Genomic DNA, 55,012 nt, shown 5'->3' with positions numbered 1-55,012 from the left:
GAACACGCCATCGTCTATCACAGAAAAAGCCAGGAGGTCGGGCTGGTCAGCGCCGCCATGTGGTCGCCGATGGCCAAGCGCAACATCGCCATCGCTTCGCTGGCGCGACCATATGGTGATACTGTCGTCGACGACCTCTGGGTCGAGATCTACGCCATGCGCGAGCTGCAATACCAAAAGCTGATGAAGCGGGCCAAGGTGGTGCCGCGGCCGTTCATCAAGCTCGATCGTCGCACCGCCAATCCGCCGGCGGATTTCTGACCATGGGCGAGGAAGCCGACAAGCAGCAAGAAGAGGCGGCCGAACAGTGGGAACTGGTCAACACGCCACTCGGCGAAAAATGGTCGGGCCGCACACGCTATGCCGCCGCCATGTTCTTCTACAAGCGCGGCGAGATGAGCGCCGAGACGCTTGAGGTCTACCGCATCTGCGCGCGGCTCGATTCGGAAAACCCGCTGCCGATCATCCGCGACCGCGGCGTCGGCAAGGACTGGCTGAAGCGCATGGGATTCGGCTGAACTTCCTATCCTATGGTTTTCTCCAGCATGGCCAGCCAGTTTCGGTAGGCGATCTTTTCGATCAGCGCGCGGCCGAAGCCGCGTGCGGCGAGCGCATCGATGAGCTTCGGCAGGCCGGCGGCGTCGCCAATGACGGCCGGGATCATAGCTCCGTCGAAATCGGAGCCGAGGCCAACCCCATCCTCACCCAGCGCCTGCAGCAGGGAATCGATGTGGCGCACCATGATGTCGAGGCCGGTATCGGCATTCATCTTTCCGTCCTCGCGCAGGAAGCCGGTGGCGAAGTTCAGCCCGACCATGCCGCCGGTTCCGCGAATCGCGCCGAGCTGCCAGTCGGTGAGATTGCGTGAGTGGCCGCAGATCGCATGCACGTTGGAATGGGTCGCGACCAGCGGCGCATCGCTGAGCGCGGCGACATCGCGAAAGCCCTTCTCGTTGAGATGCGACAGGTCGATCATGATCCTGAGTTGGTTGCAGGCCTTGACCAGCGCCTTGCCGGCATCGGTCAAGCCGGGACCGGTATCGGGCGAGGACGGAAAGCGGAACGGCACGCCATGGCCGAAAGCGTTCGGGCGGCTCCAGACGATGCCGAGCGAGCGCAAGCCGGCGGCATGCAGCACGTCGAGCATGGTGAGTTCGGGATCGATCGCCTCGACCCCTTCGATATGGAATACCGCAGCGATCGAGTCGCGCGCCATGGCGCCGCGCACATCTGCGGCATTGCGGCAGACGCTCAGCGCTCCGGCCCGTTCCAGCCTGAACAGGATCGAGGCCATCGCAATCGTCGAGGCCAGCGCATCGCTGTGCGGGAGTTCGGGCGGCAAAGGCTCGGCATCGCTGGGCGTCGACGGGACAGCGCCGCGCCGGCCTCTCTCGACAGGCGGCGGGAAGATCGCGAACATGCCGCCGGCGAACCCGCCGGCCCGTGCGCGCGGCAGGTCGATATGGCCGCCCGATTTCCCTTCCATGAACAGCTTTTCGACGTCCGGGTCTTTCGACTGATAGAGTCTGAGCAGCGTGTCGTTATGGCCGTCGAAGACGGGAACGAGATCGGTTTCGGTCATGAAGGGATCATTCGGTTCGATGTGTCGCACGCTGCCCGCGATATATCATATCTACTTAGGCAAGATGGGCCGAGCGTGCAAATGCCAAAGCCGTGCTGGCCTATCAGACTGTTTTACTCCCGCGGGTCCCGAATGGTAAAGCGCCGGCTGATCCTACCCCTTCAGCACGTCGGCCCACTCCGGATGGCGGCGGAACTGGGCGTTGGCGAAGGGACAGAGCGGGATGATCTTCTTGCCCGCCGCGCGCGCGTCCTCGACGGCGCGGGTGACGAGCCGAAGCCCAGCACCCTGGCCGCGAAACGCGTCGGGCACTTCGGTGTGGTCGATGATGATCTGGTGCTCGCCGATCCTGGTGAAGGTCATCTCCGCCTCGGCGCCGCCCGGACCACGCAGCACGTAGCGGCCCTTGGAACCACGATCTTCGAGTTCGATCTCCGGCAGTTGGTCAGGCATCACTTACTCCTTGGGCCACGCCGGCAAGGAGCTGCCGCGCCGCCTCGATTTCGTTCGGCCGCACTTCGTGCCCGCCTTCATGCCACTCCACTGTGACATCGGCGCCATCGGCGCGCAAATAGGCTTCGAGCCGCGAAGTCAGGTTCGGCGGACAGATCGGATCCCGCCTGCCGGCGGTCACCAGAATGCGGCGCCCGGCAAGACTGCCGTTCACCTCCGGTTCGAACGGGATCAGCGGGTGCATCAGCACCGCCGCGTCGAACAGGTCAGGGGCTTCGAACAGCAGCGACGCCAGGATGTTGGCGCCGTTGGAGTAGCCGAGAGCGTGTATCGCCGACGGCTTCGCCGCTGCTATCTGCGCCTTGACGAAGCCCGCCATCTTCCGAGTCGCGCGCGCCAGGTCCTGCATGTCATAGACGCCCTCGCCGGTGCGACGGAAAAAGCGCGCAGCGCCTTGTTCAGACACATCGCCGCGTGGCGAGATGATGGTTGCCTGGGGCGCGAGATCGCGCCCCAGCGAGACGAGCTGGCCCTCGTCGCCTCCGGTGCCATGGAAGACGAAGAGCAGCGGACCGCCCGGCGAACCGGGCAGCACCTTGTGGATGTAGCTGTCTGTGCTCATGACCCCGCCCCTCAGTCTTCCAACTTCTGCAGATGCTTTTCGAGATAGGGCCGCAGGTGCTGATGCTGCGCCGGCAGCTTCAAGGCTTCACCGAGATGGGCGGTGTCCTCGTCGCGGTCGAAGCCCGGCTCGTTGGTGGCGACTTCGAACAGAACGCCGCCCGGCGTGCGGAAATAGATCGCCCAGAAGTAATCGCGGTCGATCACTGGCGTCACCTGGTAGCCGGTATCCATCAGCGCCTTACGCACTTCGAGCTGCCTGGCTCGATCCTCGACGGCGAAAGCGACGTGATGGACCGAGCCCGCGCCGAGATCGGCAAAGGCGGCACCGGGTAGCGATTCGATGTCGACGACGTCGGCGCCATTGCCGTTCCTGATCGCCAGCCGCCTGACATTGCCGGATTTGTCGAGCTCCTCATAGCCCATGAACTTCAAGAGTTCCTCGGTGGCGCCGCCATCCTTCAGGCGCAGCGACACGGAGTGAAAGCCCCGGATCGCCTCGTCGGCGGGAATGCCGCCCTTCACCCATGGCGCGCGCGTGTCGGCCCTGTCCTCGACGAGCGCGAAACCGTCGCCGTCCGGTCCGGCGAAGGCCAGACGCTTCTCGCCAAAGGTCTCTTCGCGCGACAGGCCGGCGATACCTTCCTCGGCGAAGCGCCTTTCCCAATAGGCGAGCGTGCCTTCCGGCACCGAATAGGCGGTGGTGCCGACTTCGCCGACGCCGTGACGGCCCTTGCCGATATTGGGAAACGGAAAATAGGTCATCACCGAACCCGGCGTGCCGAGCTCGTCGGCATAGTAGAGGTGGTAGACGTCGGGCGCGTCGAAATTGACCGTTTTCTTGACCCGGCGCAGGCCGAGCTTCCCAGTGAAGAACTCATTGTTCTGGCGGGCATCGCTGGCCATCGAGGTGACGTGATGCAAACCCTTGATCTGGTCGAGCATGAGTGCTGCTCCCTTGTTCTATTGCGGCCCCTGCCGCTGTCCTCGCCAATATGAGCATCGGCCTGTTCCCGTCAAAGGCGACAAAGACGGGATGGACTGTACTCTGGAAGTGAACAATCGAAAGCAGTTTGTTCACCGAACCACCAGCAGCCCGGGCTTGCGCCGGGGCGGGATTTCGGTTCCATGAGCGACGCTCGCACATTAGCCAAGGATTATCGCCAGTGACCGGAAAAGGCAGGCGTCCGAACGTTCTCCTGATCACCTGCGACCAATGGCGCGGCGATTGCCTTTCGGCGGCCGGCCATCCCCTGGTGAAGACGCCGAATGCCGACGCATTGGCAGCGGAAGGCGTATTGTTCAAGCGGCACTATGGCGGCGCGGCACCCTGCTCGCCGGCCCGTGCCTGCCTCTATACCGGCCTCTACCAGATGAATAACCGGGTTTGCCGCAACGGCACGCCGCTCGATGCCCGTCACGGCAATATAGCGCTTTCGGCGCGCGCGCTGGGCTACGATCCGACGCTGTTCGGCTACACCGACGTATCGCTGGATCCGCGCCGGCTCGCTCCGGCTGATCCGCGGCTGCGAAGCTATGAAGGCGTGCTTCCTGGTTTCACGGTGCGCCAATTGCTGCCAGAGCATCAGAAGCAGTGGCTGTCATGGCTGGGAATGCAGGGCATCGATACCGACGCCGGCTCCCCCGCGATCCATCGACCGGCGAACGGGGCAGGCGACGCCGGCTCCGTGACGACTGCGCCGCCCGTCTATTCGAAGGAGCAGACGCCGACGGCTTTTCTTGCCGGCGAATTCATCCGATGGCTGGGCGAACAGGAGCATGCCGCGCCCTGGTTCGCGCATCTCTCTTTCATCAGCCCGCATCCGCCCTTCATCGCGCCTGCACCATACGACGCGATGTACGACCCCGCCGCCAGCCCCGGCTTTCGCCGCGCGGCAGGCTGGCAGAAAGAGGCGGACAGCCATCCCTATCTCGCCTACGATTTCGGCAGGCAGAAAAAGCACAAGTTTCGACCTGGCGCCGCCGGCAGCGTACATGACTGGAGCGAGGATGATTTCCGCCGCATCCGCGCGATCTATTACGGCATGATCTCGGAAGTCGATGCGCAGCTCGGCCGTATCTGGCAGGCGGTCAAGACGGCGGGCGCGTGGGACGACACGGTCATTGTGCTTACCTCCGACCATGCCGAGATGATGGGCGACCATTTCATGCTGGGCAAAGGCGGCTTCTTCGACGCCAGCTATCATATCCCCCTGGTCATCCGCGACCCGCGTCACGGCCACACCGCAGGCGTGGCCGTCGACCGCTTTACCGAGGTGGTGGACATATTGCCGACCTTGCTCGACCTGCTGGGCGGCGAACCGGCGCCGCACCTCGACGGTCACTCGCTGCGGCCGTTCATCGCCGGCGAGGAGCCGTCGGACTGGCGCGACGCCGCGCATTGGGAATTCGATTTTCGTTCGATCGCGGAAGGCGAAGCCGAACGGCATTTCGGCCTTGCCTCGCGCCAGTGCAATCTCGCCGTGATCCGCACGGAAAAATTCAAATATGTGCATTTCGGCGGCGGCCTGCCGCCATTGCTGTTCGACCTGGAAAAGGATCCCGCCGAGCTCGCCAATCTCGCCGCCGATCCCGCCTATCTCCCGACCAGGCTCGAGTTCGCCGAACGGCTGCTTGCCTGGCGGGCCGAGCATCTCGACCAGTCGCTGGCGCTGGCGGAGCTGACCAGGGATGGCGTTGTGGGCTATGTAAGTAGGGCAGTAGGGGAATAGGGAATCCCTACTGCCCTACTGCCCTACTGCCGTTGTTGCTATCTCACGATCATCCGCTGCTGCTCGCGGTTCTGCGCATAGCTGCCTTTGTCATAGGCGGCCTGGGCCTCGAGCTGCTCCTTGGTGAAGGTCGTGTAGAGATATTTGTTACCGTCCTTGTCGGTCATGAATTTCAAGTTGTCCATGCCGACGGCGACTTCCTTCTCGCCGACGCCGAGGAAACCGCCGACATCCACGATGACCGCGTCGGTCTTGTTGTCGGGCGTCAGCACGACATCGCCGATCTCGCCGACCTTGACGTCGTTGGCGCCATAAACTGTGGTACCCTTGAGATCGTCGCCCCTGACCTCGCCGACAGGCATTTCGGTCAGTTTGGATTTGTCGATCGCTGCGGTCTTCGTCTGGTCGGGAGCGGTCGCATCAGGCGTGGAGGCGGACGGGGCCTGCGCCGTCTTGTCCATCGGAGCCGTATTGGTTGTCGGCGCGACGGCCGGGGTGGACGCAGCAGGTGCGTTCGATGCCGTCGTGACCGGAGCCGGATCATAAGCCTTGCGGTTGAAGTCCGGCAATGCCTGCAGCTCTTCCTTGGTGGTTTGAGCCACCAGCCAGCGGTCGCCGTTTTTCTCGGCCCACTGGGCCTTGCCGAAATCATACGTGACGTTCTTCTCGCCGATGCCGAGGAAGCCGCCGACGCCGATGACCAGTGATTGCGCCTTGCCTTCCTTGGTCAGGACGATGTCGTTGACGTTGCCGATGTTCTGCGCATCGTCGCCGGTCCCGTTATAGACGCTCTCACCGATGATATTGGTGGCGAGATTGCCGTCGGCGCGCTTCACCGGTTCCGCCGGAGCCGCGTTCATGTCGACTGGCGCCTGGGCGGTATCGCTCGGCGCGGATGTGGACGGCGCCTGTGCGGCTGTCGATGCGGCCGGTGCCGGAGCATAGGGCTTGGTGTCGAACTCCGGCTGCGCCGTCAACTGGTCCTTGGTCGTCTGGGCGACCAGCCAGCGGTCGCCGTTTTTCTCGGCCCACTGCAGCTTGTCGTAATCGAACGCGACATTCTTCGTCCCGACGCCCAGAAAGCCTCCGACGCCGATGACTATGGATTTGGCCTGACCGTCCTTGTCGAAGACGATGTCGGTTACTTTGCCGATATTCTCGGCATTGTCGCCGGTGCCGTTATAAACCGATTCACCGATGATGTTGGTGGCGATGCTGCCCTCGGCGTGCACCACAGGAGCGGCGGGTTGCTCCGCGCCAGGCGCAGCCGGTGTCGGAGTTGTCTGCGCATGCGCGCCCGTCGCCACGAACATGGCAAGAGCAGTCGTGGCTAGAAGATTGCGGATCATGATGGTGTCTCCTCGTGCCTGATTTCATGTATGCCGCACCGGCCTCCGCCGTCACCGGCGACGGGCGAACGCGGCATTCGCCTGATCACAACGTCGTGACTGCGCCCATTGTTCCGACAAAAGCCAGGACGCATATTCTCCGCACACGCGGCCCGCAACTTGCGTGCTGCAAAGGGAAATTCGCCGCATCACCCGGAACCTTTTTGCCACTTGCGCCGTTCAGCCGACGGCTGGAGCTTCTCCGGCTCGGAGTTTTTTTGAGAACACGGAGGGGACATGCGGTTTGCGGCGGTGCTGAACCGGGACGGTGGCACCTTGCGCACCCTCGACCTGGATGGCTTTCGCGATCGCATGCGCGACCTGCTGGAGGCGGCAGGCCATTCCATCGATATCGACGTGGTTGCCGGCAAGGACATCGTGCCGGCATTGGACAACGCGGCTTCGCGTCGCGGCATCGACGTGGTTCTCGCCGGCGGCGGCGATGGCACGATATCGGCGGCGGCGGCGCGGCTGATGGGCAAGAAAAAGGCGCTGGCCATATTGCCCGCAGGCACCATGAACCTCTTCGCGCGCGGGCTCGGCATCCCGCAGACGCTCGATGCGGCTTTGCGATCCTTCGCCGATGGCGAGGTGATGGCGGTGGACATCGCCACCGCCAATGGCCGGCCTTTCGTGCATCAGTTCTCGATCGGCATGCACGCCAAGATGGTGCAGCTACGCCAGAACATGGAGTTCGGCTCCCGGCTGGGCAAGATGCGGGCATCCGCGAAAGCGGCTTGGCAGACGATCAAGAATCCGCCGGCGATGACGGTCACCCTGACCATTGGCGAGGCCGAGATCACGGCGCGAACCACCGGCGTCGGCGTCACCAACAACCTGTTTGGAGAGGGTCACCTGCCCTTTGCCGACAATCCGGCGGGCGGCGTGCTCGGCATTTATGTCACGGTCGCGCGGCAGCGCGCCGAACTGGTCAAGTTCTTCTTCAACGTCGCGCGTGGCAAATGGCGGGACAATGAACATGTCGAAATCCATCAGACAGAGCGGGCTGTGCTGAAGATCCGGTCGGCGGCCAGGAAATACCGCGCCGTCCTCGACGGTGAACTTATCAAGCTCGAGGACGAAATTACCATCGAAATCCACCCGGGCGCCTTGAACGTGCTGGTGCCGCGGCACGCCATGCGGGCAAAGGCGGCCTGATGCAGGGGCAGCCGACGAGGAACAGAAGACTAGCCGCTCGGAGCGCTGCCTTGTTCGGTGGTCGGGGATTTCGTGTACTCGCCGTAAATCTCGACGATGCCCCAAACGACAAAGGCCAGGAGAAGTCCCGCAATCAGGATCCGCAAGCCGTGCCAGCCCCAGTGTCCCTGACGCGCTTTGTTTTCAGGAATGGTCTTGGGCATAGCCGGCCTCGATGCGATGTGGACGCGTTGAGCGTCTCTGGCAAAACATCTTCGGGTAACGGTTCCTTGCTACGAAGGTTCCGCGTTTGGCCAAGCCCTTCGCCGGCAAGTCGGGAAGGCGAAGTCGGAGGGCTCGCGAGGAAGCGTCGGGGGCGCTGGTGAACAAGGCGGCGAAATTGGCGCCGGGCCTTCCGGCCGAAGTAATGCACGTCGTCAACGACGCCGGCCGGCTGGCCGTGCTGCACGGCTTGCAGGCGCTGGATACGATGACTGACGCCGACTTCGACGGCGTCAGCCGCCTTGCCGCGGCCGCCATGCGCGCACCGATCGCGCTGGTTACGCTCGTCGACGTCGAGCGGCAATGGTTCAAGTCGCGTGTCGGCCTGGACGAGATCGAGACCGCAACCGACATCTCCTTCTCCGCCCATGCGATTGCCGCGGGCGGCGAACTGATGGTGGTACCCGACGCGACCTTGGATCCGCGTTTTAAAGCCAACTCACTGGTCACGGGCAAGCATCACATCCGCTTCTTTGCGGGCGCGCCGGTGACCGTCGCCGGCGCCAGGATCGGAACGCTCTGCGTTTTCGACCGCAAGCCCCGTCCCTTTCCATCGCGCGTCAGGCTCGACCAGTTGAAGGCGCTGGCCGGCCTAGCCGCCAGCCTGTTCACGCTGAAGGATGCGACGCGCAGCGGCGCCATCGCCGAGGCGGCGCTGGTTCGCGAAGAAAAACGGCGCGCCATAGCGCTCGACGCGGCATCGCTTGCCAGCTGGGCCTGGGACATCCGCACCGACATGATCGAATGCGATGGTTTGCTGCCGGAATTGTTCAATCTGCCGCGATCGAACCGGTTGCGGGCGCGCGACATCCTGATGGCAATAGATCCACGCGACGTCTATCAGACCGAAACCCGCTTCCGCGACGCCTTGGCCGGCGGCGACGACTATTTCGGCGAGTACCGCGTGAAAGGCTTCCATCCACCCCGCTGGCTGGCGACGCGCGGCCGCGTCATCGAGCGCGATGGCGACGGCAAGCCGACGCTGATCTTCGGGGTCAATTACGACATATCCGAACGCAAGCTTGGGGAGGAAAGGCAAAGGCTGCTGCTTCGCGAACTCAATCATCGCGTCAAGAACACGCTGGCGACCGTTCAGGCGCTGGCGACGCAGACCGTGCGCCATGCCCGGCAGCCGAGCGCTTTCCTGGAAGCCTTCGGCGCCCGGCTCCAGGCACTCGGCATTGCCCATAATCTCCTGTCCGACCGGGAATGGCGCGGCATCGGCATCCATGAACTCGTCCAGATCGAGGTGAGGCCCTTCGACACCGCCGAGCAACTGCGCATGACGATCACCGGTCCCGATCTGTTGCTGTCGCCGGACCAGGCAGTGGGGCTGGGCCTGATCTTGCACGAACTGGCCAGCAACGCCCTACAATATGGGTCGCTGTCGGCGACATCCGGCAAGGTCGATCTGAGCTGGAAGACACAAGGCAGAAAAAGCGACCGGCGCCTTGTCTTGACCTGGCGCGAAAGCGGCGGTCCTGCGGTTGCCCCGCCCGAGCGGCACGGTTTCGGCTCGATCCTGATCCGCCGCAGCCTGGCCAAGGTCATCTCCAGCGAAGTGGCGCACGAGTTCCGGCCGGAAGGCGTCTTTGCCGAAATATCCATGCCGCTGGAGGATCTCTCCAAGTGACCGGCCCAGCTTTAATCCGGGCCCAGCCTTAATCCAGCTCAGCCTCAATCAGGATCGCCGCCAGCCGGCTCGCCGGGACCTGGTTTCACGTTCTCGCGGTAGATGGCATAGGCCGCCAACGCCACGGCGGGACCGAGAATGGCTCCGAGGCCGCCCTTTCCCTTGAGCAGCGCCGGCAGCGCGGCCAGCGCGGCGGTGACGCCGATTGCCGTCATGTCGGCCTTGCGCCGTTCTGCCCGGCGCCGTGCGCGGGAGCTGGCCGAGAAGCGATAGATCAGCAAGATCAGGCCCGCGATGATCAGAAAGCCCACGCCGAATCCCAACGCCGCCGCGAGCGGACCATAGCGGCCCGCAGCCCAGATATAGCCGGCCCCGATCAGGAAGCCGAGGCCGCACAGCGCCGCGAGCGCGGCAAGCGCATAGACGATTGCAGCCGTGCGCGCGCGGCGCATGGCTGCAACGGTTTCGCCCGAAGCCAGGCCCGAGACAAGGGAAGCCAGCAATCCCATTTGGGCGGGACTAGCGGCGCGCCAGAAGCGCGAACAGGAAGCCGACGCCAGCGGCGATCGCCAATGAAGTCACCGGCTTCTCGCGCACGCTTGCCGCTATCTGCGCCTCTATATCCCTAGTGTTGCTGCGCAGGCTGTCAAAGGCTGCCTCGCCTTGGGCGCGCAGATGCTCGACACCTTCGGCGGCGGCACGGCGGGCGGTGCCGTATCCATGCTCGCCTGTCTTGGCCAACTGCTTCGTAAGCTTGTCGATATCGGTCTTCAACTGCCTGATATCGGCTTCGAGATCCGAGTTCGCCCGCGCTTCGCCTGCGTTCTTTCCTGCGGCAGCTGCCATCGCTTAACTCCCTGTGATTGCTTTGGTTTCAACGCGCTGCATGTCTCAAGGTTCCGAGCCCCTCGGATAAACGGGCATGATCCCGCAAAGCGGGTGTCGGTTTGCCGAAAAGATCACGCTCAATCCAATGGATAGAGGCCATCCCGGTTCCATCGATCTGGACCCTAGCTCAAAACGGGTCCTCCTGCATCCGGTCAGATCAGCGGCCGCCGTTCCTTGCCCTGCCCCTCCCAGCCGGCAAGCTGCTTCAACCCTTCATGATCGATGATCTCGCAGCCGCCATCGCGCCAAGCGATCAGCTTGCGATCCATCAGCTTGCGAATCGTCTTGTTGGTATGGACCAAAGACAGGCCGAGGGTATCGGCGATGTGCTGCTGCGTGAACGCGATCCGGGTGAACCGCCCGCCATTGAGGCCAACGGCCTTGGCCCGGCTGCCGATGAAGGCGATGAGATAGGCGGTGCGCTCGATCGCGCTGCGGCGGCCGACGCTGAGCAGGTTCTCGTCCAGCATCCGCTCCTCGCGCGACGCGATCCAGGTGATGTCATAGGCCAGGCCCGGATGGTTGCGGAAAAGCTCATGCAGGGACTCCCGCTCGAACACGCAAAGCAGCATCGGCGACAAGGCTTCGACGGAATGCTGCATTTCGCCCATCACGCCGCCTTGCAGCCCGATGAGATCTCCAGGGACGGCGTAGTTGAGGATTTGACGGCGGCCATCCGACAACAGCTTGTAACGGAAAGCCCAGCCCGACAGCACCGTGTAGAGATGGGCGCTGCGGCGTCCTTCCACCAGCACCGTTGCGCCCTTGTCGACCGCGAACTCGCTTCTTCAATTTGTCGATGAAGGCCAGTTCCGATCTCTCGAATTTGCGGAAACCCGGCAGGGGCCGCAGTGGGCAATTCTCGCAATCGTACCGGCGGCTGGAGGAAGCAAGGCCGTTCTGGATTGACATTTCGACCGCTCCTCGAGAGCCGCGGGCTCAGCCGCAGCGGTGGCATGTCTTTTTTAAATGACAGCGCGTCAAATAGCGATCATGACTCGCTGCGTTTCAAGGAGCCATTGCCTGTGTCGCCTTTGCTTGACGGATTGCGCATTCTTGTCCTGGAAGATGAATTTCTCATCGCCATGGATGTCGAGCAGCTTTGCCGTGATCACGGCGCCGACGACGTGGTGCTTGTCCGTGACCTGGCCGAGATCGATGGCCGACAGGTTGCCACCCAATTCGATGCGGCGATCGTCGACCTCATGCTGGGGGGCACTCCGACTTTCGACTTTGCATCGCGCCTGCGTGAAACGGGCGTGCCCTTCGTCTTTGCCTCCGGTTATTCGGATGCGGACGAGATCAAGGTTGCCTTTCCAGGGATAAGGCTGGTCAGCAAACCTTATTCGGGCGAAGATCTTGTGGAAGCGGTGGCCCGGGCCTGCGGACGAGTCCCGCCCGCCTGACGACGTCGCATCGCGTAAGAGTCAGAGCGGATGCGATGGCGATTCTGTCAGCCGTTTCGATGCGACGCTTTTTTAGTGCGCCGCCGTGCCCGTGACCTGTGCTGAGATCGCATCGGGACCGTACTCGTCTTCGCCGGAGATTTTCAGTATCTCCTGCAGGCGCGTGCGGGCTCGGCTGACGCGGCTCTTGATCGTCCCGACCGCGCAACCGCAAATCTCGGCCGCCTCCTCGTAAGAGAAGCCCGAGGCGCCGATGAGGATGATGGCCTCGCGCTGGTCTTCGGGCAGCTGCTCGAGCGCACCGCGGAAATCCTTGAGGTCGAGCTGGCCGTGCTGGGCGGGATGCACCGCAAGCCTGGCTGTCATGATGCCGTCGCTGTCCTGCACCTCGCGGCCGCGTTTGCGCATCTGTGAATAGAACTCGTTGCGCAGGATGGTGAAGAGCCATGCCTTCAGGTTGGTACCGGGCTGAAAGCTCTCATGCTTGTCCCAGGCCTTGACCAGCGTTTCCTGCACGAGGTCGTCGGCCTTGTCGGCATTCTGCGTCAGTGACACTGCGAAGGCACGCAAGCTCGGTATTGCCCCAAGCAGATCGGTCTTGAAGCCTTGTGAGACCGTTGCCATGCCTCAGTCCTTTTTCTGTGCGGGCTCGGCCCGCTCCAGTTGGCTGAGCAACTGCGCGAAACGATCCGGCACATCGTCGGAGACCAGCTCGTCGTAATACTGCTTGAGTTTGCGTCCGATTTCGGAATTCGGCCCGAGCGGGTCGCCCACGCCGTTCCGGCGCCTGATTGAGGCGCCAGTCAAGACATCTTTCGTCATTTCCTTCATTTCGCCCTTTAATCCAGCCCCATAGCCGCTCAACATAACTCAACACAACACAAGCGGCATCCTCGTCTGGTTGCCCATCCCCAATTCAAACGCCGTTCAGGCGTATTAGTTCCCGGGGCCGGAACTTTTTGCGAAAGCCCGCGTTTGTGTCGTTGGGGCTTGCAATGGGGCTTGACCTGCATTTTTAGTCAATCACGTCATCTGAGGGAGACGTCCGTCATGAGTTTATCCGCCACCATCGCTCCGCACCTGCCGTTCCTGCGCCGCTTCTCGCGTGCCGTATCGGGATCGCAGGAGAGCGGCGACGCGCTGGTTGCCGCGATGCTCGAGGCCATCATCGCCGATGTCGACATTTTTCCCGAGGCATCCAGCGACCGAATCGCGCTGTACAAGGTCTTCGCCAAACTGTTCACGTCCGTCGCCATCCGCGTTCCACAAGAACAGGCGCAATCGGCATGGGAACAGCGCGCTGCGGCCAATCTCAATGCGATCGCGCCGCTTCCCCGCCAGGCCTTCCTTCTGGTGGCCGTTGAGGGTTTCAGCGAGGATGAGGCGGCCGAAATTCTTGGCGTCGGCGAACAGGAATTCTCAGAACTGCTTGCCCAGGCGAGCAACGAGATTTCCCGCCAGGTGGCGACCGACGTGCTGATCATCGAGGATGAACCGCTCATCGCCATGGATATAGAGGAGATGGTCGAGAGCCTGGGCCATCGGGTCGTCGGCACCGCCCGCACCCATGCCGAAGCGGTGACGATGTTCGGCAAGACGCGGCCGAAGATGGTGCTCGCGGACATCCAACTCGCCGACGGCAGCTCGGGCATCGAGGCGGTGAACGAGATTCTGTCGTCGACTTCCGTGCCGGTGATCTTCATCACCGCCTTTCCCGAGCGTCTCCTGACCGGCGAGCGGCCCGAACCGGCGTTCCTGGTGACGAAGCCGTTCAACCCGGACATGGTCAAGGCGTTGATCAGCCAGGCTCTGTTCTTCGACCGGCAGGCGAAAGCAGCCGCATAGCGATGCGCAACTGAAGTCGCAAACGCGCGCAAAAGCAGGGCGCGACCAGCCGGAAGGTTCCGCTGGCCGCGCCTTGCTTTTCCGCGCCACGATGGTGCGCGGGGGGATCGTCTTTTTCGGCAAAAAGTGGAACAAACCGCATCCACCCACGTTTTTCTCACATAGTTGGAAGGAGATGGAACCATGCTTTACTGGGCGCTCGTATTTCTCGTCGTGGCAATCATCGCCGGCGCGCTTGGTTTCGGCGGCATTGCCGGTACATCTGCCGGGATAGCGCAGATATTGTTCTTCATCTTTCTCGCTTTCCTCATCATTTCGCTTCTCGCCGGCCTGTTCAGACGGGCCTGAGAGTTATCAGGCGAACACTGGAAGCCGCACCCCTCAAACGGTTTCCAGCCACCGCCGGGTGGTGTCTCACAAGGACGCCGCCCGGCGGACCGCTTTTGGGCGTCTGGTTCCCGTAAAACCTGCCTTGGAACCCATTGGACGGTGAGCCGTTCAGCCTGAGTTGGGTGAACAGGTCGGATGCGTTCCAGGGCTCGAGATACCAAGAAGAACGAGCGGGGGGACGAGGTCATCGCCCTGCATCCCGCCGAAAGCGGCATGCAACTTGGCCGGGCGCTTCTCCACGCACTGCACAATGCCGGCATTTCCGTCCTCTACCAGGACCGCGACATAAAAACGGTCTGGGCGCGGAACATGCGTGCGCCCTGGGCCGCCGACAGCAGCGAGGGCGACGGCATCCTGCCGCCGGCACAGGCCGACCGCATTGGCGCTGCCAAGCGCAGCGTCGTCGCAAGCGGCGATCCGCAGCGCCTCGAGATCGGCGTCCCGATGGAGGACGGCATGCGCTGGTTTCAGGTCTGGATCGACGCCGACCATGGCGAGGCCGGCGACGTGCAAGGTGTCGTCACCACCATGGTCGAGACGACCGAGCAGCGACGCCGCGAACAGACGCTGACGACGCTGTTGCGCGAAGTCACGCACCGCTCGAAGAATTTGCTGGCAATCATCCAGAGCATCGCCACCCAGACGGGACGCTATTCCGACAGCATCGGCGATTTCCTGACCCGCTTTCGCGGCCGGCTCCAGTCGCTGGCCTCCTCCCAGGATTTGGTAACCTCCTCCAACTGGCGCGGTGCTGCCCTTCGCGAACTCGTCGCCGGTCAGGTCGGCCGCTACGGGACGGACGCGTCGCACAGCCTTCGCTTCCGCGGCGCAAATCCTTACCTCAACCCCAACGCCGCGCTGCATATCGGCCTTGCGATGCATGAACTGGCCGTCAACTCGGTCAGCTATGGCGCCCTGTCGCGGCCGGAGGGCTTCGTCGAAGTGACCGCCGTCCTCGACACCGCCGCCGATGGCGGCATTGCCCTGTCGCTGACCTGGGCCGAAACCATAGGAACCGACAGCAACCAAGAGGGCAAAAAGCGCTTCGGCAGCGTCGCACTGGAACGCGTAGTGCCCTCTTCCCTGAACGGAACGGCGCGCCTCGAGATCGCGGATGGTCGCCTCGAATACCATCTCGTTGTTCCGCACGGCAATTTCGAGACGGAGTAGGCGACCGCCATTTTTTAACCGGCTGTTCACCATAGAAGCAGATGCTGTTTTTGCCAGATACCGATGGAACTGCCGAGCCGACGAGCATGCTTTCGAGGGCTTTGCCGCAGCATAGTGGGGAGGAGCGCCTTGACGGTCGCCGATATCAACAGACTCGAGCAGGCCGCTCGCATTTCGATGGGCGAATTCCAGGATCCCGAGACATCCACGGCATCGCCGGTTGCTCATGGCATCCTGCTGCCCATCGTCGCTCCGGCGTTGGCCGCGGCAATTGTCCTGATCGCCCTGTCCCAGCTGGCCTGATCCCGCCCCCACGTTCGCGCGCGCACATCGCTCGGGTTTTTCGGCGGCCGAGGCATCGGAAAGCTGCGCCCAGAAAAAGACTCTCTTCACCAACAATAAATTGGAGCAGCAAAGGTCGTTTTTTCATGCTAAGTGACGGCTGGAGCTTATTAAAGTGAGGACACGAAGTGAGGAGTGACCCTATGCGGAAAATTCTTATTGCCATGGCTGCCGTGGTCGCCGTCAGCGGCTGTACCTCGACCGAGCAGGATGTCGTCGGCGGTGGCTTGATCGGCGCCGGCGTGGGCGGCTTGGTCGGCGGCGGCAAGGGCGCGCTGATCGGCGCGGCCGTCGGTGCCGGCTCCGGCCTGCTGGTCCGCAACCTGCGCAATGGATACTGCCAGTATCGCGATCATCGGGGTCGCATCTACACGGCTCGCTGCAACTAAGGTAATTCCGGCGGGAAAAGCGCGGAGCGGTTTTCCCGCCGGAATTGCGAGCAAGGAGCGGATCGGCGATCTATCAGACGCTGAACCGCCCCGAGCAACTTGAATCGCGCGCTGTCGGGCTCATTCGCGAACCCGGCAGCCGTGCGGCAATTTATTGGCCGCCGCGTGAAGCCTCGAGCGATTCCGCCAAGGCCCGATGGCATTCACGCCGGCAGCGGAATCCTGATTTCCACATTCAATCCGTCATCGCGATAATCGCGGTGGATCGTGCCACGCAGCTCACGCGTGACATTGAGGTCGATCAATTTGGTGCCGAAGCCGGTCGTGGCCGGGGCGTCGACCTTCTTCTGCCCGGTTTCCTGCCAGCTCAGAGCCAAGACCCGGCCACGCCCGCGCCCTTCGACCGACCATTCGATCCTGAGGGCGCCGACCGTATTGCCGGCCTCGCCATATTTCAGCGCATTCGTTGCCAGTTCGTGGAAGGTGAGGCCCAGTGCCTGCGTCGTGGTTTCGTCAAGCAGCACCTCCGGCCCGGACAAAAGCTCTTCCGGCAGCTCCTTTCCGAACACTTGGCCAAGCTCGATGCGCAGGAGATCGCCGAGATCCGCCTTCTGCCAGCGCGAGCGCGTCAGCATGTCCTGGGACGCGGCCATTGCCTGCAGCCGGGCCGAGAAAGATGCCGAGAACTCATTGACGTCGCTGGCACGTGACGCGGTCTGGCGCGCGATCGCCAGCACTCGCGTGATCGAATTCTTGATGCGATGCTTCATCTCCTGCAGCATCAAATCCTTTTCGAGCAGGCTCTTTTCCGTCGTCTCATGCAGCAGCGACGCTGCCTCGTAGGCTCGCTCCTGATAGCGCGCGACAAGCGCGATGGCGCCGGCCAGCAGCAACCCGAACAGGCCGAGCATGACCGGGATGGCCCGTGATGATGGCTGCGAGAAGGCGCTTGTCGGCCTGAACTGCACGGTCCACGGACGGCCCGCCACGCTGATCTTGCGGGTGACCAGCAGCCTGTCGCCAAAGCCCGACACGGGCGGCGTCTCCGACCGGAACAGCAGATGATCCGGATCGACGCCGCCATCGTAGATTTCGGTGTTGACCGGCAGCAGCGGCGCGCGGCTGAGCGCGATCTGGAACAACTCCCTGGCCCGGAAGGCCGCGTAGAGAAAGCCTACCGTCGAGGATCGCGATGCGTTTATGGCATCAGGTGCGGTCTCGACGTTGAGCCGCACGAAGACGAGAAAGCCGGTGAAGGTCTGTGCTGCACCCGTGTCCTGGCCGAGTTGCACCAGCCCGCTCGCGTGCTGCTGGTCATCTGCCATTGCCTTCTCGATTGCCGCGCGCCGCACGGGCTCGGTGAACATGTCATAGCCGATGCTGGCCTTATTGGACGGGTCGAGCGGCTCGAACAGCACAACGGGCGTCCGCCATGGCTGGGTGGTGTCCGGATAGATCGCACGCCTGGTGCCCTGGTCATGCAGCATGTCGCGCTCGACCGTCGCCTCGTCGCCTGCTTTCACCAGCCGGAGAAAGCCGATGCCGCGCAGGCCGGCGAAATTGGTATCGACGTTGAGGGCATTGAAGAACGCTTTGAACTCGCTCTGCGAGATGTCGCCATTGCGGGCGTCGAACAAGGCTTGCGACGAGCGCAGCAGCGACAGCTGCAGGTCTATCCGGCTCTCGATACGGTTGAGCGCATCGTCCGCGGTCGCGTCGAACTTGATGCGAGCCGCCTCTTGCGTCGCGAAATAGGCGAACCCCGCCATTGTCATGCTGATCAGCGCAACGGCAACGAAAGCGACGATTGGAAAAAGCTTCTTCAACGGATAATGCGGCCTATCAGCATGTGAGCCCTTTATGGGCAAGTCGCCCGGTCAACACAATGGCAAGGCCAAGCCATCCCGCCGGCTGGCATATCACCTGATCGGCAGATCGGTAACGGGCTCAGGCCAGCAGGCTTCAGGCGGCGATCTTCAGCGCGCCTGGTCCGGGAATGGCGCCAGGCGGACATTTGCCCAGGATGATCATGCCCAGCACCTCGTCCTGGGTCACATCGGTGGTGCGGGCAGTGCCGACGACCTGGCCGTTTTTCATGACGCACACCCGGTCGGCCAGTTCGAATACGTCGTGAATGTCATGGCTGATCAGGAAGATGCCGATGCCGTCGGACTTGAGCTGCCTGACCAGTTCCCCGACCTGGGCCGTTTCCTGCGGTCCAAGTGCTGCCGTCGGCTCGTCCATGATCAGGATGCGGGCGTTGAACAGGATCGCGCGTGCGATCGCCACCGACTGCCGCTGTCCGCCCGACAGCTTGATCACCGGCTCCTTGAAGCGCTGGAAGCGGGGATTGAGCCTGCCCATCACCTTGCGCGCCTCGGCCTCCATGGCGACATCATCGAGCGTGCCCCAGGCGGTCCTCAGCTCGCGGCCGAGGAACAGGTTGGCGGCGGCGTCGACATTGTCGGCGAGCGCCAGGGTCTGGTAGATCGTCTCGATGCCGTATTTCTTGGCATCGCGCGGGTTGGAGATCGAAGCCTCTTCGCCGTTGACGAAGATTTGGCCCGCGTCACGCTTGTAGGCGCCCGACAGGATCTTGATCAGTGTCGACTTGCCGGCGCCGTTATGGCCGAGCAGGGCCACGACCTCGCCGGGGAAAAGATCGATCGAGGCATCGTCGACGGCGCGAATGCCGCCGAACGCGATTGAGATGTTGCGCATGTCGACCAGCGGGTTGCCGGCGGGAGCGATCCTGTCAGCCATGATTGTCCTCCTCCCTCAAACGCGTTTGCGATAGACGGTGTCGAGCCACACCGCGATGACCAGCACGGCGCCGACGACGATGCTCTGCAGAGGCGAGTCGACGCCGAGCAGCACCATGCCGGATTGCAGCGACTGCATCAGAAGCGCGCCCAGCATGGCGCCGATGATCGTTCCCGAACCGCCGGCGAGCGACGTGCCGCCGATGACGGCCGCCGCGATCACCAGCAATTCATCGAGCGTTCCGAGCACGTTGGTGGCCGAGTTCTGCCGGGCCGACGAGATCGCGGCGGCGATCGTGGCCAGCACGCCCATGATCATGAACACTTTCATCGTGATCCAGCGCGTATTGATGCCGGCGAGGTTGGCTGCTTCCGGATTGCCGCCAATGGCAAAGACATAGCGACCAAAACGGGTGCGTTTGGTGATGAAGGTCATGACCAGCCCGACGGCGATGGCCATCAGCACCGGTATGGCGATGCCGTGGGCGATGAACAGGCCGCCCTCGGGCACGGTTATGTTGTTGGCGGCTGCATATCTGTTCACGATGCCGACAGGCCATGGATAGGAATTGGCCAGCCAAACCGCGCCCATGATGACGGCGCAGGTGACCACGCCGATCAGCGTCTCGGCCCAGATCGGACGCAGCGGGAAACGGAAGCGCTTGCGCTGTACCCGCCCGTTGAACAGCGCAAGCACCACCGCAAGGCAGGCGGCGATGCCGACCACCCAGCTCCAGGTCGCGCCGATCGATCCGGCCGGGCCGCCGCCCATCAGCTGGAACGTCGCGTTGAGCGGCGCCACCGTCTGGCCGCTGGTAACCCACCATGCCGCACCGCGCCAGACCAGAAGCCCGCCCAGCGTCACGATAAAGGCCGGCACTTCGAGATAGGCGATGACAAAGCCCTGGAAGGCGCCGATCAACAGACCGAGCACCAGGCCGATGACCAGCGCCAGCACCCAGATCCATGGGTTGCCAAGCTCAAGCCCGACGAAGCGCACTAGGAAATGCACTTGGGCGAAGCCCATGACCATGCCGATCAACCCTTCGGCGGAACCGACGGACAGATCGATATTGCGCATGACGATGACCAGCACCATGCCGCAGGCCATGATGGCGACGGCCGAGGTCTGCACCGACAGGTTCCACAGATTGCGCGGCGTGAGAAAGGTACGGCTGTCGAAATCGAGCGGATTGACGCCGAGACGCAGGCTGGACAAGACATGCAACCCGATCCAGATCAGCAGCAGCGCGCCGATCATGCCGAGCATGCGCGTGTCGATCTCGGTCGCCTTAAGGAACCGGGCGACGGCGCCGAGTTCCGACGCACGCGCGGTGTCGGCCTGCGGGTTGGACGTCGTATCGGTCATGATTTTCTCCCGCCGGCCTGCCCGTCCGATGCGGGATGCCGGAAGCCAGCCTAGAAGTTACCCGCCCGGGGCGGAAAAACAAATTTTCTTGAAAAAACGCCGCGGCTTGGCAGCCGCGGCGTTCATCGCATGAAATGGAAGATCAGTTGCAGGCCGCTACGCTGCCCGCCGCGACGCCGGCACAGACCTCGTCTTTCTTGATCCAGCCGGCGTCGATGACGACGTTGAGATTGTCCTTGGTGATCGCAACCGGGGTCAGGAACAGCGATTTGACGGTGTTCCCACCGGGCGTTGTGAAGTCCTTGACGCCGGCGATATCGGTCATCTTCTTGCCGTCGGCCAGCTGCGAGGCGATCTCGGCGGCATTCTTGCCGAGTTCACGCGCGTCCTTCCACACCGACACGGTCTGCGTGCCGAGCGCGATGCGGTTCAGCGCCGCGTGGTCGCCGTCCTGGCCCGAGACCGGAACGGTACCGGCCAGGCCTTGAGCCGTCAGCGCCGCGACGACGCCGCCGGCAGTGCCGTCATTGGCCGCGACGACCGCGTCGACCTTGTTGTCGTTGGCGGTCAGGAACTGCTCCATGTTCTTCTGCGCATTGGCCGGCAGCCAGCCATCCGTATAGGCTTCGCCGACATTCTTGATCTTGCCGCTGTCGATGGCGTCCTTGAGCACTTCCATGGAGCCCGAGAACAGGAAATCGGCATTCGGATCGGCACCCGAGCCCTTGATGAAGACGTAGTTGCCTTCCGGCTTCACCTTGAACACTTCGCGGGCCTGCATGCGGCCGACTTCCTTGTTGTCGAAGGTCAGATAGAAGACGTCCTTGTTCTCGATCAGGCGGTCATAGCCGACGACCGGAATGCCTTCGTCGAGCGCCTTCTGCACCGCCGGGCCGATGGCGGAGGCGTCCTGCGCCAGGATGATCAGCGAATTGGCGCCCTGGGAGATCAGGCTCTCGACGTCGGTGAGCTGCTTGCCGGGATTGGACTGGGCGTCGGCGGAAATATACTTGTCGCCGGCGGCTTCGATCGCCTTCTTCATGGCGGCCTCGTCGGTCTTCCAGCGCTCTTCCTGGAAGTTCGACCAGGAAACGCCGATGACCTTGTCCTTCGCCTGCGCGACCGACGCGAGCGTCAGCGACATGGCGACACCCGCCAGGATGGCGGCTGTGAATCTCTTCATCTTAATCCTCCCTGCGCCGCGTATGGCGCGACCAAACAGGCCCGTAGGCCGGCACAAAGGCTCTATTTTTTCGAGCCTCGAAAAAACACTGGTCCATCGTCGGAACGCTGTCAACGTCGATTCTGATGTATTTTGATGTCCTCGTGAATTTTTTTCGAGCTCCGGAATAAATAATGACAGCCAAGGCCGGTTCTGCCAGTATTTGACGGTCGTCGGGATCCTGGGGAGAGAACGCGGCGACGGGGAGGATGCGAGAAACATGTCGGTCGGAATCCGCCACGACGATTTGCGCCGACGCAACCGGGCGATGGTGATCGCGGCCGTGCGCCGTGCCGGGCAGCCCTCGCGCACCGAGATTGCCGCGACCACCGGGCTCAGCCATTCCACCATATCGGCGATCTCCTCCGACCTGATTGGCGAAGGCATCCTGGCGCAGAGCAAGCCGAGCGAGGCCGGTGCGCTGAAACGCGGCCGGCCGCAGGTCGGCCTCAGCCTCAACCCTGAAGCCGCGGCGGTGATGACCGTGGTGCTGTCGCTGAATTTTCTCTCCGTCGCCGTCATCGACTATGCCGGCCAGGTGATATCTGAAGAGCAGCGCCGGCTGGACACGCTCACCCTGTCGCGCGAGGCGCTGATCGGCGAATGCGTGGCCATCGTCAGGCGGCGGTTCGAGGATCCCGACCTCGACGTCGGCAGCATCGCCCGTATCGCGCTGGCGATCCAGGGCATCACCGACACGGATGCGCGCACCATGCTGTGGTCGCCGATCACGCCGCAGACCGACATCGCCTTCGCCGACATACTGGAGGCCGAGTTCGGCATTCCCGCCACCATGGAGAACGATTGCAACATGATGGCGGTGGCGCTGCGCTGGCGCGATCCCCAGCGCTACCGCGACGACTTCATCGCCATCCTTTTGTCGCACGGCATCGGCATGGGCTTGGTGCTGAAGGGTGAACTGTTCACCGGCACCCATTCATCCGGAGGCGAGTTCGGCCACATGATCCATCGCCCCGGCGGGGCGCTCTGCCGCTGCGGGCGGCGCGGCTGCGTCGAGGCCTATGCCGGCAACTATGCCATCTGGCGCAACGCGAGGCAGCTTGGCGAGGACACCGAGCCCGTCGACGTCAGCGACGCCGACATGCGCACCCTGGCGGCCTCGGCGCGCGAAAAGGACGGGCCGGAGCGCGAAGCCTACCGCAAGGCCGGCGAGGCGCTGGGTTACGGCCTTGGCAGCCTGTTCGCGCTGATCGATCCGGCGCCGGTCGCCATGGTCGGCGTCAGCGCCGCCGCCTTCGACCTGATCGAGCCGGCTCTGCGCGAGGCCATTGCCCAGACCGCCGGCGGCCAGCACTCGAAATCGATTTCCTTCGACACCGAGCCGAACGAACTGCCACTGATCCGCGAGGGCTGCGCCATGCGCGCGCTGACCTTCGTCGACCAGGAGATTTTCGCGCCGGGGGCACAGGCGAAATCAGGCGTGGGCGAGAACGTTGCGTGACATATCCCTAGTCTTCGCGAATCGCATACCCCGCGCCCCGAATGGTGCGGATCACGTCAGGCATGCGGCCATTGTTGACCGCCTTGCGCAGCCGGCCGACATGCACGTCCACGGTGCGCTCGTCGATATAGATCGTTTCGCCCCAGACATTGTCGAGCAGTTGGCTGCGCGAGAACACGCGGCCGGGATGTCGCATCATGAATTCGAGCAGGCGGAACTCGGTCGGCCCGAGCCGGATCTCGCTTTTCTTGCGGTAGACCCGGTGCGATTCACGGTCGAGCACGATGTCGCCGACCTTGAGCACGCTGGACAGAACTTCGGGCTTGGCGCGGCGCAGCAGCGCCTTGACGCGTGCCATGAATTCCGGCGTTGAGAACGGCTTGACCAGATAGTCGTCGGCGCCGGTGGAGAGACCGCGCACCCGGTCGCTTTCCTCGCCGCGCGCCGTCAGCATGATGATCGGCAGCCGCTCGGTCTCGGGCCGCATGCGGAGACGGCGGCAGAGCTCGATGCCGGACACCGCCGGCACCATCCAGTCGAGCACAAGAAGGTCAGGGACATTCTCCTGCAAGCGGATCTCGGCTTCGTCGCCGCGCGTCACCACCTCTACCTGATAACCCTCCGATTCCAGATTGTAACGGAGCAGCACACCCAGCGGCTCCTCGTCCTCCACCACCATGATGCGTGGCGCGATCATCGACTGGTCACCCCTGCCGTCAAGCCGCTGGCGCCGACATCGCCGTCTCGTCCTGCTTCGGGCGATTGGCGGGCAATTGCGTGCCGGTCAGCACATAATAGGCATTTTCGGCAATGTTGGTCACGTGATCGCCGATGCGCTCGAGATTCTTGGCGCAGAACAAAAGATGCGTGCAGGCGGTGATGTTGCGCGGATCCTCCATCATGTAGGTCAGCAGCTCGCGGAAGACCGACGTGTATTTGACGTCGATGCGTTCATCGTCGGCGCGCAGCTTGGCAAGTGCCGCGGCATCGCGCGCCGCATACTCCTCGATCACGCCTTGGACCTGGATCAGCACAAGCTGCGCCATGGCGTCGATGGAGTGCGACAGGTCGCGCGGCGTGGCGGCAAGGCCGACGGTGCCGACGCGCTTGGCGATGTTCTTGGCGAGATCGCCGATGCGTTCGAGATCGCCCGCCATGCGGATCGAGCCGACGACATGGCGCAGATCGTCCGCCATGGGCTGCCGCTTGGCGATCAGGGTGATGGCGCGGTCGTCGAGTTCGCGCTGGCGCGCATCCATGATCGCGTCGTCGGAGACGACGCGCTGGGCGAGCGCGTTGTCGGAATTCAGGAGCGCCTTGGTCGCGCCGCCGACCATCGATGAGGCGAGATCGCCCATGTCGCGGATCAGCCTGCTGATCTGTCCGAGATCTTCGTCAAAGGCTGCGACTGTGTGTTCGGCCATGATCTTGGTCCTCGTATGCCTGGGATCAGCCGAAGCGGCCGGTGATATAGTCCTGCGTGCGCTTCTCGCGGGGCGACGTGAAGATCTTCTCGGTGCGGTCGAACTCGACCAGCTCGCCCAGATACATGAAGGCGGTCTGCTTCGACACGCGCGCCGCCTGCTGCATGTTGTGGGTGACGATGACGATCGTATAATCGGCCTGCAACTCGTCGATCAGCTCCTCGATCTTGGCGGTCGACAGCGGATCGAGCGCCGAGGCAGGCTCGTCGAGCAGGATGACCTCCGGCTTCACCGCCACCGTGCGGGCGATGCAGAGGCGCTGCTGCTGGCCGCCCGAAAGGCTGAGGCCGCTGGCGTTGAGCTTGTCCTTGACCTCGCTCCACAGTGCCGCGCGCTTCAGCGCCTGCTCGACACGGCCGTCCATCTCCGCCTTGCTGAGCTTCTCATAGAGCCTGACGCCGAAGGCGATGTTCTCGTAGATCGACATCGGGAACGGCGTCGGCTTCTGGAACACCATGCCGATCTTGGTCCTGAGCAGGTTGAGATCCTGCGAACGGTCGAGGATATTCTGGCCGTCGAGCAGCACTTGGCCCTCGGCGCTCTGCCTCGGGTAAAGCTCGTAGATGCGGTTGAAGACGCGCAGCAGCGTCGACTTCCCGCAGCCCGAAGGCCCGATGAAGGCGGTGACGCTGCGCTCGGGCAGCGACAGGCTGATATCCTTCAGCGCCTTCGACTGGCCATAGTAGAAATTGAGGCCCTTGACCTCGATCTTGGCTTTCTCGACCGCGACTTCGGGCGTATTCAACTCGGTGGACAACATCGGTTTCATCTGTCCTCTCTGCGTCCGGTAAGGCTGCGGGCGAAGATGCTCAGCCCGAGAACCGTAAGGGTGATTATGAGTGCGCCGGTCCACGCCAGCTGCTGCCATTCCTCGTAGGGGCTGAGAGCGAACTGGAAGATGGTGACGGGCAGGCTGGCCATCGGCGCATTGAGATTACTCGACCAGAACTGGTTGTTGAGTGCCGTGAAGAGCAGCGGCGCCGTCTCGCCGGAAATGCGGGCGATGGCCAGCAATATGCCGGTGACGATGCCCGACAGCGCCGCACGGTAGGCGACCGAGCGGATGACCACCCAGCGCGGCGCGCCGATCGCGGCGCCGGCCTCGCGCAGGGCGTTCGGCACCAGGTTGAGCATGTCCTCCGTGGTGCGAACGACGACCGGGATGACCAGGATGGCCAGTGCGACGGCACCGGCAATCGCCGAGAAATGTCCCATCGGCCGCACCAGCAGCTCGTAGACGAACAGGCCGACGATGATCGAGGGTGCCGACAGCAGGATGTCGTTGATGAAGCGCACGACGGTGGTGAGGCGCGAGAAGCGGCCATATTCGGCCATGTAGGTCCCAGCGAGGACACCGATCGGCGTGCCGACGATGACGGCGATGACTGTCATCATGATACTGCCGTAGATGGCATTGAGCAGGCCGCCGGCATCGCCGGGCGGCGGTGTCATTTCGGTGAACACAGAGAGCGAAACACCCGACAGGCCCTTATAGAGCAGTGCGCCGAGGATCAGCGCCAGCCAGGCCAGGCCGATGCCCGCCGCCGCGACGCATAGCGTCATCATCACGGCATTCCTGCGCTTGCGTCGATTGTGAAGCGATGTGGCCGTCGACATCGGTCAGGCTCCCGTGCGGCTGTCCATGCGCAGCAGCATGTAGCGCGCAAGGGCAAGGATCAGGAAAGTGATGACGAACAGGATCAGGCCGAGCGCCACCAGCGAAGACGTATAGAGATCGCCGTCGGCTTCGGTGAACTCGTTGGCGATGGTCGCCGAGATCGTCGTGCCGGGCGCGAACAGCGAGGCGCTGATGCGGTGGGCGTTGCCGATGACGAAGGTTACCGCCATGGTTTCGCCGAGCGCGCGGCCGAGGCCGAGCATGACGCCGCCCATGATGCCGACTCGGGTATAGGGGATGACGACGCGGCGCGTGACCTCCCAGGTCGTGCAGCCGATGCCGTAGGCCGATTCCTTCAGCACCGCCGGCACCGTGTCGAAGACATCCTTGGTGATCGAGGTGATGAAGGGCAGGACCATGATGGCAAGGATCAGCGCCGAGGTCAGAAGGCCGATGCCGTAGGGCGGGCCGGCAAACAGGCTGGAGAGTCCCGGCACGTCGTGGAAAAGCTTGATGATGAAGGGCTGCACCGTCGTCTGCAGGAACGGCGCGAACACGAACAGGCCCCAGATGCCGTAGATGATGGAGGGTATGCCGGCAAGCAGCTCGACGGCGATGCCGATGGGGCGCCGGAGTGGCCGCGGGCAGAGTTCGGTAAGGAAGATGGCGATGCCGATGCCGATGGGAACGGCGATCAGGATGGCGATGGCGGCGGTGACGATGGTTCCGTAGATCGGGGCCAGCGCTCCGAAATTCTCGGTGACCGGGTTCCACGATTCGGTCGTCAGGAAGGAGAACCCGAATTTCGACAGCGCTTCCCACGAGCCGGCAAACAGCGAAATCGCCACGCCGCCGAGGATGAGCAGGACGAGGATGGCGGAAAAGCGTGTCGCCGTCCGGAAAATCGTATCGGTGAGCGCGAAGCGTCGGACCGTCGCTTCCCTGGCCCGCATGGCGGCCGACGATGGCATGGCTTCGGAGACGGCGGTCATCTGGCCCTCGCGTTTCAAGGAAGACAGGGAGGGCGCCGTGAAGCGCCCTCCTCGTTCAGCAGGGATTACATGGCGGAATAGAGCGGCTTGCCGTCTTCGCCGACGATGTCCTTGGCCCACATGTCCTCGACGCTCTTGACGACCGCGTCGGGGATCGGAACGTAGTCCAGCGCCCCGGCCATGTCGTCGCCCTTGGCGTAGGACCAGGCGAAGAACTTGAGCGCTTCACCGGTCGCCGCCACGTCGCCGGGCTTCTTGTAGACCAGGATCCAGGTCGCCGACGTCATCGGCCAGGATTCGGCGCCCGGCTGGTTGGCCAGGATGACGCCGTAACCAGGCTGCGAGCTCCAGTCGGCATTGGCCGCCGCCGCCGAGAACGCCGCCGCCGTCGGCTCGACCTTCTTGCCGTCCTTGTTGATCATGTCGGCATAGGTCAACTTGTTCTGCTTGGCGTAGGCGTATTCGACATAGCCGATCGAGCCACCGGTCTGCGAGACGTTGTTGGCGACGCCTTCATTGCCCTTGGCGCCGATGCCAACCGGCCATTCGAGCGCGGTGTTGACGCCGACCTTCGACTTCCAGTCGGCGCTGACGTCGGCCAGGTAGTAGCTGAAGTTGAACGTGGTGCCCGAACCGTCGGAGCGATGCACGACGGCGATCGCCTGGTCGGGAAGCTTGACGTCGGGATTGAGCTTGGCGATCGCCGCGTCATTCCAGTTGGTGATCTTGCCGACGAAGATATCGGCCAGCGTCGGGCCGTCGAGCACCAGTTCGCCCGGCTTGATGCCTTCGAGATTGACGACCGGAACGATGCCGCCCATCACCATCGGGAACTGTGCAAGTCCGGTGGATTCGAGATCCTCGCCCTTCAGCGGCGCATCGGAAGCGCCGAAGGTGACGGTCTTGGCTTTGATCTGCTTGATGCCGCCGCCCGAGCCGATCGACTGGTAGTTGAGACCGATGCCGGTCTCCTTCTTGTAGGCATCGGCCCACTTCGCATAGATCGGGTAAGGGAAGGTGGCGCCGGCACCGGAGATGTCAGCTGCCATTGCCGCGGAAAGGGTGAGGGTGGACGCCGCAGCCATTGCGATCGCAACGGCCGCCGAGCGGATGAAATGTCTCATATGGCCTGCTCCTGTTCGGAAGATGGTCTCTCGGCGCCATTCCTTGCCAGCGCCCGCTGAGGCCAATAGCGTTCGATTATAACAGTCGCATGACAGTTTCGTGTCAGCCCGGTAACGCGTCGCCGGCGCTTGGAAAGGCGATGGCGATTAGCGGCTGCGGCATGGCGCCGGTTTGCCTTCGGGAATCAGGGACTTGCGCGATCCGGCCACCCAAACAGCCATCGGATTCGGCATGGATCGCTGATCGAAGAAAAGCCGGACGGGAGCGCGTTGCTCGAGGCCAGAGGATGTCTTGGCCGGGCCATCGCCAAAAACAGGTCCGTTGGGGTAGATTGACGCTGCTTCATACTGGCGGTCGCTGCTCCCGCCCGTAACTAGAAGAGAGAGCGGAAATTCGATGCCGTCATTGTCCCGGCTGGACGCAGGCTTTGATATGGTGCGATCGCACCATAGTCTTGCTCGAAGGGCAGCGGCCGACCCCGACTGATTCTCGCCGCAATCCGGCCGAAGGCGCAAAGTCTATCCCGCGTTGCGCCGGGCCTGGCGACCGGCGCCGACCCAGCGCTCGACCTTTTCGAGCAGGGCCCTGGGGCTGATCGGCTTGGGCAGATAGTCATCCATGCCGGCGTCCAGGCAGCGTTCGCGATCGCCCTTGAGCGCATGCGCGGTGACCCCGACGATCGGCACATGCGTGCCGGTTTCCTCTTCCAGCCGGCGGATGGCGGCGGTTGCCTCGAGCCCGTTCATCTCCGGCATCGAGACGTCCGTCAGGATCATGCACGGATTGAGCCTGCCGAAAGCGTCCAGCGCCTTGCGGCCATTGCCGACGATCTCGAAACCGTAGCCGGTCTCGCCGAGGATCTGGGTGAAGACCATCTGGTTGACCTCATTGTCCTCGGCCACGAGGATGTCCAGCCGCTGCTCGCCGCCAGTCGCGGCAAGCCGAGGCCTGACCGGCGGCGGCTGCAGCAACGCGCGTTGCCCTGCCGCCGGTGGCGGTGACTGCGGATTGTTCCCGCCGCCTCCCTCGACAGCAAGCGGCCGGGCGACATCCGTGGCGTGGCGATGCCGCTGGATGGTGGCGACCAGCGTTTCCAGGAGCACCGAGGAGCGTGCGGGCTTGATGAGTTGGGCATCAATGCCGAGATCGCGGTAACTGGTGTTGGCCAGCGACTGGTCGACGGAGGTCAGCATGATGATCGGCGTGTCGGCAAGCCCGGCGGTGTTGCGCACGACACCTGCCATCTCGGCGCCGCTCATCTCGGGCATCTGATAATCGAGCACGACGCAATCGACCGGCACGCCGTAGGCGGCGGCCGCGATCAGCACTTTCAGTCCCTCGGCGCCGCTCTCGGCCGCGCAGGAATCGAAGGTCCATGACGTCATCTGCTCGGTCAGGATGGCGCGGTTGACGGCATTGTCGTCGACGATCAGCACCCGCGCGCCGGTCACGTCCACCGGCATGATGCGCTGCGCGTTCTGTTGTCCGGCCCTGGGCAGCGTGACCGTGAACCAGAAGGTCGACCCCTTGCCTTCGGCGCTTTCCACGCCGATGTCGCCGCCCATCAATTCGACCAACCGCGAGGTGATCGCGAGCCCGAGCCCAGTGCCCTCATGCCGCCTCGTCGAGGAGGTGTCGACCTGGCTGAATTTCTCGAACACCTGTTTCAGCTTTTCCTCAGGGATGCCGATCCCGGTGTCGGTGACCGAGATCGTCAGCCTGGTTCCGTCCGGCACACTTTCGCCGGTGACGTCGACGAGCACATGGCCTTCTTCGGTGAACTTCACCGCGTTGCCGAGCAGGTTTGTGACGATCTGCCGGATGCGGCCGACATCGCCGATGAACAGGCTTTCGAGCCCAGGCTCGATGCGCACGATGAGCTCGAGGTCCTTTTCCTTGGCCCGCGTCGACACCAGCGTCGCCACGTCCTCGATCGCCTCGGCGAGATTGAAGGGGGCGGGATCGAGCACCAGCTGGCCGGCATCGATCTTGGAGAAATCCAGGATATCGTTGATGATGGTGAGCAGCGCGTTGCCCGATTTGACGATGATGTCGGTGAAGGTCTTCTGCTTCGGATCGAGATCGGATTTGGCCAGGAGTTCGGCCATGCCCAGCACGCCGTTCATCGGGGTGCGAATCTCATGGCTCATATTGGCGAGGAATTCCGACTTGGCGCGGTCGGCAAGTATGGCGCGCTGGCGCGCCTCGCGCAGTTCCGCCTCGCGCAGCTTCAATTCGGTGATGTCGGTGGTCGACCCGATCAGGTAGAGCGACCCGTCGGACGCGATCATCGCGCCCTTGCGGGCGAACTGGTGGCGCACGCTGCCGTCCGGGAGCATCACCGTCTCCTCGACCTCCTGGGTTTCGCCGCTGCGCAGCACCGCGAGGTCGCCATTGACGAAGGCTTCGCCGTCGGGCCCGAAAATTTCGATATCGGTCTTGCCGATCGCGTCCTGCTTGCTGAAGCCGGTGAGATCGCACCAGCCCTTGTTGACGTAGAATTGCCTGAGATCGGAGCGCTTGGCGTAGATCGACACCGGCACGTTGTCGATCAGGCTGCGGAACACCTCGTTCTCGCGCATGCTTTCTTCCAGCGCCCGCTCGCGCGCCTTGACCTCGGTGATGTCGGTGCTGGAGCCGACCAGATGCACCGATCCGTCCAGCGCCACCAGCCGGCTCTTGCGCGTCATCAACTGCCGCACCGTGCCGTCGCGATGGGTGACGGGCTCCTCGACCTCCCTGACGCTGCCCGTGAGGGCAACCTCGGTATCGTCCAGGCTGTAGCTTTCTCCATCCCCGTCGCCGAACAGCTGCCGATCGGTGCGGCCGATAACGTCTTCCTTGGCGAGCCCGGTGATCGCGCACCAGGCCTTGTTGACGAACTCGATGCTGAGGTCCTGCGCCTTGATGAAGGCGGCCACGGGCAGTTCGTCCAGCACGTGCCGGAACAGGTCGATCTGCCGCATCGAATCGTGCAGCGCCTTTTCGCGGCTCTTGATCTCGGAGATATCGACACGCACGCCGATGAACGTGCCGTCGTCGGTGCGCATGTCGTAGACCTGGTACCAGCGACCGTCGGGATTGAGACGTTCGAAGGATGAGTATGGCAGGTGGTAGCGGGCGAGGATGCTGTCCAGCCAGGGATCGAGATCGCCATCATAGAGCGCATCGACCTGCGGATCGCCGCTCGAGCGGAAATAGCCGGCCGAACGACCGAGTGCCAGCGCGTCGCGGAAGGTGCGGCCGGGCTGCCACGCCGGCTTCAACGCCGGCAGCGTGTCCTGCATCTTGCGGTTGGCGAAAACGAAATTGTCCTCGCGGTCGTAGATGATCACGGCGGCCGGCAGCGATTCCAGCACGCTGGCCAGGTGTTTGCGGGCGTCCTGCGCCTCGGTCTCACGGCCCTTCATGTCCGAGACGTCGAAGAGGAAGCCGGCCACGTAGTTGCGGCCGCTTACCATTCTAACGCGGTTCTTCCTGACGACGCGCGAGCGGTTGACGCCGTCGACCTCGAAGCTTTCCTCCACCTCGTAAGGCCGCCCGGTCGCCAGCACCTCGCGCTCGCTTTTCTCGAACAGCGCAACCTCGGCCGGCGCGAGAAAATTGCCGCCGGGCTTGCCAAGCATGGTTTGCGGCGTCTGGCCGAACAGGCCCGCAAACGCCTCGTTGACGAAGACGAAGCGCAGATCGTCATCCTTGACGAAGATCGGATCCTTGACGCCGTTGATCACCGCTTCCGCCAGTCGCGCCTTTTCCAGCGCGTCGGCCAGCTCGGCCTCGCGATCCTTCATGTCGGTGACATCGACATAGGAGATGAGCCGCTTGCCGCCGGCCAGCGGGGCCAGCGACGCAACCAGGGTACGCCCGTCATTGCGCGGCAATTGTCTCGAGCCGGCGACGCCGGCCCTGATCTCGGACTCGCGCTCGGCGGTATGGCGCCGCCAGGCAACATCGTCTGCGCCGTAGGAATCGACGGCGCGGCTGGCCTCCATCAACTCGCGGAAGCCCGAGCCGATCCCGGCGCGCTGGGGATCGATTTTCCACAAATTGTAGAAGGCCTGGTTGATCACTTCGGCGCGCAGGTCGGCGTCGAGGACCATGATCCCGATCGGCATCGAATCGACCATCGTGCGAAGGTCGGGAAGGCCTCCCGAAGACGCCTCTCCTTGCTGCTTCTGCTCCAGTTCTTCGAAGGCGACGGCCAATCCCGTGACATTGCGTCCAATGCCACGATAGCCGGCGAATTTCCCCTCGTCATCGAAGCGTGGAAAGCCTGAGGTCAGCACCCAGCGGCAATCGGCGCGACCTCCCTTCAGTTCGTAGACAAAGTCACGGAACGGCCGATGTGCCTGCAGATCCTCCAGATGCATTGCCGCGCTGCGGTTGCCGTTCAGGACCTGCTTCAGGAAATCGAACCGGAAGCGGCCAAGCACAGCGGCCGGGTCGATGCCCGTGACCGCCTGATAGTTGTGCGAAAGCCAGGAAAAGCGCAGCTCGGCGTCGGTCTCCCAGATCCAGTCCGAGCCCGTTTCGACCAGCTGGCGTAGCATGGCCAAATCCATGCCTGCGGTGAACGAAGCCGCGTCGTTCACCGCCATTTCGCCCGACCCGCGCTCGCCGCGCACGCCGGCTGTCTCGTTCGCTTCAGCCATGCCGTCCCCACCCCGAATCCAAGGCCGAACCCTCCCTCCGCGGTTCGTCGGCGGAATGTGCCCGAGAAGCATTAACGATCCGCTAACCTTAACAAGCCGTTGCGCACCGGACGGGCCCTGGCCTGCGCCATTGCGCCCGGTTGTCGGCCGGATCGAAGCCGCGCTATAAGCCAATATTGGGGTGTTGCTGATGTTTGGACGGATTGTGCCTTGCTTGCTGAGCGCGGCGCTGCTTTTCGGCAGCGGCTGTTCGCGCAGCTATGACGGCACCGTCGTCATTCCGCGCCCGCTCGATGCCCGGCGTTTCTGGGACCGGCCGCCGCCCAATGTGGAATACGGGCCGTCCGGAATGGAAAACGGCGCTTTTCCGGCGCCGCCACAACCGCCAACCCGGTTTTCCGAGCGCAGGCCCGCGCCGCGCGCCGCACCGAGACGTCATCTTTCAAGAGTTTCGAGGCCACCTCCGCCGTCCTCCGATGAGGAAAAGCCCCTGGCATGCAGGAATGTCAGCGAACCCGGAAAGAGGGTTCGCATGGTCTGCGACTGATGGGTGCCACCCAAAACTGACCTTGGCTGAGAAACCGGCGCCTACAACCGGGGGCGGATGATCATTCGGCTGGGAAGAAGGCCGGGCCGACTATTCTCACCGGCCGCTTGCCGGCCTCTATCGACTGATGCTGGGCCGCCCCGGAGGCTTCGGCGTCCGCCGCGGGAATTGCCGCGACGCTGCCGAGGTCCGGCTTGGCCGACGGCAAGGGGATGATGGCATTGGTCATGTTTGTGGGCGTTACCGTTCGGGCCCTCAATTCGGCGACCCTGCTGTAGTAGCGTTTTAGGTCACATGCCTTGAAATTGACGTCGTCGCGGTAGCGGAATGCGGTCGGCAGATCGGTGTAGGGCTTGCGCGTGTCGAGAGAGACCATCTTTTCGGTTTCGAGGCTGACGTCGCTGAGCGTATAGAGGTCGACGCCCGGCTCGTCGCAGATGTAGCGGCATTGATCGGCCATATCCTTCACATCGTCGCTGCCGGCGAACTGCGACTTGGGTGCTGGGAAGAAATATCCATCCGAAAGGCGCACGCAGAACAGCATCGCGTTGCCGGCGCCCGTTGCCCTCGCCCCTGGCGCCGCCGCAGACACCGATTGGGTCTTCGCCGCCGCGCGCTTTGCCGCTGGCGCGCAGCCAAGCGCGACAAAACGTGCCCGCAGCCCCGACATGTCCCGGCCTGAATTGGAGGCCGCAGCGATCTGGCGCTGCACCTCGCTCCTGTTCCTGGCAAGATCGGCGCATGCGTTGAAGAAACCACCGAGGGAATTTTTCGCCGTACACTTGCGCTGCCTCTCGATGCCTTGGATCGCGGCAAGCTGGCGGTGCAACTGGGCAAGCTCGGGGCTCGTGCCGCCGCCACGGCCGGCCGAAGACAACTGATTTCTTATTGCACTGCAACTGTCGGCATAAGAACTGGACATGCCGAGCGCGAGCACGGTCAGGGTGACGAGCGCGATCATCATGGGGGACCAGAAACGGATCATCGGAAGGACGCGGCCCTTGTTGCTGAGAACCTGGAATGACAACTCTTTCGACTTCGGTAAGCTTTCACTAAATGAGTTTTATCTAAACTTTCTAGTCTCCATGCATTGAGAGACTCGTCTCTAGTTTAATAGAAGAACCCCTGTGAATTCAATATTGCATTTTTATTTCGAGATTGAGACGAACTGCAAAACAATGCAGCTGGACCGACGGCTGGCAGGCCTGCCGGATCACTCCGGCGTTATCGGCATCCGGTCCTGAAACCTTTGTCCGACCTTTCGCGTTGAAGCGCGAAGGAGAACGCAGATGTCGATCCAGGTCACGGTATCGGAACTGACAAGAAATCTTTTTCATTCCCTGGGACTTGACCCGAGGCCCCTGAGCGCCGAGCAAAACCTGCTGCTGGAATGCTATCTGGCCGGGCAAATCCCGGAATCGGCCTGGAACGACTACGTCTTCGAGACACCCGACCTGGCGCGGCACGCCGAGGCGCGGCGTACCAGCCACTGACCGATGAGGGCGGTGCTGGGCGAGATGGTTTGGTAGTAGCTACCTGAGCGGCTCGCTGACCCTGGCAGATGTTTTCCGGCAGGAATTGCGTAAAAAATGGAAGCGGGATCGGCGATCCGCCGAACGCCGAACGGCGCTAGCACATTAAGCCGCGGCGCGCCCTGCACGGCGGAAACAGCTATTGGCCGATCTTGGGAGAGACGAATTGCAAGGTGAACACGTTGCCGGCAATCCCTTGCGCCAGTTGCGGCGAAAGGCTGAGCGGCGTGCAATCCTTCACCGCGGTCATTGCGGCGTCGATGAACGACTTTCGCGCCTTGTCGTCGCCGGCCACCTTGGCGGCGGTCGGCCGTGGCGGACCAAGCAGCGTGCCGTCGCGCTTGAAGCTGAAGCTCAGCGTGACGATGGAATTTCCGGCATCCACCGGCGGCGTCCAGCACGCCTGGATCGCCGTGCCAACTTCCTCCATCGTGTTGAGCTGGGCGGCAGCCGATGGGCAGGTGGCGCCAATCGCCAATGCGCCGCTAATCAGGAGCATTCCAGCGGTTCTTTTCATTGCAATTCCTCCACCGTCGACCCTTCCGGCCGCCCGCGTGCGATCGTCAGAATTGATGGTAGGGCTGGAGATGGCAAGGGCAATATGCTTTGGCGAAAGCTCTTGCCGAAAGCATTGGAGGCAGCCCCGCCCGCAGCGGCCGGCCAAAAAACAAAAGGCCGGCAGTGGGCCGACCTTTGTTTTCACCGCAGCGCCAGTACATCCGTGGTCGCGGGTGAATTGTCTCCAATAGACAGATTATAGGTAAACGAAACGTTAATCGAAGCCGCCATGCCATAGCTCCGAGCCCGGCTTTTGCCAGCGCTCCATGCGGTCATATGCGCGCATATGACGAAGCTTCCGCGGAGGCCTTGAACATTGTTTGATGCTGGAGGGATCATCAACGGCTGAGCCGTCGCCTTCTTGGTACGCCCAAGGGGAATCGAACCCCTGTTCCCGCCGTGAGAGGGCGGTGTCCTGACCGCTAGACGATGGGCGCGTTCAAGAACCGGCGATATAGGCTGGCGGCGGAGAAAAAGCAACTGGGGTCCGCCGGCTTTCCCGGGATCAAGAAAAAGCTGGCTGCTGCTAGCGTTTTGGCTCGATCAGGTCCCATAGATTGCCGTGGAGATCGGCGAAAACCGCCACCGTGCCGTAGGGCTCCAAGCGCGGTGGCTCGCGAAATTCGACGCCCTTCGCCACCATCGCCGCATGATCGCGGGCAAAGTTGTCGGTTTCCAGGAAGAGAAAAACCCGCCCGCCGGTCTGGTTGCCGATGCTCTTCCTTTGTGCCTCGTCGGAGGCCTCGGCCAGAAGCAGCCGCGCGCCGCGCCCGCTGGCCGGCGCGACCGTCACCCAGCGCTTGCCGCCGCCAAGGTCCACATTCTCCAGGAGCACAAAGCCCATTCGCTCGACATACCAGTCGATTGCTTCGTCATAGCTGTCGACGACCAGCGCAACGGTGGCGATATGACGGTTTTCGGCAAAGCCGGTCATTGCGCGCCGGGCTTCATTTGTTGCGGATTGCGAAGCGGCCGATTATGCGCCGCTCGCCCATATCGTAGACGAAGATCGTGCGGCTGCCATCGACAAGTTCGGCCTCGATCGAGACGCGATTGCCGGATAGCGACTGGCTGACCACCCTGGCGCCGACCGGCAGCACGATGTCTCCGCTGAGCGGTTCGCCGGCGGGCACCTGGATGTCGCCGGCCAGCGGCGGGCTCACCGGCGCTGCCTTGCGTGATTTGTAGACAATCGCCGCGATCACCACCATAAGGGCCAGCAAGAGCAGGCCGAGATTGATGGCCATGAAGCGGATGAGCCTGCCGCGCACCTTTTCGATCTCGGGGTTGAGCGGCTTTTCCCCGCCTTCAACAACGGCGTCTTCGTCGGCGGCGGGGCGGGCCATGGCAAACATTCCGGAACGATTCTCGATGAGCGCTCATAACGAAGAGGCCCCCGGATTGATAGAGGACCAATTCATGCAGGCAGAACCGATCGTGCTCGTGGCCGGCGCCGACGATGCCGGCCAGCGCATCGATCAGTGGCTGGCAGGCAGGCTCGGCCCGGAAATGTCGCGCAGCCGCGTGCAGATGCTGATCAGGCAGGGCGCGGTCTTGGTCGACGGCAAGGCCGTTGTCGAGACCAAGTGCAAGATGTCGCCGGGCGAAACTGTCTCGGTCGCCATGCCGGAGCCGGAACCGGCGGAGCCACAGGGGGAAAACATCGCCCTCGATATCCTCTATGAAGATGACGAACTGATCGTCATCAACAAACCCGCCGGGCTTGTCGTCCATCCCGGCGCCGGCAATTGGACCGGCACGCTGGTCAATGCGCTGATCCATCATTGCGGCGACAGCCTGTCCGGCATCGGCGGCGTGCGCCGGCCGGGCATCGTTCATCGCCTCGACAAGCAAACCAGCGGCGTCATGGTCGTGGCCAAGACCGACCGCGCCCACAAGGCGCTTTCGGAGGCCTTTGCCGATCACGGCCTGACAGGCGATCTCGAGCGCGCCTACCTGGCGCTGGTCTGGGGCATACCGCAGCGGCCGGCCGGAACGGTGGATGCCCCACTCGGCCGCGCCGCCGACCGTGTACGTCGCGCCGTAGTACCCGAAGGACGCGACGATGCCCGCCACGCCGTCACCCATTTTGCGGTGCAGGAGCGCTTCGGCGAAAACCAAAAGGAATTCGCAACCGCAAGTCTGGTTGAATGCCGGCTGGAGACCGGCCGCACCCATCAGATCCGCGTCCACATGGCCCATATCGGTCATCCGGTGCTCGGTGATCCCGATTACGGCCAAGCCTTTCGCACCAAGGCCAACCGGTTGCCCGAACCGCTGAGAAGCCAGGTCAAGGCCTTCTCCCGGCAAGCTTTGCACGCCTGGCTCCTTGAATTTCGCCATCCGACTACCCATCTATCGATGAGGTTCGAGGCACCGATACCGAGGGACATGGAGGAACTCGTCGGCGGCTTTCGCAGTCTCTGAATCCGCCGCCCGGCAAGCTTCAAATCAACCATCAAAAAACCTGACTGGCGTTGTTCACTTCAGCGTGACACACTGTTTCGTGTTGAACAAATGCCTGTCTTTTCTGGTTTTGTTCCTGTATATATCTGATGTCGCGAGCGAGCCTTTGGTGCTCGCGTCACATGCCCGCCGCGTTTCGGGGGCATCACTCCAATAGAGAGGGGGCGCTATCATGGCCCAGTCACTACCCAGTATCGTTTCCGGCGAAGGCGGCCTCAGCCGCTACCTGGAAGAGATCCGCCGCTTTCCGATGCTTCAGCCGCAGGAAGAGTACATGCTCGCCAAGCGTTATGCCGAGCATGAGGACACTTCCGCAGCGCACAAGCTCGTCACCAGCCATTTGCGGCTCGTCGCCAAGATCGCCATGGGCTATCGCGGCTACGGCCTGCCGATTGGCGAAGTGATCTCGGAAGGCAATGTCGGCCTGATGCAGGCCGTCAAGAAATTCGAGCCAGAGCGTGGCTTCCGCCTCGCGACCTACGCCATGTGGTGGATCAAGGCCTCGATCCAGGAATACATCCTGCGCTCGTGGAGCCTGGTCAAGATGGGCACGACCGCCAACCAGAAGCGTCTGTTCTTCAACCTGCGCAAGGTGAAGGGCAAGATCCAGGCGCTTGACGACGGCGACCTCAAGCCCGACCAGATCGCCGAAATCGCCACGAGGCTGAACGTCTCGGAAGCGGAAGTCGTGTCGATGAACCGCCGCCTGTCGGGCGACGCCTCACTCAACGCGCCGATCCGGGCGACGGAAGGCGAGTCCGGCGAATGGCAGGACTGGCTGGTCGACGACCACGAAAGCCAGGAAGAGATGCTGATCGAGCAGGACGAGCTGGAAAACCGGCGCGGCATGCTGTCGGGTGCTCTTGCGGTGCTCAACGAACGCGAACGGCGCATCTTCGAGGCGCGCCGCCTCGCTGATGAGCCGCTGACCCTGGAAGAACTGTCGGCTGAGTTCGACATCAGCCGCGAGCGCGTGCGCCAGATCGAAGTGCGCGCTTTCGAGAAGGTACAGGATGCGGTCAAGGCCGCCGCCAAGCGCCAGACCCAGGCGCTGCGTACCATCGAGGCGCAGCCGGCGGCTTAAAGCCGGCATCGGCAACAAGATAAAAAGGCGGCGTCAGGAGACTGGCGCCGCCTTTTTCGTATACCGCAGCGGGTGGCGTGATTGCTTCAAAGCCCATCCAGCGGAAATTTCAGATACCGTCGGCCATTGGCTTCCGGTTCCGGCAGGCGTCCGCCATTCATGTTGACCTGCAGCGCATGCAGGATCAGCCTCGGCATCGGCAATGTCCGGTCGCGCGCCTCGCGCAGGGCAACGAATTCGGCCTCGCCGCGCGCGGCGGCAAGATGTATGTTGTCGGCTTTCTGCGCGGCAACCGTGCTCTCCCACAACGCCTGGCGCCCGCCGGGCTGATAATCATGGCCGACAAAGACGCGCGTGTCCTCCGGCAGGGCCAGAATGCCCTGGATCGAGTGCCACAGGCGCGCGGCGCTGCCGCCGGGAAAATCCGTCCTTGCCGTGCCGCTGTCGGGCATGAACAGCGTGTCGTGAACAAAGGCTGCATCCCCGATCACATAGGTGATCGACGCCAGCGTGTGCCCGGGCGAGAAAAGCACCCTTGCTGGAAGCGTTCCCACCCGAAAAACCTCGCCGTCGCCGAACAGCCGGTCCCACTGCGAGCCGTCGGCGGGGAAATCCGGCCAGTTGTAGATCGCCTTCCACAATTTCTGGACCTCGACGATCCTCTCGCCGATCGCCGTCGGCGCCGCGGTCCTTTGCTTCAGGTACTGCGCGGCCGAGAAATGATCGGCATGCGGATGGGTGTCGAGAATCCATTCGACGCTCAGTCCCTCCGCCCTGACGAAATCCAGCAGCGCATCGGCATTGGCTGTCGAAACTGCGCCGGACTTCTCGTCGAAGTCGAGGACCGGATCGATTATGGCACACCGCTTCGTCACCCGGTCGGCGACGACATACTGGATGGCGCCGGTCGGCTTGTCGTGGAAACCGGTGACCTCAGGCTTTGCCGAACCTATGTCCAATCCGACGTCCCCTCCGTTAGCCAGACAGGAATGATTTTCTCTGCCAGAGCAACATAAGAGCATGCTTGTCTAGCGGGGCCCTGCCGTCAAGCACGCCTTGCCAGAAAAGCGACGGAAGTCGAAAAATGCCGGCCAGGCAACTGGAGCAATTCCAAGCGGTTCCCCGGAAAGCGCGTGGCGCTTTGCCCAAGGAATTGCGCAAAAACAAAGAGATGGTTCGCCGTTTCCGTGAACCGGAGAGCCGCTTTACGCGGAAGGCTGCTTGGTCTTCCTGAGATAGGGCAGGATGGTCTCGTAGGCGCCGAAGCGCTTAATGGCGTCCTCGTTGGAAACCGCCGCGGTGATGATGACGTCCTCGCCCTGCTTCCAGTTCGCCGGCGTCGCCACCTGGTGCTTGGCGGTCAGCTGCATGGAATCGACCGCGCGCAGGATCTCGTCGAAGTTGCGGCCCGTGGTCATCGGATAGGTCAGCACCAGCTTGATCTTCTTGTCGGGCCCGATGACATAGACCGAACGCACGGTGGCATTGTCGGCGGGCGTGCGGCCCTCCGACGTCTCGCCTGCACCAGCAGGCAGCATGTCGTAGAGCTTGGCGACCTTGAGATCCTTGTCGCCGATCAGCGGATAGTTCACCGAATGGCCGGTGGCCGTCTTGATGTCGTCCTGCCATTTGCCGTGGCTTTCGACCGGATCGACCGAAATGCCGATAATCTTGACGTTGCGCTTCTTGAACTCGCCCTCGAGTCCCGCCATCGTGCCCAACTCGGTCGTGCAGACGGGAGTGAAATTCTTTGGGTGGCTGAACAGCACCGCCCAGCCGTCACCGATCCACTGGTGAAAGCTGATCGGTCCTTGCGTGGTCTCGGCGGTGAAATCCGGGGCGATATCGTTGATGCGAAGGCTCATGGTGTTTCCCTACCCTTGAAATGTTGCCGGCAACGGCTGGCGAGCGCTCAAATCTTTTTAACACCTCGGCGGCAACCCACAAATGCCTAAAGCCACAGGCGCCCGTCGCGCCCGCGAAAAAATTTCTCTTCTTGCCGCCAAGTTCGGCAGGAATTTCCGAGGAGACCGCTTATGCCTTGTTGAGGGCCAGCGTCGCCGCAAGATCTTCCATGCGCTGCGCCAGCGCGCCAAGCGCGTTGGTCAGCACGCTGTCGCTCTTGTCGGCCTTGGTCAGCGCCTCGTCGCGGGTCTTGCGCAAGGTCAGCACTTCGCTTTCCATGCCCTTGACGCGCTTCTGCAGCTCCGAGAGTTCATCCATGACCATGATGCCGGCCATGACCGTCAGCCGCTGGTCGCCGATCTCGCCGAATGAATCCTTCAGATGCGAGACGTAGCGGTCGAAACGCTCGGCGAGATCGATCAGATGCTCTTCCTGGCCTTCGTCGCAGGCCATCCGATACTGCTTGCCGTCGATGGAAACCGTGACCTGTGCCATCAGCCTACCTATCCAACACAGCGCGGATGGTTTCCATGGCGGTCACCAGTCGTCGCGACACTTCCTTGTTGGCATCCTCCAGCCGCTCGGCGCGCGCCTCGGAACTGTCGAGCTCCTGCGCCAGCCGCGAGCGGTCGGCATTCATCCGCTGCACCTCGGCCTCGGCTTCCGAATAATCGCGCTCATGCTCGAGCTTGGCCGCGACGGCGTTTTCCAGGCCTTCCATGGCCTTGCCCAGCCTTGCGATGACTTCCTTGAGTGTCGTTTCCCCGGTCATGGCCTCGTCCTGTGCCCTGCCCATCACCGAATCGCTCGCGTTCAGAACGCGTTATCTCTGAAACATTAGGCACCGGGTGAAGGCGACGTCAACAAAGCTCTCGCGACTGTCCCCTGCTAACGCTAATATAGGCCTGCCCGCGGCATCACAAGGCCGGCAAATGCGCACCGGTTTGTTGACTAAAAGTGCGCGCCTGCTATGTGTCGCGCACGCTTTTCAAGGGCTCTCCCAAGGCCCCAAACCCCACCCCGGAGGAACCATGACGTCGCGTGAACAACATGACCGGATGGCCAATGCGATCCGCTTTCTCTCCATGGACGCGGTCGAGAAGGCGAACTCCGGCCATCCCGGCCTGCCCATGGGCTGCGCCGACATTGCCACGGTGCTGTTCACCCGTTTCCTGAAATTCGACGCCAAGGCGCCGCATTGGGCCGACCGCGACCGCTTCATCCTGTCGGCCGGCCACGGCTCGATGCTGCTCTACTCGCTGCTCTACCTGACCGGCTACGAAGACATGACGATCGACCAGATCAAGCACTTCCGCCAGTTGGGCTCGAAAACCGCCGGCCATCCCGAATATGGCCACGCCGCCGGCATCGAAACGACCACCGGCCCGCTCGGCCAGGGCCTTGCCAATTCTGTCGGGTTCGCGCTCGGCGAGCGCATCATGAACGCCGCCTTCGGCAACGACCTCGTCAGCCACTACACCTATGTGCTGGCCGGCGACGGCTGCCTGATGGAAGGTGTCTCCCAGGAGGCGATCGCGCTTGCCGGGCACCTCAAGCTCAACAAGCTGATCGTGTTCTGGGACAACAACAACATCTCGATCGACGGCCCGGTGTCGCTGGCTGACAATACCGACCAGGTCGCGCGCTTCCAGGCTTCCGGTTGGAACGCCAGCCACATCGACGGCACGGATCCGGAAGCCATCGCCTATGCGATCGAAGCCGCCCGCCATTCCGACAAGCCGACGATGATCGCCTGCAAGACGACCATCGGCTTCGGCGCCCCGACCAAGGCCGGCACCAACAAGGCGCACGGCTCGCCCCTCGGCGCCGACGAGATCGCCGGCGCGCGCAAGTTCTTCAACTGGGAGTCACCCCCCTTCGAGGTTCCAGCCGACATCCTCGATGCGTGGCGCACGGCCGGCACGGCCGGCGCCGAGGCGCGCGCCGACTGGGAAGGTCGCCTCGCCAAGGCCGACGCCAAGCTCAGGGCAGAGTTCGAGCGCCGCGTTGCCGGCAAGCTGCCGTCCAACTTCGACGCCGTCATTGCCGACTACAAAAAGAAGCTCTCCGCCGACAAGCCGAAGGTCGCCACTCGCAAATCTTCCGAAATGGCGCTGGAAGTCATCAACGGCGCCGTGCCCGAAACCATCGGCGGCTCAGCCGATCTCACCGGCTCCAACAACACCAAGACCAGCCAGACCAAGAACATCACGCCGGACGATTACGGCCAGCGATATGTTCACTACGGCATCCGCGAACACGGCATGGCTGCCGCCATCAACGGGCTGACGCTGCATGGCGGCCTGATCGCCTATGGCGGCACTTTCCTGTGCTTCTCAGACTATGCCCGCCCCTCGATGCGACTGGCCTCGCTGATGGGCATCCGCTCGATCTTCGTCATGACCCATGACTCCATCGGTCTCGGCGAAGACGGCCCGACCCATCAGCCGGTCGAGCATGTGGCGGCACTGCGCGCCATCCCCAACCACAACGTGTTCCGTCCGGCGGACGCGGTCGAGACCGCCGAATGCTGGCAGTTGGCCCTTGAATCGGAAAAGACGCCGTCAACGCTGGCGCTGACCCGACAGAACCTGCCGACCGTGCGCACCGAATTCACAGAGAAGAACCTGAGCAGCCAGGGCGCCTATGAGCTCGCCGCCGCCAGCGGCGAAGCCGCGGTGACGATCTTCGCCACGGGTTCGGAAGTCGAGATCGCGCTCGGCGCCCGCGACCTCCTGGAGAAGCACGGCCATCCGACCCGCGTCGTTTCGGTTCCTTGCTTCGAACTTTTCGATAAGCAGAGCGAGGACTACCGCCGCAAGACGATCGGCAATGCGAAGGTGAAGATGGCGATCGAAGCCGGCATCCGCCAGGGCTGGGATCACCTCATCGGCTCCGATGGCATCTTCATCGGCATGACCGGCTTCGGCGCCTCGGGAACGATCGAGCAGCTCTATCCGCATTTCGGCATCACCGCCGAGGCGGCCGCCAAGGCGGCGGAAGCCCGCCTGCATGGCAAGTAAGGCCGTGCTTGTTGCCCAAAAGTGTATCTCGATTTTGGGACAGCGACATGTATGAAACAAGAACGCTCGGCGAAACCGCGTACAGCGGTTCCGCCGGACTGGCCTGACCTAATCGATTTAAATCCACGTCGCCGCGGCTGGATTCTTTCCGCTTCCGCCGCTATGAAGCTGCGGACCAATCGTCTGCCCTCCAGCTCCCAAGGAGAGAAAAATGACCGTCAGAGTTGCCATCAACGGATTCGGCCGCATCGGCCGCAACATCCTGCGCGCCATCCATGAATCCGGCCGCAAGGACATCGACGTCGTCGCCGTCAACGACCTCGGCCCGGTTGAAACCAACGCCCACCTCCTGCGCTACGACAGCGTACACGGCCGCTTCCCGCACGAAGTATCGGTTTCCGGCGACCAGATCACCGTCGGCAAGGAGACGTTCAAGGTCACCGCGATCAAGGATCCGACCCAGCTGCCGTGGAAGGAGCTCGGCGTCGACATCGCGCTCGAATGCACCGGCATCTTCACCGCCCGCGACAAGGCAGCCGCACACCTGACCGCCGGCGCCAAGCGCGTCCTCGTTTCGGCGCCCGGTGAAGGCGCCGACCTCACCGTCGTCTACGGCATCAATCACGACAAGCTGACCAAGGACCACATCGTCATCTCGAACGCGTCCTGCACCACCAATTGCCTGGCGCCGCTGGCCGCAGTCCTGCACGAGACGGTCGGCATCGAAAAGGGCATGATGACGACGATCCATTCCTACACCGGCGACCAGCCGACGCTGGACACCATGCACAAGGATCTCTACCGCGCCCGCGCCGCGGCACTCTCGCAGATCCCGACCTCGACCGGTGCCGCCAAGGCCATCGGCCTGGTGCTGCCCGAGCTCAAGGGCAAGCTCGACGGCATCTCGATCCGCGTGCCGACGCCGAACGTCTCGCTCGTCGACTTCAAGTTCATCGCCAAGCGCTCGACGTCGGCGCAGGAGATCAACGAGGCGGTGATCGCCGCCTCCAATGGCAAGCTCAAGGGCATCCTGTCGGTTACCCATCATCCGAACGTGTCGATCGACTTCAACCACGACCCGCACTCCTCGATCGTGGCGCTCGACCAGACCAAGGTGATGGACGGCAACTTCGTTTCGGTGCTGTCGTGGTACGACAATGAATGGGGCTTCTCCAATCGCATGGGCGATACCGCGGTCGCCTTCGGCAAGACCATCGCCTGATCGCGGGCCCATCTTCCAGAGACTTGAAACGCCCGGTTTCGTCCGGGCGTTTTCGTCGGAGTGCTCGGCAACGCGTCGCTTCGCTCCTGCTAAGCCCAAGGACGACGAAGTTGTGGGGCTTCGGCCCAAAAAACCGCTCTCCCGCCTTGCGCCGGCCATGCCTTCGCCCCACTCTTCCTTGAATCGAGAGAAGAGGCAGGGGACAAGTCACGGATGGAGCATGCGATCTATCTCGTCACGCTGGTGGGCACCGCGCTTGTCGTCGTCGCCGCGTTTTCGAGCCTGATCGCCTTCCGCTTCGGCGCACCGCTGCTGCTTCTGTTTCTCTGCATCGGGCTCGCCACCGGGACCGATGGCCTCGGCATCGAGTTCGACAACGCCCGCATCGCCTATTTTGCCGGCTCACTGGCGCTGGCGGTGATCCTGTTCGATTCCGGCTTCGGCACGCCTCTCAATGCCTTGCGGCAGGCAGCCGGGCCGGCGCTGTCTCTGGCCACATTCGGCGTGATCCTCACCACTGGCCTGTTCGGCGCCGCCGCCTACTATATGCTCGATCTCACCTGGCTGGAATCCTTCCTGCTCGGTGCCGCCGTCGCCTCCACCGACGCGGCCGCCGTGTTCTTCCTTTTGCGCGCCGGCGAGATCAATCTGCGCGAGCGCGTGCGCTCCACGCTGGAGGTGGAGTCCGGCACCAACGATCCGATCGCCATCTTCCTGACCATCACCCTGGTCGAGATCATAGCCGCCCATGCCGACCCCGAGGCCAATGTCCTGGTCACCAACCTCGTCCTCGGCTTCCTCATCAACATGGGCCTGGGCGCCATTGTCGGCGTGCTGGGGGGCCTCGCCATCGTGCGCCTCGTCGACCGGCTCAATCTCGACCATGGCCTGCTGCCGATCTTCGTGCTGACCCTATCGCTGATGGTCTTCGCCGCCGCCGGCGCCATCGGCGGCTCCGGTTTCCTGGCGGTCTATCTTGCCGGTCTCATCGCGGGTAATTCCGACATCCGCGCCGTCACCATCCTCAAGCGCTTCCAGGACGGCATGTCCTGGCTGGCGCAGATCATCATGTTCCTGATCCTCGGCCTGTTCGCGACGCCCTCGCAATTCCCGGCGATCATGGTGCCGGCGGTGCTGCTCGGCCTGTTCCTGATGTTCGTCGCCCGGCCGATCGCGGTCTGGCTTTGCCTGGTCCCGTTTCGTCTGCCGCGCCCCGAAGTCGCCTTCGTTTCCTGGGTCGGCCTGCGCGGCGCCGTCTCGATCCTGCTTGCCATCACTCCCTTGCTCGGCGGGCTGGAGAATGGCCGCACCATCTTCAACGCCGCCTTCATCATCGTCCTGGTGTCGCTCGTCATCCAGGGCTGGACCGTTGGTCCGCTGGCGCGCCGTCTCGGCCTGATCGTGCCGGCGCGGCTCGGACCTCTGGACAAGGTCGAGCTCGAACTGCCGGGCTCGGCCCATCACGAGCTCCTCGCCTACCGCGTCGCGCCGGGCAGCCCGGTGGCGCGCGGCGAGCGCATCCCTCGCTGGGCGCGGCCCTCGCTGGTGTTGCGCGACGGACGCTCGATGCGTTTCCAGGACATGGGCAGGCTTGCCGCCGGCGACCAGGTCTACATCTTCGTGCCGGACCGCTATCCACGCCTGCTCGACAAGCTGTTCGCCAGCCGCGCCGTCGTCGACCCCGAGGACGCCGATTTCTTCGGCGCCTTCGCCGTCGATCCGGCGCGTTCCGCTGCCGAACTGGAAGCCGCATACGCGCCGGGCCTGAGCGAGGCGGAACAGAAGCTCACCGTCGGCGCCCTGGTCACGGCGCGGCTCGGCGGCCATGCCGAATATGCTGACCGCGTGCTGATCGGCCCGATCGAGCTGATCGTGCGCGATGTCGATGACAAAGGCAGGATCACAGGCCTGGGCCTCTCCTTCGAACCGACCGCGCCCGTTGCGCGGGTACCGGTCTTCCTCAGCGCCGGCGAGATCGCCGACCGGATCAAGGCCTTCGTCCAGACCTGGCGCAAGCCGGTGGAACCACCGATCGCAGAGGCACACGCGGACGAGAAAACCGAGCCGGCGGTGGAAAAGGCGACGACCGAAAGCTGACACGGCGATCCTTTGCGCCCCCCTCATCCGCCTGCCCTGACGCTTCGCGACGTCGACGCCCTCGCCTTCGCCTTCGCCTTGAAAATTTCGCGCCCTCCCCAGCCAAGTCTTGCATCGTCGTCGGTGCGGGGTATGGTCCCGGCGATTTCTCAGCGAAAGGAACCAGCATGGCCAGCTTCAAGACACTGGACGATATCGGCAACATCAATGGCAAGCGCGTGCTGGTGCGCGTCGACCTCAACGTTCCCGTCGCTGACGGCAAGGTCACCGACACGACCCGCATCGAACGCATCGCGCCGACCATCGCTGAATTGTCAGGCAAGGGCGCCAAGGTCATCCTGCTCGCCCATTTCGGCCGGCCCAAGGACGGTCCCTCGCCGGAATTCTCGCTGGAGCCGATCGCCAGGGCGACGGCCGAGGTGCTTGGCCGTCCCGTGGGCTTTGCCGGCGACTGCGTCGGCGACACGGCGGGAAGTGCGGTCGCCGCCATGAACAAGGGCGACGTGCTGCTGCTCGAGAACACCCGCTTCTACAAGGCCGAGGAGAAGAACGACCCGGCCTTCACCGAACGGCTCGCCGCCAATGGCGATATCTTCGTCAACGACGCCTTCTCCGCTGCCCACCGGGCGCATTCCTCGACCGAGGGACTGGCGCATCTGTTGCCAGCCTTTGCCGGCCGCACCATGCAAGCCGAACTGGAAGCGCTGGAGAAGGGCCTTGGAAATCCTGTTCGCCCGGTGGTCGCCATCGTCGGCGGCGCCAAGGTCTCGACCAAGATCGACCTGCTGATGAACCTGGTCAAGAAAGTCGACGCGCTGGTCATCGGCGGCGGCATGGCCAACACCTTTCTCGCCGCACGCGGCACCGATGTCGGCAAGTCGCTGTGCGAGCACGACCTCGCCGCTACCGCCAAGCAGATCATGATCGAGGCGGCCGAGGCCGGCTGCGCCATCATCCTGCCCGTCGACGGCGTCGTGGCGAAGGAATTCAAGGCGGGTGCGGCCAGCGAAACCGTGGCCATCGCCGACGTGCCTGCGGATGGCATGATCCTCGATGTCGGCGAAAAGACCGTGAGGGCCGTTGCCGACTGGATCGACCGCGCCGCGACCTTGGTCTGGAACGGGCCGCTCGGCGCGTTCGAGATCGAACCCTTCGATCGCGCGACGATGGCGGCAGCCAGGCATGCGGCGGCGCGCACCCAGACCGGCAAGCTGGTTTCGGTGGCCGGTGGCGGCGATACCGTGGCGGCGCTCAACCAGGCCGGGGTTGCCGACGATTTCACCTATGTCTCGACTGCCGGCGGCGCCTTCCTCGAATGGATGGAAGGCAAGTCGCTGCCGGGCGTCGACGTGCTCAAGCGTTGAGACGATCAACTCGAGGCGAGCGCGCGGCGTTGCCGGGAGTTTCGATCGATTGGAGCTTTCCGGCGTCATTCCTTTGGCGGTAGTGTTCTGTCAGGCGCAGAACAACACCGTCAAGGAGAAGCACGATGAGCGAACGTCTTGAAGACATTGCCGCCGCGATGGTGGCCAACGGCAAGGGCCTGCTGGCCGCCGACGAAAGCTCGGGAACCATCAAGAAGCGCTTCGACGTCATCGGCGTCGAATCGACCGCGGACAGCCGGCGCGACTACCGCGAGATGATGTTCCGCACTAGCGATGCCATGACCAGGTATATTTCCGGCGTCATCCTTTACGACGAGACCATTCGGCAGAAAGCGGCCGATGGCACGCCGCTGGTCGATATCATCAAGGCTTCAGGCGCCATCCCCGGAATCAAGGTCGATGCCGGCGCCAAGCCCCTGGCCGGCTTTCCCGGCGACACGGTCACCGAGGGCCTCGACGGCCTGCGCGAGCGGCTCGCCGACTATTACAAGCTCGGCGCCCGCTTCGCCAAATGGCGTGCCGTGATCGACATCGACAAGGCCAAGGGCGTGCCGTCGGTCACCTCGATCAGCGCGAACACCCATGCGCTCGCCCGCTATGCGGCCCTTTGCCAGGAAGCCGGCATCGTGCCGATCGTGGAGCCGGAAGTGCTGATGGACGGCGCCCACGACATCGACACGTGCTATGAAATCTCGAGGGCGACGCTGACGAAGCTCTACGACGAGCTCTACGCGGCCCGGGTGGTGCTCGAGGGCACGATCCTGAAGCCCAACATGGTGCTGGCGGGCAGGAAGTCGGGCGCGGTGAGCAGCCCTGAAGAGGTCGCGCAAAAGACCATAAAACTGTTCCGTGAGGCCGTGCCGGCGGCGGTGCCGGGCATCGCCTTCCTCTCCGGCGGCCAGGAGGACGAGGAAGCGACCGCCAACCTCAACGCCATCAACGCCATCGGCCCGCAGCCGTGGAAGCTGACCTTCTCCTATGGCCGCGCCCTGCAGGCTGCCCCGCAGAAGGCCTGGAGCGGCAAGGCATCCAATGTTGCCGCGGGTCAGGCCGCCTTCACCCACCGTGCCCACATGAACCATCTGGCGGCGCTTGGACAATGGAAGCCGAGCCTGGAGCAGGCTGCCTGACTACGGTTTTCCGTCTCTATCGGACCCGGGCCATGCGCCCGGGTTTTGCTGCGCTTCGCCGGACTTGGGATGAAGCGCCTCCATCCCTATTTCTCTCCAGCGCAGCCGGCGCGATGTCGGCTCATGCCCGTCCCGAACGTCCTTGGGATGAAGCCAGGGAGAGGTTCATGCATCGCAACAAGGTCGTTTCACGCGAGGATTGGTTCCGGGCACACAAAGCGCATCTGGCGCGCGAGAAGGAATTGACGCGATTTCGCGAGCGCATCGCGGCGGAACGGCGCGAATTGCCCTGGCTGAAGGTGAGAAAGGACTACGTCTTCGAAACCGAGCAGGGTCCAAGATGCCTGGCCGAACTGTTCGCCGGCCGCAGCCAGCTGATCGTCTATCATTTCGTGTTCGGGTCCGGCTCGACCCATCATTGCGAAGGCTGTGCGTTCGTCGCCGACCACATGGACGGTGCCAATCAGCATCTGAGACACCATGACGTGTCACTTGTCGCGGTGTCACGCGCGCCGCTCGCCGAGCTGCTGCCCTACCGAGAGCGCATGGGTTGGAGATTCGACTGGGTCTCATCCTATGCCTCGGACTTCAACTTCGACATGCAGGTGTCGTTCACCGACAAGCAGATCGCATCCGGTGAAGCGATCTACAACTTCGAGACGCCCGTTCTGAAATCGAAAGACCTGCCGGGCACCACCGTGTTCTACCGGGACGAGACCGGCGACATCTTCCTGACCTTCATGTCGCGCGCCCGCGGCAGCGAACAGCTGATCGGCGCCTATCAATATCTCGACCTTGCGCCGAAAGGCCGCGACGAGACCGGGCCTTATAGGACCTTGATGGACTGGGTGCGGCTGCATGACCAGTATGGAAACAGGTCGCAAGCGGACAGGGCTTAGGCATTCAGCGATCCCATCGAACATTGGACGCTTGAAGGCGTCCGCCACCGGTGCAAGGATCGTTCACCTCCGGCGAAACATGCGTTAAATGCTGCTCGATGCGACGCTTTCCGGCTCTCCTCACTTGGCTCGCCTTTCCTGTCTATGTCTGGCAGGGGCTTGGCGTGCGCCGACGCACCTCGCGCATGCTGCCCGCGCAAGGCCCGGTCATGCATGAGATAGCCGGCCGGAAGCCGGCGGTTTGGCTGCTGGTGCTGGGCGATTCCTCCGCCGCCTCGGTCGGCATCGAAAAATCCGAGAATGGCCTGGCCGCGCAGCTGGCCGTCCTGATCTCGCAGCGAACCGGCCGCGCCGTGCGCTGGCGCGCCGCCGGGTTCAATTCGGCGACGTCGGGGCAGATCCGCGACCACGTCCTGCCCAATCTCTCGGCCGATCCGTGGACGCATATCGTGCTCGCCATTGGCACCAACGACACCAAGAATTTCCACTCCGTGCCCCGCTTCAAGAGGGCGTTCGGCGGTCTGCTCTACGCCCTGCGCGCCAAATGGCCTGAGGCCCGCGTGGTGTGGTCTCCTGTGCTGGAGTTCACGCAAGCGCCAGCCATGCCGCCGCTGCTCGGCAAGATCCTGGAAATTCGCGCCGGTGAGATGAACCGGATGGGCAAACGTCTTTGCCTCGAACGCGGTGCGGTGCCGGCGCCGCGCTTGCCGATCACCAATCCCGAAGCCGGCTTCGCCTCGGACGGATTTCATGCATCGGAAGCCGGTTACCGGGCCTGGGCCGAGCACCTCGTCGGCTGCGTGATCGAAGAGTGATTGCCGCCGGCTCGTGCCGGCCCGATATTCCATCCTGCGCATTCCAGGCGGGAAACCGCCAGACACCTTCCTGGAACTGCGCTACGTCCAATGTCCAAGCACGGCCGTTATCGAAATGGCCGCCATGGCCAGGAGCGCCAGCTTCCAGAAGTCGCTGCGCCGTTTCAGCCCCGGCCAGCCGAGCGGCTTGATCAACTGGATGACCATGATGCCAAGGATGACGAGGGCGAGGAGTTTCGACATGCCGCCTTTGACCAGCATCGCGGTCGGCTGTCAAAGCGCGTCGTTCGTCGCTCGAAAAAAATAGGCGCCGCGATCCGGACTGGAACGCGGCGCCAGCCTTTGATCGGAGAACGATCTACTTCAGCGGCTTGAGGCCGGCCTCGATCGAAGCGCGCTTCGATTCCAGGAATGGCGGCAGGGCCAACTTTTCGCCCAGCGTCTCCAGCGGTTCGTCGGCGGTGAACCCCGGCCCGTCAGTGGCGATCTCGAACAGGATGCCATTCGGCTCGCGGAAATAGAGGGAGCGGAAATAATAGCGCTCGACCTCGCCGCTCGACGGCAGACGGAATTCGGCGAGCCGCGCCGTCCATTGATGCAGCGTCTCCTGGTCCGGCGCCCTGAAGGCGACGTGATGAACCGCACCGGCACCTTGCCTTGCCGGCGCCAGTCCCGGCTGCACCAGGACGTGCAATTCCGCCGCCGGCCCACCCTCGCCCATTTCAAAGACCTGAACCTGGCCCTCCGGCGAGGCATAGTCTCGGACCTTGCGCATGTTCATCACTTGCGTCACCACTGCTTCGGTATTGGTGAGGTCGGGAACGCTGATGACGATCGGCCCGAGCCCGCGGATCTGGTGTTCGACCGGCACGCGGCTTTGCGCCCAGGGGCGGCTGTCGCCCTTGCCGTCATCGCTGACGAGGCGCAGACGCTGGCCCTCGGGGTCCTCGAAATCCAGGCTGGCGTAGCCACCGATGTCGGCAATCTCACTCGTGACGATATTTTCGTCAGTCAAGTGTTGCTTCCACCAGGCAAGGCTGTCCTGGCCACCAACCCTGAGGCTGGTCCGGACAATGCTGTGGGTGCCGCGTCGCTCGCGGCCGACCGGCCAGTCGAAGAAAGTAAGGTCGGTGCCCGGCGTCGCTTCGCCATCGGTATAGAAGAGGTGGTAGGCTGAGGTATCGTCCTGGTTCACCGTCTTCTTGACCAGCCGCAAGCCCAGCACCCTTGTATAGAAATGAAGATTTCCACGCACATTGGCGGTGATGGCGGTCAGATGGTGAATTCCTGTCAGTTGAAGGCTCATGGTCGTCTCCCTGTTTTTGGGGAAGAATTTTCTCCTTCCATATCAGAACTTCGGATCCCTGGCTGGAGACCACGTATCCTGACAGTCCGTCGCCAAAGGCTGAACAATGGATCATGACCAGGCATTGCAGTAGTGAACAATCTCGGCCTTCTAAACCTGCTTCGGGCCGCGGTCTGATGCAGTGAAAACGATACCTTCACAGGGATAACCCACCGATCGCAACTATTATCCAAGCCCTGCCATCCTCCTGACAGACTGCTGTCAGGAGGGGTGTGCGATACTGTCTTCATTCACAGAGAGGAGACTAGCCATGACCGGTTCCACCATTCTGCGCGGCATGCAGCACTATGTCGGCAAGATTCGTACGATGCGCAACGAGATCCGCACCCAGCGGTTCATCAACTCGCTGCCGGCGGACATTCGCAAGGATATCGGCTGGCCGGACATGTATGCCGAACGTCGCCTTCGCGACAATTGAGACGAATTTTTCGGCAAAGCGGTTGGATGTAGGCGCCCCAACGCCCAGATGATAAGTCCGGCACGCGAGGGACGGAGCGAGCGTATGCCCAAGCAGAAGACAATTGGCCTTCTTTTCATAGACGGCTTCGCCGACTGGGAATATGGCCTGCTGGCCGCCTCGGCGGTCGAATGGTTCGGCGCCCGCGCGGTTTCGCTGACACCCGATGGCAGGCCGGTGAGCGGGATCAGCGGTTTCCGGCTGACGCCCGACCGCTCGGCCGGCGCCGATGAAAATGCCGATCTCGATGCCATCGCCGTCATTGGCTCCGACCGATGGGCGGGCGAGGCGCCGCCCGAGGTGGCGGAATTGCTCAGGGACGTTGCGATGCGGGATGGTGTCGTCGGCGGTATCTGCGCCGGAACGCTGGCGCTGGCCCGAGCCGGCATGTTCGAGAAGGCGAGGCACACCAGCAATGGCCGTGACTGGATCAATCGCCACATTGCTGGCTATGCTGGCGATCACAATTATCAGGACGTGCCGCATGCCGTGTCCGATGGCAAGATCGTTTCCGCGCCAGGTTCGGCGCCCGGCACCTTCGCGCTGGCTTTCCTGAAGACGCTCTATCCTGAACGAAACGGCGAACTTGCCGAGATGCGGACGCTGTTCGCCAGGGAGTATGCTGAACCTTCCTGACAGAATGGTGTCAGGAGCGCCATGCCATAGATGCGAGCGGTGAACAGGACGAGCGATGAAGAGCTGGACCGACAGATTGAACACGCCGGGGGTCAACGGCATCAGACCGGCCCCGCGCACGGTGGCAGATGGAGTCGAAGACCAGACGACGCTGGTGCCGACGGCGCAACAGGTCGACGAATTCATCCGCTCGATTCCCGAAGGCGTCGAGATGGACGTTCGCGTGCTGCGCACGGCGCTTCCCTTTGAACGTGGCGCCGAAGTGACATGCCCGGTCGCGATCGGCTATCATCGGCGTACCGTTGCCGAAGCAGCCATTGAGTATCTCGGGCGCGGCATGACGCTGAGCGATGTCGCGCCTTTCTGGCGCGAGCTCGATGCCAATGACGCCGACAACGAGGAAATTGTCCTTCGGCGCGGAATTTGTGGCCGCGCAGCGCAAGTGCGAAGGCTTGAAACCATGATGCATGCCGCCGAGTGTTCTGCGGTTTCGGAATAAAGGCATGCGCAAGAACACGATGCATGCAGCCCAACCGGTTTTGGGCGACATGCATAGGAACAACATCGAGGGACCATACGATGCGACGCGCCGACAGGCTCTTCCAGATCGTGCAGCATTTGCGCGGTGGCCGTCTGGTCACCGCGCAGAAGCTTGGCACATGGCTCGAGGTTTCCGAGCGAACCATCTATCGCGACATAGCCGACCTTCAGTCGACCGGAGTGCCGATCGATGGGGAAGCGGGCGTCGGCTACATGATGAGGGAGGGTTTCGACCTTCCACCGCTGATGTTCACGCGTGACGAGATCGTGGCGCTGGTCGCCGGCGCCCGCATGGTGCGTGCCTTTGGCGGTGCGGCCATGGCCCGGGCCGCTGATGAGGCTTTGGTCAAGATCGGCGCGGTGCTGCCCGATGCCGAAAAGGACCGTATCGCTCGCACCGAGATCC

General features: G+C 63.2%; 57 protein-coding genes, 1 tRNA gene and 1 pseudogene (1 of these 59 cut by a window edge). 26 read left to right on the top strand and 33 right to left on the bottom strand.

The annotated features are described in order from the left end of the window. Together FJ940_RS25965 and FJ940_RS25960 are read left to right on the top strand one after the other, a co-directional pair. Window positions 1-261, top strand: partial view of an aminomethyltransferase family protein gene (locus FJ940_RS25965; protein WP_140658304.1) — the 3' portion only. Its footprint begins 963 nt before the window's first position; the window shows 261 of its 1,224 coding nt (coding positions 964-1,224); its start codon lies off the left edge, out of view; the stop codon is at window positions 259-261. 2 nt (window positions 262-263) lie between these two features. After that, window positions 264-518 carry a hypothetical protein gene (locus FJ940_RS25960; RefSeq protein WP_140517897.1) on the top strand — a complete coding sequence of 85 codons (255 nt, stop codon included), beginning with the start codon at window positions 264-266 and terminating at the stop codon, window positions 516-518. Window positions 519-523: 5 nt separating this feature from the next. Here the strand turns inward: FJ940_RS25960 and FJ940_RS25955 are convergent, their stop codons facing one another. The 4 genes from FJ940_RS25955 to FJ940_RS25940 form a co-directional block, all read right to left on the bottom strand. Then, complete coding sequence (locus tag FJ940_RS25955; RefSeq protein WP_140658302.1) at window positions 524-1,582, bottom strand: dipeptidase; 1,059 nt, start codon at window positions 1,580-1,582, stop codon at window positions 524-526. A 153-nt stretch (window positions 1,583-1,735) separates the two neighbouring features. Next, complete coding sequence (locus FJ940_RS25950) at window positions 1,736-2,035, bottom strand: GNAT family N-acetyltransferase (protein ID WP_140500600.1); 300 nt, start codon at window positions 2,033-2,035, stop codon at window positions 1,736-1,738. Beyond that, window positions 2,028-2,657: an alpha/beta hydrolase gene (locus tag FJ940_RS25945; RefSeq protein ID WP_140525475.1), complete on the bottom strand. Its 630-nt coding sequence runs from the start codon at window positions 2,655-2,657 to the stop codon at window positions 2,028-2,030. The genes FJ940_RS25950 and FJ940_RS25945 overlap by 8 nt, the downstream gene beginning before the upstream one ends. Before the next feature lie 11 nt (window positions 2,658-2,668). Further along, a complete protein-coding gene (locus FJ940_RS25940) occupies window positions 2,669-3,601 on the bottom strand; it encodes a VOC family protein (RefSeq protein WP_140517894.1) in 933 nt (310 codons plus the stop codon). Between the two features lie 221 nt (window positions 3,602-3,822). Between FJ940_RS25940 and FJ940_RS25935 the strand changes: the two genes are divergently transcribed. Then, window positions 3,823-5,388 (top strand): alkaline phosphatase family protein, encoded by a 1,566-nt coding sequence (locus FJ940_RS25935; protein WP_140658300.1) that lies wholly within the window; start codon window positions 3,823-3,825, stop codon window positions 5,386-5,388. A 38-nt stretch (window positions 5,389-5,426) separates the two neighbouring features. Here FJ940_RS25935 and FJ940_RS25930 read toward each other — a convergent pair whose 3' ends face one another. Next, the gene (locus FJ940_RS25930) at window positions 5,427-6,737 is read right to left on the bottom strand and encodes a PRC-barrel domain-containing protein (protein WP_140517892.1); all 1,311 of its coding nucleotides are present in this window, start codon (window positions 6,735-6,737) and stop codon (window positions 5,427-5,429) included. 276 nt (window positions 6,738-7,013) lie between these two features. On the opposite strand from FJ940_RS25930, the gene FJ940_RS25925 reads away from it, so the two are divergent. Further along, entirely contained in the window at window positions 7,014-7,934 is a 921-nt protein-coding gene (locus tag FJ940_RS25925) for a diacylglycerol kinase family protein (RefSeq protein WP_140500595.1), read from the top strand. Between the two features lie 29 nt (window positions 7,935-7,963). On the opposite strand, the gene FJ940_RS28580 is transcribed toward FJ940_RS25925, so the two are convergent. Beyond that, window positions 7,964-8,137: a hypothetical protein gene (locus FJ940_RS28580; RefSeq protein ID WP_181165417.1), complete on the bottom strand. Its 174-nt coding sequence runs from the start codon at window positions 8,135-8,137 to the stop codon at window positions 7,964-7,966. A gap of 158 nt (window positions 8,138-8,295) precedes the next feature. Here FJ940_RS28580 and FJ940_RS25920 point away from each other — a divergent pair, with 158 nt between their 5' ends. After that, the gene (locus FJ940_RS25920) at window positions 8,296-9,828 is read left to right on the top strand and encodes an HWE histidine kinase domain-containing protein (protein ID WP_224680335.1); all 1,533 of its coding nucleotides are present in this window, start codon (window positions 8,296-8,298) and stop codon (window positions 9,826-9,828) included. A 44-nt stretch (window positions 9,829-9,872) separates the two neighbouring features. Here FJ940_RS25920 and FJ940_RS25915 read toward each other — a convergent pair whose 3' ends face one another. The 3 genes and pseudogenes from FJ940_RS25915 to FJ940_RS25905 form a co-directional block, all read right to left on the bottom strand. Continuing rightward, window positions 9,873-10,337: a hypothetical protein gene (locus FJ940_RS25915; protein ID WP_140561582.1), complete on the bottom strand. Its 465-nt coding sequence runs from the start codon at window positions 10,335-10,337 to the stop codon at window positions 9,873-9,875. Between the two features lie 10 nt (window positions 10,338-10,347). Further along, window positions 10,348-10,674 (bottom strand): DUF883 family protein, encoded by a 327-nt coding sequence (locus tag FJ940_RS25910; RefSeq protein WP_140561580.1) that lies wholly within the window; start codon window positions 10,672-10,674, stop codon window positions 10,348-10,350. Window positions 10,675-10,868: 194 nt separating this feature from the next. Next, window positions 10,869-11,628: pseudogene (locus FJ940_RS25905) on the bottom strand (Crp/Fnr family transcriptional regulator). A gap of 44 nt (window positions 11,629-11,672) precedes the next feature. Here FJ940_RS25905 and FJ940_RS25900 point away from each other — a divergent pair. After that, window positions 11,673-12,122, top strand: coding sequence for a response regulator (locus FJ940_RS25900; RefSeq protein ID WP_140500637.1), 450 nt, complete (start codon window positions 11,673-11,675; stop codon window positions 12,120-12,122). 72 nt (window positions 12,123-12,194) lie between these two features. On the opposite strand, the gene FJ940_RS25895 is transcribed toward FJ940_RS25900, so the two are convergent. Both FJ940_RS25895 and FJ940_RS25890 read right to left on the bottom strand, forming a co-directional pair. Further along, a complete protein-coding gene (locus tag FJ940_RS25895; protein ID WP_140500591.1) occupies window positions 12,195-12,746 on the bottom strand; it encodes an RNA polymerase sigma factor in 552 nt (183 codons plus the stop codon). Between the two features lie 3 nt (window positions 12,747-12,749). After that, entirely contained in the window at window positions 12,750-12,953 is a 204-nt protein-coding gene (locus FJ940_RS25890) for a NepR family anti-sigma factor (RefSeq protein ID WP_181165418.1), read from the bottom strand. Between the two features lie 219 nt (window positions 12,954-13,172). On the opposite strand from FJ940_RS25890, the gene FJ940_RS25885 reads away from it, so the two are divergent. From FJ940_RS25885 to FJ940_RS25870, 5 genes are all read left to right on the top strand, one after another. Beyond that, the gene (locus FJ940_RS25885) at window positions 13,173-13,967 is read left to right on the top strand and encodes a response regulator (RefSeq protein ID WP_140500589.1); all 795 of its coding nucleotides are present in this window, start codon (window positions 13,173-13,175) and stop codon (window positions 13,965-13,967) included. Between the two features lie 183 nt (window positions 13,968-14,150). Next, window positions 14,151-14,315 carry a DUF1328 domain-containing protein gene (locus FJ940_RS25880; protein WP_006203859.1) on the top strand — a complete coding sequence of 55 codons (165 nt, stop codon included), beginning with the start codon at window positions 14,151-14,153 and terminating at the stop codon, window positions 14,313-14,315. A gap of 177 nt (window positions 14,316-14,492) precedes the next feature. After that, window positions 14,493-15,527, top strand: a complete 1,035-nt coding sequence (locus FJ940_RS25875) for a PAS domain-containing sensor histidine kinase (protein WP_140658298.1) — start codon at window positions 14,493-14,495, stop codon at window positions 15,525-15,527. Window positions 15,528-15,656: 129 nt separating this feature from the next. Next, window positions 15,657-15,830 (top strand): hypothetical protein, encoded by a 174-nt coding sequence (locus tag FJ940_RS28575; protein WP_181168633.1) that lies wholly within the window; start codon window positions 15,657-15,659, stop codon window positions 15,828-15,830. Between the two features lie 182 nt (window positions 15,831-16,012). Continuing rightward, entirely contained in the window at window positions 16,013-16,258 is a 246-nt protein-coding gene (locus FJ940_RS25870; protein ID WP_140500585.1) for a YMGG-like glycine zipper-containing protein, read from the top strand. Between the two features lie 203 nt (window positions 16,259-16,461). On the opposite strand, the gene FJ940_RS25865 is transcribed toward FJ940_RS25870, so the two are convergent. The 4 genes from FJ940_RS25865 to xylF form a co-directional block, all read right to left on the bottom strand. Continuing rightward, window positions 16,462-18,084, bottom strand: a complete 1,623-nt coding sequence (locus tag FJ940_RS25865; protein ID WP_140561574.1) for a CHASE domain-containing protein — start codon at window positions 18,082-18,084, stop codon at window positions 16,462-16,464. A 136-nt stretch (window positions 18,085-18,220) separates the two neighbouring features. Further along, on the bottom strand, window positions 18,221-19,021 hold the full coding sequence (locus FJ940_RS25860; protein ID WP_140500582.1) for an ATP-binding cassette domain-containing protein: 801 nt from the start codon (window positions 19,019-19,021) through the stop codon (window positions 18,221-18,223). A gap of 15 nt (window positions 19,022-19,036) precedes the next feature. Continuing rightward, a complete protein-coding gene (locus FJ940_RS25855; protein ID WP_140561572.1) occupies window positions 19,037-20,389 on the bottom strand; it encodes a sugar ABC transporter permease in 1,353 nt (450 codons plus the stop codon). A 142-nt stretch (window positions 20,390-20,531) separates the two neighbouring features. After that, the gene (xylF, locus tag FJ940_RS25850) at window positions 20,532-21,572 is read right to left on the bottom strand and encodes a D-xylose ABC transporter substrate-binding protein (protein ID WP_140500579.1); all 1,041 of its coding nucleotides are present in this window, start codon (window positions 21,570-21,572) and stop codon (window positions 20,532-20,534) included. A gap of 259 nt (window positions 21,573-21,831) precedes the next feature. Between xylF and FJ940_RS25845 the strand changes: the two genes are divergently transcribed. Beyond that, window positions 21,832-23,073, top strand: a complete 1,242-nt coding sequence (locus tag FJ940_RS25845) for an ROK family protein (protein ID WP_140500577.1) — start codon at window positions 21,832-21,834, stop codon at window positions 23,071-23,073. 7 nt (window positions 23,074-23,080) lie between these two features. On the opposite strand, the gene phoB is transcribed toward FJ940_RS25845, so the two are convergent. From phoB to FJ940_RS25800, 8 genes are all read right to left on the bottom strand, one after another. Then, window positions 23,081-23,770 (bottom strand): phosphate regulon transcriptional regulator PhoB, encoded by a 690-nt coding sequence (gene phoB, locus FJ940_RS25840; protein ID WP_010911896.1) that lies wholly within the window; start codon window positions 23,768-23,770, stop codon window positions 23,081-23,083. 19 nt (window positions 23,771-23,789) lie between these two features. Continuing rightward, on the bottom strand, window positions 23,790-24,497 hold the full coding sequence (gene phoU / locus FJ940_RS25835) for a phosphate signaling complex protein PhoU (protein WP_140500575.1): 708 nt from the start codon (window positions 24,495-24,497) through the stop codon (window positions 23,790-23,792). 25 nt (window positions 24,498-24,522) lie between these two features. Then, the gene (gene pstB, locus FJ940_RS25830; RefSeq protein WP_140500574.1) at window positions 24,523-25,326 is read right to left on the bottom strand and encodes a phosphate ABC transporter ATP-binding protein PstB; all 804 of its coding nucleotides are present in this window, start codon (window positions 25,324-25,326) and stop codon (window positions 24,523-24,525) included. After that, a complete protein-coding gene (gene pstA / locus FJ940_RS25825; RefSeq protein WP_140517887.1) occupies window positions 25,323-26,174 on the bottom strand; it encodes a phosphate ABC transporter permease PstA in 852 nt (283 codons plus the stop codon). Before pstA ends, pstB begins: the two co-directional genes overlap by 4 nt. A 3-nt stretch (window positions 26,175-26,177) precedes the next feature. Then, the gene (pstC, locus tag FJ940_RS25820; RefSeq protein WP_140517886.1) at window positions 26,178-27,167 is read right to left on the bottom strand and encodes a phosphate ABC transporter permease subunit PstC; all 990 of its coding nucleotides are present in this window, start codon (window positions 27,165-27,167) and stop codon (window positions 26,178-26,180) included. Window positions 27,168-27,232: 65 nt separating this feature from the next. After that, window positions 27,233-28,291 carry a phosphate ABC transporter substrate-binding protein PstS gene (pstS, locus tag FJ940_RS25815; protein ID WP_140517885.1) on the bottom strand — a complete coding sequence of 353 codons (1,059 nt, stop codon included), beginning with the start codon at window positions 28,289-28,291 and terminating at the stop codon, window positions 27,233-27,235. Window positions 28,292-28,810: 519 nt separating this feature from the next. Then, window positions 28,811-32,944, bottom strand: coding sequence for a PAS domain-containing protein (locus tag FJ940_RS25810; protein WP_181171816.1), 4,134 nt, complete (start codon window positions 32,942-32,944; stop codon window positions 28,811-28,813). Between the two features lie 608 nt (window positions 32,945-33,552). Further along, a complete protein-coding gene (locus FJ940_RS25800) occupies window positions 33,553-34,518 on the bottom strand; it encodes a DUF2865 domain-containing protein (protein ID WP_224704194.1) in 966 nt (321 codons plus the stop codon). Between the two features lie 262 nt (window positions 34,519-34,780). On the opposite strand from FJ940_RS25800, the gene FJ940_RS25795 reads away from it, so the two are divergent. Then, the gene (locus tag FJ940_RS25795; RefSeq protein WP_140500562.1) at window positions 34,781-34,984 is read left to right on the top strand and encodes a hypothetical protein; all 204 of its coding nucleotides are present in this window, start codon (window positions 34,781-34,783) and stop codon (window positions 34,982-34,984) included. Window positions 34,985-35,162: 178 nt separating this feature from the next. Here the strand turns inward: FJ940_RS25795 and FJ940_RS25790 are convergent, their stop codons facing one another. From FJ940_RS25790 to FJ940_RS25775, 4 genes are all read right to left on the bottom strand, one after another. Then, the gene (locus FJ940_RS25790) at window positions 35,163-35,522 is read right to left on the bottom strand and encodes a hypothetical protein (RefSeq protein WP_246671088.1); all 360 of its coding nucleotides are present in this window, start codon (window positions 35,520-35,522) and stop codon (window positions 35,163-35,165) included. Between the two features lie 421 nt (window positions 35,523-35,943). Further along, a tRNA-Glu gene (locus FJ940_RS25785) sits at window positions 35,944-36,018 on the bottom strand. 89 nt (window positions 36,019-36,107) lie between these two features. Continuing rightward, window positions 36,108-36,515, bottom strand: coding sequence for a VOC family protein (locus FJ940_RS25780; protein ID WP_140525467.1), 408 nt, complete (start codon window positions 36,513-36,515; stop codon window positions 36,108-36,110). A gap of 13 nt (window positions 36,516-36,528) precedes the next feature. Beyond that, on the bottom strand, window positions 36,529-36,927 hold the full coding sequence (locus FJ940_RS25775) for a fimbrial protein (protein ID WP_140517879.1): 399 nt from the start codon (window positions 36,925-36,927) through the stop codon (window positions 36,529-36,531). Window positions 36,928-36,952: 25 nt separating this feature from the next. Here FJ940_RS25775 and FJ940_RS25770 point away from each other — a divergent pair, with 25 nt between their 5' ends. Both FJ940_RS25770 and rpoH read left to right on the top strand, forming a co-directional pair. Continuing rightward, entirely contained in the window at window positions 36,953-38,008 is a 1,056-nt protein-coding gene (locus FJ940_RS25770; RefSeq protein WP_140517878.1) for an RluA family pseudouridine synthase, read from the top strand. A gap of 211 nt (window positions 38,009-38,219) precedes the next feature. Beyond that, entirely contained in the window at window positions 38,220-39,131 is a 912-nt protein-coding gene (gene rpoH, locus FJ940_RS25765) for an RNA polymerase sigma factor RpoH (protein ID WP_027023478.1), read from the top strand. Between the two features lie 86 nt (window positions 39,132-39,217). Here the strand turns inward: rpoH and FJ940_RS25760 are convergent, their stop codons facing one another. The 4 genes from FJ940_RS25760 to FJ940_RS25745 all read right to left on the bottom strand — a co-directional run bounded on the left by FJ940_RS25760 (window position 39,218) and on the right by FJ940_RS25745 (window position 41,808). Next, the gene (locus FJ940_RS25760) at window positions 39,218-40,090 is read right to left on the bottom strand and encodes an MBL fold metallo-hydrolase (RefSeq protein WP_140500555.1); all 873 of its coding nucleotides are present in this window, start codon (window positions 40,088-40,090) and stop codon (window positions 39,218-39,220) included. A gap of 246 nt (window positions 40,091-40,336) precedes the next feature. Next, window positions 40,337-40,996 carry a peroxiredoxin gene (locus tag FJ940_RS25755; protein ID WP_140500553.1) on the bottom strand — a complete coding sequence of 220 codons (660 nt, stop codon included), beginning with the start codon at window positions 40,994-40,996 and terminating at the stop codon, window positions 40,337-40,339. A 169-nt stretch (window positions 40,997-41,165) separates the two neighbouring features. After that, window positions 41,166-41,531, bottom strand: coding sequence for a cell division protein ZapA (locus FJ940_RS25750; RefSeq protein WP_140658294.1), 366 nt, complete (start codon window positions 41,529-41,531; stop codon window positions 41,166-41,168). 4 nt (window positions 41,532-41,535) lie between these two features. Next, a complete protein-coding gene (locus FJ940_RS25745) occupies window positions 41,536-41,808 on the bottom strand; it encodes a DUF4164 domain-containing protein (protein ID WP_140500550.1) in 273 nt (90 codons plus the stop codon). A 259-nt stretch (window positions 41,809-42,067) separates the two neighbouring features. Here FJ940_RS25745 and tkt point away from each other — a divergent pair, with 259 nt between their 5' ends. The 7 genes from tkt (at window position 42,068) to FJ940_RS25710 (ending at window position 51,607) form a co-directional block, all read left to right on the top strand. Continuing rightward, a complete protein-coding gene (gene tkt, locus FJ940_RS25740; protein ID WP_140525465.1) occupies window positions 42,068-44,059 on the top strand; it encodes a transketolase in 1,992 nt (663 codons plus the stop codon). A 211-nt stretch (window positions 44,060-44,270) separates the two neighbouring features. Next, window positions 44,271-45,281 (top strand): type I glyceraldehyde-3-phosphate dehydrogenase, encoded by a 1,011-nt coding sequence (gene gap, locus FJ940_RS25735; RefSeq protein WP_140561556.1) that lies wholly within the window; start codon window positions 44,271-44,273, stop codon window positions 45,279-45,281. 213 nt (window positions 45,282-45,494) lie between these two features. Continuing rightward, on the top strand, window positions 45,495-47,378 hold the full coding sequence (locus tag FJ940_RS25730) for a potassium/proton antiporter (protein ID WP_140658292.1): 1,884 nt from the start codon (window positions 45,495-45,497) through the stop codon (window positions 47,376-47,378). A 167-nt stretch (window positions 47,379-47,545) separates the two neighbouring features. After that, complete coding sequence (locus FJ940_RS25725) at window positions 47,546-48,742, top strand: phosphoglycerate kinase (protein ID WP_140658290.1); 1,197 nt, start codon at window positions 47,546-47,548, stop codon at window positions 48,740-48,742. 125 nt (window positions 48,743-48,867) lie between these two features. Beyond that, the gene (locus FJ940_RS25720; RefSeq protein WP_140658288.1) at window positions 48,868-49,893 is read left to right on the top strand and encodes a class I fructose-bisphosphate aldolase; all 1,026 of its coding nucleotides are present in this window, start codon (window positions 48,868-48,870) and stop codon (window positions 49,891-49,893) included. A gap of 167 nt (window positions 49,894-50,060) precedes the next feature. Beyond that, window positions 50,061-50,792 carry a thioredoxin family protein gene (locus FJ940_RS25715; protein WP_140658286.1) on the top strand — a complete coding sequence of 244 codons (732 nt, stop codon included), beginning with the start codon at window positions 50,061-50,063 and terminating at the stop codon, window positions 50,790-50,792. Between the two features lie 98 nt (window positions 50,793-50,890). Continuing rightward, window positions 50,891-51,607 (top strand): SGNH/GDSL hydrolase family protein, encoded by a 717-nt coding sequence (locus FJ940_RS25710; protein WP_140584726.1) that lies wholly within the window; start codon window positions 50,891-50,893, stop codon window positions 51,605-51,607. Window positions 51,608-51,688: 81 nt separating this feature from the next. Here the strand turns inward: FJ940_RS25710 and FJ940_RS25705 are convergent, their stop codons facing one another. Beyond that, window positions 51,689-51,868, bottom strand: a complete 180-nt coding sequence (locus FJ940_RS25705) for a hypothetical protein (protein WP_181165425.1) — start codon at window positions 51,866-51,868, stop codon at window positions 51,689-51,691. 97 nt (window positions 51,869-51,965) lie between these two features. After that, window positions 51,966-52,913, bottom strand: a complete 948-nt coding sequence (locus FJ940_RS25700; protein ID WP_140658284.1) for a ring-cleaving dioxygenase — start codon at window positions 52,911-52,913, stop codon at window positions 51,966-51,968. A gap of 310 nt (window positions 52,914-53,223) precedes the next feature. Here FJ940_RS25700 and FJ940_RS25695 point away from each other — a divergent pair, with 310 nt between their 5' ends. From FJ940_RS25695 to FJ940_RS25680, 4 genes are all read left to right on the top strand, one after another. Beyond that, window positions 53,224-53,391, top strand: coding sequence for a hypothetical protein (locus tag FJ940_RS25695; RefSeq protein ID WP_140500534.1), 168 nt, complete (start codon window positions 53,224-53,226; stop codon window positions 53,389-53,391). A gap of 84 nt (window positions 53,392-53,475) precedes the next feature. Continuing rightward, entirely contained in the window at window positions 53,476-54,066 is a 591-nt protein-coding gene (locus FJ940_RS25690; protein ID WP_140517872.1) for a DJ-1/PfpI family protein, read from the top strand. A gap of 55 nt (window positions 54,067-54,121) precedes the next feature. Beyond that, window positions 54,122-54,565 (top strand): hypothetical protein, encoded by a 444-nt coding sequence (locus FJ940_RS25685; RefSeq protein WP_224655904.1) that lies wholly within the window; start codon window positions 54,122-54,124, stop codon window positions 54,563-54,565. Window positions 54,566-54,645: 80 nt separating this feature from the next. Continuing rightward, the coding region (locus FJ940_RS25680; RefSeq protein WP_140567450.1) for an HTH domain-containing protein at window positions 54,646-55,012 on the top strand (367 nt) is incomplete at its 3' end.

This window comes from Mesorhizobium sp. B2-3-7, from assembly GCF_006442695.1.
Lineage (GTDB): Bacteria > Pseudomonadota > Alphaproteobacteria > Rhizobiales > Rhizobiaceae > Mesorhizobium.
Note: the sequence above shows the minus strand (reverse complement) of the source record. Positions and strands in the feature narration are given on the sequence as shown.

What these genes read in the sequence shown, in the direction of transcription:
- pstB (WP_140500574.1), bottom strand. Translation starts at nt 25,326, where the DNA reads ATGAAACCGATGTTGTCCACCGAGTTGAATACGCCCGAAGTCGCGGTC.
- FJ940_RS25730 (WP_140658292.1), top strand. Translation starts at nt 45,495, where the DNA reads ATGGAGCATGCGATCTATCTCGTCACGCTGGTGGGCACCGCGCTTGTC.
- FJ940_RS25885 (WP_140500589.1), top strand. Translation starts at nt 13,173, where the DNA reads ATGAGTTTATCCGCCACCATCGCTCCGCACCTGCCGTTCCTGCGCCGC.
- FJ940_RS28580 (WP_181165417.1), bottom strand. Translation starts at nt 8,137, where the DNA reads ATGCCCAAGACCATTCCTGAAAACAAAGCGCGTCAGGGACACTGGGGC.
- phoU (WP_140500575.1), bottom strand. Translation starts at nt 24,497, where the DNA reads ATGGCCGAACACACAGTCGCAGCCTTTGACGAAGATCTCGGACAGATC.
- FJ940_RS25945 (WP_140525475.1), bottom strand. Translation starts at nt 2,657, where the DNA reads ATGAGCACAGACAGCTACATCCACAAGGTGCTGCCCGGTTCGCCGGGC.
- FJ940_RS25880 (WP_006203859.1), top strand. Translation starts at nt 14,151, where the DNA reads ATGCTTTACTGGGCGCTCGTATTTCTCGTCGTGGCAATCATCGCCGGC.
- rpoH (WP_027023478.1), top strand. Translation starts at nt 38,220, where the DNA reads ATGGCCCAGTCACTACCCAGTATCGTTTCCGGCGAAGGCGGCCTCAGC.
- FJ940_RS25720 (WP_140658288.1), top strand. Translation starts at nt 48,868, where the DNA reads ATGAGCGAACGTCTTGAAGACATTGCCGCCGCGATGGTGGCCAACGGC.
- FJ940_RS25870 (WP_140500585.1), top strand. Translation starts at nt 16,013, where the DNA reads ATGCGGAAAATTCTTATTGCCATGGCTGCCGTGGTCGCCGTCAGCGGC.
- FJ940_RS25780 (WP_140525467.1), bottom strand. Translation starts at nt 36,515, where the DNA reads ATGACCGGCTTTGCCGAAAACCGTCATATCGCCACCGTTGCGCTGGTC.
- FJ940_RS25930 (WP_140517892.1), bottom strand. Translation starts at nt 6,737, where the DNA reads ATGATCCGCAATCTTCTAGCCACGACTGCTCTTGCCATGTTCGTGGCG.
- FJ940_RS25705 (WP_181165425.1), bottom strand. Translation starts at nt 51,868, where the DNA reads ATGCTGGTCAAAGGCGGCATGTCGAAACTCCTCGCCCTCGTCATCCTT.
- pstC (WP_140517886.1), bottom strand. Translation starts at nt 27,167, where the DNA reads ATGACCGCCGTCTCCGAAGCCATGCCATCGTCGGCCGCCATGCGGGCC.
- pstA (WP_140517887.1), bottom strand. Translation starts at nt 26,174, where the DNA reads ATGTCGACGGCCACATCGCTTCACAATCGACGCAAGCGCAGGAATGCC.
- FJ940_RS25925 (WP_140500595.1), top strand. Translation starts at nt 7,014, where the DNA reads ATGCGGTTTGCGGCGGTGCTGAACCGGGACGGTGGCACCTTGCGCACC.
- phoB (WP_010911896.1), bottom strand. Translation starts at nt 23,770, where the DNA reads ATGATCGCGCCACGCATCATGGTGGTGGAGGACGAGGAGCCGCTGGGT.
- FJ940_RS25750 (WP_140658294.1), bottom strand. Translation starts at nt 41,531, where the DNA reads ATGGCACAGGTCACGGTTTCCATCGACGGCAAGCAGTATCGGATGGCC.
- FJ940_RS25845 (WP_140500577.1), top strand. Translation starts at nt 21,832, where the DNA reads ATGTCGGTCGGAATCCGCCACGACGATTTGCGCCGACGCAACCGGGCG.
- tkt (WP_140525465.1), top strand. Translation starts at nt 42,068, where the DNA reads ATGACGTCGCGTGAACAACATGACCGGATGGCCAATGCGATCCGCTTT.
- FJ940_RS25900 (WP_140500637.1), top strand. Translation starts at nt 11,673, where the DNA reads ATGTCTTTTTTAAATGACAGCGCGTCAAATAGCGATCATGACTCGCTG.
- xylF (WP_140500579.1), bottom strand. Translation starts at nt 21,572, where the DNA reads ATGAAGAGATTCACAGCCGCCATCCTGGCGGGTGTCGCCATGTCGCTG.
- FJ940_RS25700 (WP_140658284.1), bottom strand. Translation starts at nt 52,913, where the DNA reads ATGAGCCTTCAACTGACAGGAATTCACCATCTGACCGCCATCACCGCC.
- FJ940_RS25745 (WP_140500550.1), bottom strand. Translation starts at nt 41,808, where the DNA reads ATGACCGGGGAAACGACACTCAAGGAAGTCATCGCAAGGCTGGGCAAG.
- FJ940_RS25725 (WP_140658290.1), top strand. Translation starts at nt 47,546, where the DNA reads ATGGCCAGCTTCAAGACACTGGACGATATCGGCAACATCAATGGCAAG.
- FJ940_RS25960 (WP_140517897.1), top strand. Translation starts at nt 264, where the DNA reads ATGGGCGAGGAAGCCGACAAGCAGCAAGAAGAGGCGGCCGAACAGTGG.
- FJ940_RS25695 (WP_140500534.1), top strand. Translation starts at nt 53,224, where the DNA reads ATGACCGGTTCCACCATTCTGCGCGGCATGCAGCACTATGTCGGCAAG.
- FJ940_RS25855 (WP_140561572.1), bottom strand. Translation starts at nt 20,389, where the DNA reads ATGACCGATACGACGTCCAACCCGCAGGCCGACACCGCGCGTGCGTCG.
- FJ940_RS25890 (WP_181165418.1), bottom strand. Translation starts at nt 12,953, where the DNA reads ATGAAGGAAATGACGAAAGATGTCTTGACTGGCGCCTCAATCAGGCGC.
- FJ940_RS25955 (WP_140658302.1), bottom strand. Translation starts at nt 1,582, where the DNA reads ATGACCGAAACCGATCTCGTTCCCGTCTTCGACGGCCATAACGACACG.
- gap (WP_140561556.1), top strand. Translation starts at nt 44,271, where the DNA reads ATGACCGTCAGAGTTGCCATCAACGGATTCGGCCGCATCGGCCGCAAC.
- FJ940_RS25875 (WP_140658298.1), top strand. Translation starts at nt 14,493, where the DNA reads ATGCGTTCCAGGGCTCGAGATACCAAGAAGAACGAGCGGGGGGACGAG.
- FJ940_RS25710 (WP_140584726.1), top strand. Translation starts at nt 50,891, where the DNA reads ATGCGACGCTTTCCGGCTCTCCTCACTTGGCTCGCCTTTCCTGTCTAT.
- FJ940_RS25910 (WP_140561580.1), bottom strand. Translation starts at nt 10,674, where the DNA reads ATGGCAGCTGCCGCAGGAAAGAACGCAGGCGAAGCGCGGGCGAACTCG.
- FJ940_RS25895 (WP_140500591.1), bottom strand. Translation starts at nt 12,746, where the DNA reads ATGGCAACGGTCTCACAAGGCTTCAAGACCGATCTGCTTGGGGCAATA.
- FJ940_RS25810 (WP_181171816.1), bottom strand. Translation starts at nt 32,944, where the DNA reads ATGGCTGAAGCGAACGAGACAGCCGGCGTGCGCGGCGAGCGCGGGTCG.
- FJ940_RS25755 (WP_140500553.1), bottom strand. Translation starts at nt 40,996, where the DNA reads ATGAGCCTTCGCATCAACGATATCGCCCCGGATTTCACCGCCGAGACC.
- FJ940_RS25775 (WP_140517879.1), bottom strand. Translation starts at nt 36,927, where the DNA reads ATGGCCCGCCCCGCCGCCGACGAAGACGCCGTTGTTGAAGGCGGGGAA.
- FJ940_RS25770 (WP_140517878.1), top strand. Translation starts at nt 36,953, where the DNA reads ATGAGCGCTCATAACGAAGAGGCCCCCGGATTGATAGAGGACCAATTC.
- FJ940_RS25860 (WP_140500582.1), bottom strand. Translation starts at nt 19,021, where the DNA reads ATGGCTGACAGGATCGCTCCCGCCGGCAACCCGCTGGTCGACATGCGC.
- FJ940_RS25940 (WP_140517894.1), bottom strand. Translation starts at nt 3,601, where the DNA reads ATGCTCGACCAGATCAAGGGTTTGCATCACGTCACCTCGATGGCCAGC.
- FJ940_RS25915 (WP_140561582.1), bottom strand. Translation starts at nt 10,337, where the DNA reads ATGGGATTGCTGGCTTCCCTTGTCTCGGGCCTGGCTTCGGGCGAAACC.
- FJ940_RS25690 (WP_140517872.1), top strand. Translation starts at nt 53,476, where the DNA reads ATGCCCAAGCAGAAGACAATTGGCCTTCTTTTCATAGACGGCTTCGCC.
- FJ940_RS25685 (WP_224655904.1), top strand. Translation starts at nt 54,122, where the DNA reads ATGAAGAGCTGGACCGACAGATTGAACACGCCGGGGGTCAACGGCATC.
- FJ940_RS25950 (WP_140500600.1), bottom strand. Translation starts at nt 2,035, where the DNA reads ATGCCTGACCAACTGCCGGAGATCGAACTCGAAGATCGTGGTTCCAAG.
- FJ940_RS25795 (WP_140500562.1), top strand. Translation starts at nt 34,781, where the DNA reads ATGTCGATCCAGGTCACGGTATCGGAACTGACAAGAAATCTTTTTCAT.
- pstS (WP_140517885.1), bottom strand. Translation starts at nt 28,291, where the DNA reads ATGAGACATTTCATCCGCTCGGCGGCCGTTGCGATCGCAATGGCTGCG.
- FJ940_RS25790 (WP_246671088.1), bottom strand. Translation starts at nt 35,522, where the DNA reads ATGCTCCTGATTAGCGGCGCATTGGCGATTGGCGCCACCTGCCCATCG.
- FJ940_RS25715 (WP_140658286.1), top strand. Translation starts at nt 50,061, where the DNA reads ATGCATCGCAACAAGGTCGTTTCACGCGAGGATTGGTTCCGGGCACAC.